The sequence below is a fragment of the Levilactobacillus fujinensis genome (assembly GCF_003946335.1).
Classification (GTDB): domain Bacteria; phylum Bacillota; class Bacilli; order Lactobacillales; family Lactobacillaceae; genus Levilactobacillus; species Levilactobacillus fujinensis.
The window spans coordinates 57,672-115,222 of the sequence record NZ_RHNX01000003.1 but is presented as its reverse complement, the minus strand read 5'-3'; the positions used below and the strand labels follow the sequence as shown (position 1 = coordinate 115,222).

Genomic DNA, 57,551 nt, shown 5'->3' with positions numbered 1-57,551 from the left:
GCGACATTGACGTTGTCTTTTTTGACCCTGATCGCCCCGCCAGCGACGATCTTGAGATTTATGCCCAGTTGACGCAACTCGCACCAGAATATCAGTGGCAGGTCAAAAATGAAGTCTACATGGCCCACTATAATTTTTCTGATACGCCGGACTTTACCTCGGTAGCCGATGCCATTGGTCACTTTGTCGAGGTTCCGACCTGCGTGGGTGCCTATCTTGATGGGGATGAGCTGAAATTAATTGCGCCCCATGGTGTGGATGATCTGGTCAATTTTCACTGTCGACCGATTCCGTTTTACCAACAAGACGAGCGCCACCGCGCCATTTATCGGCAACGGATGGCGACTAAGCAGTGGCAGAAAAAGTGGTCACAACTACAGGTAGCTGAGGTATAATCAGCCTTTGTTTAGCCTGAGTGGGTTTATCGTAAAACCCGAAAGCATACTAAAAAGACGGCCACTCCCCATCAAAAAGGGAGTGGCCGTCTTAGCGTTGGCGTGGGACCAGCGGAAAAAAAGAAAAACGTCCCCACTACTTGTTGGTAGCGGCGACGTTTAGTTGGTTAATCTTTGATTGATTCGGCTTCAACATTTTCAGCGGGAGCACTGTGCTTTTGCACCGTTCCCAGAATCTTTCTTGCGATGGGGCCGACAATCACTAATTGCAGCGGCAAGGCCATGAAGAGGTTGAAGATCCAAGTGTGTAAATAAGTCAGCAGGGCGTTACCGCCGAAGTTTTGCGTGACCACCATGCCAAATAGAGACATTAGAGTGACCATGCCGGCAACCATCATGACTGAGATGGTTAGGGCAATGCGAATCTGCTTCTTTTTCATGTAATCGTTAATAATGAAGTGGAAAAAGATGTATTTGACGCCGGGACCAATAATCCCCAGGTCGCAGATTGCGGCGACCAGCAAGGCCAGTGGGTATCCGGTCAGAACCTCACGAATGAAATGGTGACTGAATCCGTCGGCTAGAGCGATGTTGTAGCCAGCCATGACCAAGACCATGAGGCCGGCCATAACGGCAGTGAAAAGTAGTTCTTCTTTAAAATTTTTAGGCATTGTGTTGCTCCTCGTTTAAATTTCCCACGAGATGTTAGCGTACCACATATTTTTTCACGGCGTAAGGATTGTTTTGAAAGTAACCGTTTTTATTTTCAGAGTGGGCCCAAAGACGTTAAGCAGAGCCAGCTGTCTTTGGTCCACGTTTCGGTAGTCTGGCCATTACGCATAACGAATGCCCAAATCCTAGGCAGCAGAATTTTAGTCATATTGGAATAGCGTCTAGTGCCGATGACCAACTGACGGAGATATTCCTTGTCAGCCTGCCCAAATATTCCTATATTGCGCTAATATTCACAAATAATATTGCATAAGTATATAAAAGCGGCCTATAATACAGATGATTCAGAGTGAAATCGATTACATATTTTCCTCGAGGAGGAAGTACAGTGAATACACCAATGGAATCATCTAAAACAAAGAGCATCTATTTTTGGGATAAACTAAATGTCTTGCGCGCTGGGATTCTCGGCGCCAATGACGGCATTATTTCTGTTTCCGGAATCGTTTTGGGGGCAACCGGAGCCGAGCTCAGCAGTACGACCTTACTGGTTAGTGGCATCTCCGGCATGTTGGCTGGTGCCTGTTCCATGGCCGGTGGTGAGTGGATCTCCGTTAGCGCTCAACACGACGTTCAGGAGTACACCATGGCGCATGAAAATCCCCAAGTCGACGTTGACCTTTCCCAGAAGGACCTGCTGATTCCGTTTCATGCGGCTGCCATGTCCTTCACGGCCTTCATCATTGGCTCCCTGATTCCTTTGCTGGCAATCATGTTGTCCGCCCCAAGCTGGCGCTTCATCAACACGGCCATTGCTATGGTGATCGCGCTAAGTCTGAACGCCATCATCAGTACCTACGAGACGACTAACTCGACCAAACGGACCATCGTCCGCAACGTTGTCATTGGGATCCTAACCATTTTTGTCACGTATGGTATTGGGGCGTTACTGCATGTGATGCTTGGATAACATATATTTTCTAAATGGCAATGTTTCTTTTGAAGGTAGACATTAGCTGCAACAAAAAGCGTTCAGAGCGGCTAACACCCTCTCTGAACGCTTTTGCTTATAGTTTTTGGGTTTGACCCTCGACGGTAATGCGATTACGACCAGCTTCCTTGGATAAATACAGGTAGTGATCGACACGCTTGAACCAACTGTCAAAGTCGGCGTCGGACTGTTGGAGCGCTGAAATGCCAATGGAGACGGTGACCGTCATTGTGTCCCCATTTATGGTGATGGGACTCTTCTGTAGGACATTACGAATCGTTGTGACCTTATTTTGAGCGTCTACCGGGGAAATATTTTCGAAAATGATTACAAATTCTTCGCCGCCGTATCGGAACAGCTCACCATGATTGGTCTGTTTCGTTAGTTCTTGATTAAAGAGCTGAGCGACGTGTTTCAACACGGCGTCGCCTGCTAAATGACCGTAATCGTCATTGAAGTGCTTAAAATGATCGATATCAAACATCGCCATGGTAATCGGCATGGTCGGGTGCTGCCGGTAAACGCCGAACACACCAACCGTTGTCGTATCAAAGTTGGCGCGATTGCGAACACCGGTCAACTCGTCGTAATTTGCCGCTTGATCCAAGCGCGCGAAGTGGTTAATGACGTGATTCACGCGGGTAACGAAGAAGCGAATGATCCACATGTAAGCGATGAAGACGACGAGGACGTTGGTGGCATAGAATAGGTGATAGGGCCGTGCCGACCAGATAATCAGGCACCACGCGCCACCATATAAAAATTGGAGAACTAAGAAGCGCCATTCAGAGGTCAGAACCAAGTCTTGATGACGGCTAATGTAGGCAATGACGCCGAACAGGACGGCCATGGTCAGCATGAACACCCACCAATACCGTGTGTTAGCGCCCAAGCGTAGTGCCTGACCGTAGAAGACCAGCGGCATCGCCAAGTTAACCAGGGTTACTGCTAACGTTTGCATGGCGTACATGCTATACAGCAGAATCATCAGTTGGGCAATGGCGTAAGCCCAGCTCATCACGCTACCGCCGTTCAGAACTAAGAAGGTTTGTCGCAGGAGGAAGACCCCGCCGACGACAACCAGAGCTTCAATCATTTCTAGAATAAAAGTTCGCGTACGGGACAATCGTGCCGTTCGTTGCGCCACCAGATAGGTCATGACCATCATGATGGCGATTAGCCCAATAGTAATCAGAGCCATAATTACAGATTTTATATTAAAGACATCATTAAAGAAGCTTTCAAATAAGTACATTTGATCACCTACTTATCGTAAATTACAGTTCTAAGCATACCATTAAATGGGGATAACGATTTCGTTGATTAACAAATATTAGGCGCATTTGCCCCCCATTTCGGCTATATTGGGTGAATTTAGGCACAAGTGAAATGGTGAGGTAAACATCAGTTATGCCTGTTTTAGCAGCGCTATTGACCTATGCTTAAACGCTAGTAATTAACGTAAATCAATAACTTTTCTATGGACATCATCTATGTTGCCTCAGAACAACCAAGTCAGCCGAGAGGTCGGCAGATATGGGCTCAGGCGTGTTCGCACCGATCCAGCCCATATCTGCCGGTCGGTAAGGCGATGGTTGGACAACGTTGCCTAATTTTAGCCACAATATTGCCGTTACAGCAGTCATACTAGGTGGTTTAGACCCTTCAGTTATTTCCAATAAGTATAGCTACCAGAAGAGATATGGGGGATTTGCCTAATTTAAATTGGAATATTCAGTGCTTATAATGAAATTATAAACGGATAATGACGGGTATAATGGAAACTAAAAGGAATCCCGTTATTACAAGGGTGTAAGCGCTACATATGATTGGAATATTCCCGGCAATGATCAGGATCAAAAACAATCACGCGCTACTCAGGACAACCCGCAGCCGAACAGCAACATCGAACTGACATAATTCAAATCTTGGAGGATGATTTCAATGGCAACACTTGAAGTGAAAGACTTACACGTTGAGGTTAAGGACGACGAGCAAAACAAGACGCAGGAAATCCTAAAAGGGGTCAACCTGACCATGAAGACCGGCGAAATCCACGCCATCATGGGGCCTAACGGAACTGGGAAGTCGACGTTATCGCAGACCATCATGGGCCAACCCGCCTACCACGTGACGCAGGGTGACATTTTGCTGAACGGTGAAAGTATCCTCAAGATGCCAGTTGACGAACGGGCGCGCAAAGGCCTTTTCCTCGGCATGCAATACCCTGCTGAGATTCAAGGGGTCACCAATGCTGAATTTCTCCGGGCGGCCATGAATGCGCGCCGGGCCGATGACGACCAAATCTCCGTGATAGCCTTTCTAAAGGAACTCGACAAGAACCTAGCGCTCCTCGACATGAGTGAATCTATGACGGAACGTTACTTAAACGAAGGATTCTCTGGCGGGGAAAAGAAACGTAACGAAATCCTCCAACTTTTGATGATCAAACCAACCTTTGCCTTACTCGACGAAATCGATTCTGGCTTGGACATTGACGCCTTGAAGGTCGTTTCCAAAGGGGTCAACTCCATGCGTGGCGACAACTTCGGTTCCCTGATCATCACCCACTACCAACGCCTGTTGAACTACATCGTTCCCGACGTGGTGCACGTTATGATGGGCGGCCGCATCGTCAAGACTGGCAATGCCGACCTCGCCAAGACGCTTGAAAAAGAGGGTTACGCTGGTCTGCGGGATGACTTGGGACTAGATGTTGAATTAGTCGACGAGAACTAAGGAGGGTCGAACACATGGAAGCAGTTCAAGATTACGAAGCACTTAAACCAGAACTCGCGGCCGCTGCGAACGACCACGGCGAACCGCACTGGGTTGTCGATCGGCGCTTAGCCGCCATCGACGACCTGGCTACCGCAGCCTTACCCGAGGTCAACCGCTTCGACATTCACCGTTGGCCACTAACGCCGACCGATGAGCCATTGACGTTCAGCCGGTCCAGTGCTGACCTGGCCGCAAATGTACCGGTCGCAGCTGACCATATTCAAATCGTCCAGGTTGGGCAGACAACGGTGACGGTCAATTTGCCCGCTGAACTCGCTGACCAGGGTGTCATTTTGACTGACATCTTCTCGGCCTTCCGCGAGTACCCGCGTTTAACGCAAGAACACTTTATGGATAAAATCATTAAGACCAATGAAGACCGCTTAACTAGTTTCCACACGGCCTTCCTCAACGCCGGCGTCTTCCTTTATGTGCCCAAGGGTGTGGTCATTGATGATCCCATCGAGCTTCACCTGGTTCAGGACAGCACGCAGGAAAAGCACCCACTGATCTCACACGTCCTAATCGTCGCCGAAGCGGACAGCCATTTTTCCGTGATGCAACATTTGACGACCCAAGGCGACCAGGCCAACTTAGCCAGCTGTGTGGTCGAAGTTTTCGCCCGGCCAAATAGTGAGGTTCACTTCTCGTCCTTTGATGAGCTAGGACCCAACACCACGACCTACCTCAACCGGCGGGCTAATATCAGTCGCGATGCCAACGTTGATTGGGCAATTGGCCTGATGAACGATGGCGACACATTTGGTGACTTTGATTCTGAACTGATCGGCGAAAATTCCAAGTCCGACGCCAAGGTCATCACCTTGACCGGGGGTCGGCAACGCGTCGGCGTCAACACTCGCGTCACTAACCGTGGGAAGAAGTCGACCGGGAATATCCTGCAACGTGGGGTCATCATGGAAAAGTCCACGTTGATCTTTAACGGGATCGGCCACATCATTCACGGGGCTGCCGGCGCCAATGCCGAACAGGAGAATCGCGTGCTGATGATGTCCAGTAAGGCTCACGGGGATGCTAATCCAATCCTCTTGATCGATGAAAACGATGTGTTGGCCGGTCACGCCGCAAGTGTGGGCCAGGTCGACGCCAAACAGATGTATTACCTAATGAGTCGTGGTATCACCAAGGCGCAAGCCAAACGCTTAGTCATTCGGGGCTTTCTGAGTGCCGTCTTACAGGCCATTCCGGCCAAGGATGTGCGGCAGAATCTCACGGATACGATCGAAAGGAAGCTTGAAAATGGCGCAGAAATTGAGTGACTCACGCACTGATTTTCCCATTTTAGATCAAGAAGTTAACGACGAACGGTTAGTCTACTTGGACAACGCCGCGACGGCTCAAAAACCCAATCAAGTGGTTGATGCCTTAGTCCACTTTTACCAGCACGACAACGCCAACGTTCACCGGGGCGTCCACACGCTAGCGGAACGGGCGACCGAAGCCTATGAGAATGCCCGGCATAAGGTGCAACACTTTATTCACGCGCAGAAGCCAACCGAAATCGTCTTTACCAAAGGGGCGACGGACGGATTGAACCTGGTCGCCAGCACCTATGGCGAGGCCAACGTTCAGGCCGGCGATGAAATCGTCATTTCCATTATGGAACATCACAGCAACCTGATTCCTTGGCAACAATTGGCGATTAAGAAGCACGCCACACTGAAGTACATCGAACTGACTGCCGATGGTGAGCTGGACATGGTCGACGCTGTGGCTAAGATTACCGACAAGACTAAAATTGTTGCAGTCGCCCACGCTAGCAACGTGATGGGGACCGTGACGCCGGTCAAACAACTGGCGAAATTAGCGCATGAGCACGGTGCCATCTTCGTTGGTGACGGGGCACAATCCGTGCCACACATGCCAGTCGACGTGACCGATTTGGACGTCGATTTCTACGCCTTCTCCGGCCACAAGATGATGGGGCCCACGGGAATTGGCGTGTTGTACGGTAAGGAAGATCTCCTACAGGCCATGCCGCCCTATCAGTACGGTGGTGAAATGATCGGTTTCGTTCACCGCGATGACAGCACCTGGGCCGAACTTCCTTGGAAGTTTGAAGCCGGCACGCAAAATATTGCCGGGGCCATTGGTTTGGGGGCTGCGGTCGACTATCTGACCAACATCGGCATGGACCAGGTCCAAGCGCACGAACAGAAGCTGGTCGACTACCTCTTACCTAAGATGGAGAGCATGCCGGGCGTCACGGTCTATGGGCCGCAAGATCCGGCTAAGCACACGGGCGTCATCGCCTTTAACCTCGACAACCTCCACCCCCACGACGTCGCCACGGCGCTGGACATGGAGGGTGTTGCCGTACGGGCGGGCCACCACTGTGCGCAACCGCTGATGGATTACTTAGGCCTTGTCGCGACAGCGCGGGCCAGTCTGTACCTTTACAATACACAAGCAGATGCTGACAAATTACTGACGGCACTGCAGGAAACAAAGGAGTTCTTTAATCATGGGACTGTCAAAGCTGAATAGTCTTTACCGCGAAGTTATCTTGGATCATGCGGATCACCCACATCATAAGCACACCTTGGCTGAGAGTACCAATACGATTACGCTGAAGAATCCGACCTGTGGTGATGTGATCAACTTAGAAATTAAATTAACGCCGGACGATAAAATTGCCGACATCGGGTTCACCGGCGACGGTTGCACCATTAGTCAGTCGTCCGCCAGCATGATGACCGACGCCGTCATGGGTAAGTCTAAGGAAGAAGCCTTGAAGATGGCGAAGACCTTCTCCGATATGGCGATCGGTAAGGAACACGCACAGGCTGACTTGGATGAGTTACAGGACGCGGCCATTTTATCAAACATCATGCAGTTTCCGGCGCGCATCAAGTGTGCCACTCTTTCCTGGTGGGCACTGCAGCGGGCCTTACTCGAAGAAACTGATGAGACTAGCGAGGAGGAGTCGTAATGACAGAAGTACCTGATGTGGTCGCCAATGACCGCGACTATGAATTCGGATTTCACGATGATATCAAGCCCGCTTACTCAACTGGGCGTGGCCTAACGGAGGAAACCGTCCGCGAAATTTCGGCAGCGAAGAATGAGCCGCAATGGATGCTAGACTACCGGTTGAAATCTTACGCCGCCTATAAGCGCATGCCGATGCCGGACTTTGGCCCGGACCTGTCCGATTTGGACCTGAAAGACATGTTGTACTACCAGAAAATGACGGACAAGAAGTACCGCGACTGGAAAGATGTGCCCGACGATTTGAAGAAGACCTTCGATCGCTTGGGTGTGCCCGAGGCCGAACGGAAATACTTAGCGGGATCCTCCGCACAGTACGAGTCCGAAGTCGTCTATCACAATATGCGCGATGACTTTGCCAAGCTCGGGATCATCTTCACAGATACCGACACGGCACTGCGTGAATATCCCGAACTCTTCAAGAAGTGGTTTGGCAAATTGGTCAAGCCGACCGACAACAAATTCGCGGCCTTGAATGCGGCAGTCTGGTCTGGGGGGTCCTTTATCTACGTGCCGAAGGGTGTCCAAACCAAGACGCCAATTCAATCTTACTTCCGGCTGAATGCCGAAAACTCCGGGCAATTTGAACGGACCCTGATCATTGTCGATGAGGGTGCGCGGGTCGATTACGTCGAAGGCTGTACGGCGCCAAACTACTCATCGGACAGTCTGCATGCCGCTGTGGTCGAGGTCAACGTTGCCAAGGACGCCTATTGCCGCTACACTACCATTCAAAACTGGTCGAATAACGTCTACAGCCTGGAAACTAAGCGGGCTGCCGCTGAAGAAAACGCCACGATGGAATGGGTCGACGGTAACTTAGGTTCCAAGGTCACCATGAAGTACCCCAGCGTTTACTTGAATGGTGAGGGTGCACGGGGGACCATGCTGTCGATCGCCGTGGCCAGCAACGGGATTCATCAAGATTCCGGAGCCCGGATGATTCACAACGCTAAGAACACCTCAAGCTCTATTGTGTCCAAGTCCATCGCCAAGACGGGTGGTGCGACCGATTATCGTGGAACCGTGCGTTTTGGCCGCCACTCCGACGGGTCCAAGGCCCACGTGGAATGCGACACGATCATCATGGATGACCAGTCCTCATCCGACACGATTCCGTACAATGAAATCTCAAATTCCAACGTCTCCATGGAACATGAAGCGCGGGTCTCGAAGATTTCCGAAGAACAGCTCTATTACCTGATGAGCCGCGGCATCTCCGAAGCCAAAGCCACTGAAATGATCATCATGGGCTTCGTTGAACCATTCACCAAGCAATTACCGATGGAATATGCGGTTGAGTTGAACCGACTGATCAGCTTTGAAATGGAAGGGTCGATCGGGTAAGTCATAAGTGAAATAACAGCATCGTCACTGGTTGAGAACGTTCTGTTCTTGATTGGTGACGGTGTTTTTGTGTTGTCGTTTGTTTGTAAATTGGGTTAAAGAATCAAAAATGATTTTAAAACAACCGCCATTTCCAACCCTTAACTATAATGAGACGTGTTATGGGGATCCGGTTAGTTATTTTTGGCGTAAATCAAAACAAGCCATCGACAGTGAGGAGCTGATTCAAATTCCAAGAATATTTTACGTATTATTAGCAGGCGAGGCGACCTCGCGTTTAGGAAATAACTTTTTTGATATTGCCATCATGATTTACTTGTACAAGGTAACAAGCAATTCAGTCGTGATTGGGTTGGTATCGGGACTATTTAACGTGCTAGTTTTACTGAATTTGATCACCGGATTCTTAGCGGATAAGTATCTGAAGACGCGGATCATGCAGATTGTGGATGTTGCCCAGGCCGTATTGATGTTTGTTGCAGCAGTCCTCTACTTTGGCAATGACGTCACGGTCTTTACTATCGTTGGAATTTCCTTTCTGTCTAAAATTATGGGAACCTTTTTTGATCCGGCCGAAGACGCTCTGATCCCGCAGGTTATTGCTGCGGATCATTTAAGCCAGGCAAACGGGCTGAACCAGGGGCTACAGATGATCACACAAATCATCGGAATGTTGCTGGGTGGAGTTTTGGTGACACTTCTGCCGATTGCGTCGTTTGCACTGATTAACGGTGCCACCTTCTTGGTTTCACTGGTCTGTCTAACAATCGTTAATCATGTCTTACATGAACAGATTGTGGTGGAAAATGACGAAACGACTCTGGGTAATTGGTATGACGGCATTGTCTACGTTGCACATCATCAAGTGCTCCGGATTATTATTCTCCTTGCGATGATTGTGAATTTGACGTTGGGGCCCATTATGGGATTGGACGTGGCGTGGATTCGGGGGACATTGCACGCAAGCTCCTTTATGTATAGCGTCTCTCAGGTCACGTTGATGGTGGGGATCATCCTGGGGAACGTACTGGTCAACTTAGTGAAGTGGTCGTTGAAGCATAAGCTGTTGTTTTCACTGACAATGATGGCAACGGCGGTTTTGTTGATGGCGTTGATCCAGAACCTCATCGTGACGCTGCTGATGATGGCCGTAATTGGGATGGCCGGTGGCTTTCTGAATGTGTCAGTCTTTACGCTGATTCAGACGCGAACGCCGGGCCATGTGTTGGGTAGAGTAAACGGCGCCATGTTGGCTGGCTCAAATGTCTCCTTGCCACTGGGGATGATGTTGGGTGGTCTCTTGTCGGGCATCGTCAGTATCGCAGTGGTCTACATTGTCGGTGCGGCGATTACGTTGTTGGCAACGCTATTGATTGTGCGCGTGGATTTTGCGGAAGAAACGGCGAGTTAAATGGCTGCGGTAAGCGGTCACCGACGAATTTCGGAGATTGAAAAGAGGCACGCCAATGTATGGATAAAATCAAACGAGTCATCGTCAGCGATTTTCTCGGCACGCTAACAGTCAGTGCCCTCATGACTTATAGTTACTGGTATCTGTACCAGGAAACGCGTAGTCAAGCCGTTATTTCCATACTGGGAACCTTTTCGATGGTGATGTTACTATTCGCCTTTATCGGGGGTTATGTGGTCGATCAGCACAGTAAGATTCAGTTGCTACGGGTGATTGCGACGATGCGGCTGGTGATTATGGGGTGCGGTGGTCTGGTTGTCTTAATCTGGCACCAAGGAACGACCATTTTATTTATAATTGTCATGGTAAATGCCTTACTGGGCGTGGTCTACGGACCGTTAACGGAGTCTGTCGCGCCAGCGTTGATTACAGATGATTCGACGCTATTTACCGCGAATTCATGGGTTGCGGCTGCGAACCAGGTTTCCTCGATTGCTTCATCTGCATTGGCTGTCTTACTGGTGTATGTGAAGGCACCGGCGCTGGCATTAGGCGTGGCATTTCTAGCGCTGACCCTCTCTGTGATGGCACTCAGTCGGATTGCAAATGATTCCGCACCGGTGAAGCGAGAACGGTTAGCCATTCGTGAAACGCTACGAGACTTCGCTCAAGGAATCCACCTGGTCGTCCGTAATCCCGTGATTAGCTGCATGGTTCCGGTGGCCCTGCTAGCAAACTTTGGCTATTGGTCGATTTGGCTGCTGATGCCAAAATTCAGTGTTGATATCTTTGGTCGGTATCCGTTTGTGTATAACCTGATTGATATCACGCTGACCGTGGGCGGAATTGCTGGAGCGACGCTTTTTTCTAAATTTCAGCGGGCAGGATTATTTGCAAAATGGTATCCCTTTTTGTTGTTGGGACAAGCAGCCATGATGCTTTTATTGGGACTCAGTGGTCGGGGTAATCCAACACTGGGGCATGTGATATTGGTGGGTGTGGCTTGGCTGGGATATGGGTTTTTCAATAGTATTTCAGCCATTATTTACTTTTCAATCGTCCAATTGTCGGCCAAAAAGGATAAAGTCGGGTTGATTACTGGTGCGGTCTTAACGCTCTTCTCAATTGCCAATCCGATAGCGGCCGTAGTGAGTGTGCCGTTGACCCATTTAGCAACATTACCGGTACTGATTGTCGGCTTGGGTGGCGTGATGTTATTGGCGACGATTCCAGCATTTAGTCCGCGATTCTTGCGGGTACTGAAACGGTTCGATTCACAGGAACCATGAGGGCGACCGCATTCTGGTCCACGGTATCAGTGGCGGGATTGACCAGCCACTTTCTTAAATGCGAATAGCAGATGGCGTCAGTATTTACAAAAGTGAGAATACATCAAAACGGCCGCAGACATTGTACTTAGTCTACGGCCGTTTTGATATAGCGATTCAACTGCTTACTGACAAGAATCTGAGCAACTGTTCACCGCTAATCATTGTGACGGAATTTGAAGACCGGGACGATCAGCAAGGCCGCAAAGGGTAACCAACTCAGTGCGCCAAAGACATTTAGAAACGCGTGGTTTAATTGGTGCTTGAGTGTTTGTCGGATTTCGTGAATCAACTTGGTTAATTCCTGGTTGATTTGGTGAATCTTGTGGTTGATTTTTTGATTGACCGCAAGGGAGATCGTGTGGTGAACCTGTTGCTTCATGACCTGTGGGATTGCCGTGGGTGTAACTTGCTTTTGCGTTGCTAGTTGACGCAGGGCTTGCTGATAAGCTTGTTCCGTCTTTTGATGCCGAGTGGTAGCTGAAATGGTAACCGTTGTGGGAGATAGCTTAGCGTTCGTTGATGTGACGGTCGTGCTGTTAGGATTGAGCTTTCGTTGGAGCTTGTCAGATAGCCGGTGTTGTTGACTCGTGGTGACGTTAGCCAATTGACTCACACGGGTTTGGGCATTAGCCAATGTGTGCTGCTTAGCCTGAGTTACGTTGCTCGTCAGTAAGGTTGTGAATACGGTGATGGCGAGAACCATCACCACTTGCCGGAGCACGTTAGCAACACTTTGTGAACTGGTTAGGCGGGCACCGTGGAAGTCAGCTACCGCCAGAATATTTGCCGTCGCGGCGAACCTTCTATCGGGCATTCCGGGATAAGGATGACTTACTGGATTACTATGATCGTGAAGTGGGGCAACGTTATTTGACAGCGTTACAGCAGATTACGCCACAGAAGATGGTGTTTAAAGAGGTGTTGACGTATTTTTTCACGTTCTGGTGGGGGAACGCAAACAGATTCGTTTACTGATCAAGCGGGGGCTATTTAGTCGAATGTTGGCCAAGATTACCCCTATGGCTAGTGAGATTTATCGTGTATTTCCAGCACCGTGGCACATCACTGGCTCGCCGACCGAGACGGACTATATCATGAGTTTTGCGGCGGGGGGCTTTTGGAACGTTTTAAATCAATGGCTGGTGCGCAATCAGCCGGAATCACCGGCAGAAATGGCGACACTGCTGATGGCGGGATTAAAGCGCTTAGGGGAAGCGGACGATGGCGGTCACTAAGTGTTAAGCGATTCGTAAAGCCAATTACCGGGCGTTCATCATAGTTATCAGAATAGCGTAAAAACACATGACAAGCTCAGTCAGGCTAGTCATGTGTTTTTGTGAATCGTTTATTTTACAGGAACACTAGTCCTGCTAGCAGTGTGTAGCTGACGCGCCAAAAGCTAATGGGCCGCCCAAAAGAACCCGAGGACAAAAGCCACCGCCAGCGCCATTAGGACCAATCAGCCCGGTAATGCTCCCGGGTTGAAGGCTAAAGGTGGCGTCTGCCACGATTTTCTTATGGCTGATATAGGTGTTTACGTTTTGTACATCGAGCATGTAATCGTCCTCCTAGTCGTTGTTAGTTACGCACTTTAACTAACTCTACTGTCGGTCATTGGGCGGGTTGCAAACAAGCAATTCGTAACGGCCATTCCGCAAATAGAAAGGAAGATTCGCGCAACTTAGAGTTTCGCAAGTGGGCTGAGCGACTGGTACTAAAGCATTCTAATGGGTTGCATTGAAATAGGGCACGGATTAACGAAAAAGTGATTTTTACAAATGAATAAGGTTGAATAGTAATCCGAGAAGTCATTATTTGCTGTGTCAATTGATTAAATGAATAATCTTGTAAGGCAACAAAATAGGGTTCAGATGAAGTGCCCCCCAAGGTTGGAACTTCTGTCCAACCTTTGGGGGGGCACGAGGGTTAAGTTTAATTTGGATTTGAGACCCAAGATGGTCATCGCGCAGTATACCGTCACAGTTGGAAGGCCACCTCTTAATCTATTTGAGGCGGCGTAGGAGGTTACGTCGACACCAGGGGGGACTTAGTTCAGAATCTGGGTGCTAACTGAGCTGCACGTAAACTATTGTTAGACTACATGCAGTGATATACTAAAAGAAAGATAAGTACCCTCGAGAAAAGATACTGGGAGCAGCGTTCTGAGTATATAAAATGAGTCGGTCTGCACGGGCTATTTGAGTAATCACGACCGAAGAATAGGATTGATCAGCATGGACATCAAAAAGTTTGTGGCTCAGCGCAAAGCGTTGCGGCTATCACAAGTGAAATTATCTGCCGGTATCTGTACGCAGGCAACGCTGAGTAAATTTGAGCGGCAAGGGCGCGTGCCATCACTGGCCATTTTGGAACAACTCTGTGCACGCCTTGGACTGACGGTTGATGACCTCAACGAAGTGCAGGCAACTTCGGTCACGAAGATGCGGGAGCGGTTGGATAAGGTTGAGGAACAGTTGATGATGGAGGATTACCGTACGGTGTTGCAGTCCCTTGACGAAATCGACGAGACGGAGATTGATGCGATTCCGTTGAAAATGCAGTTCTACTATTTGCGCGGGATGCTGAACGCCCTGATCAATAAGAAGCCTGATGATATTCTTTTTGACTTTTCTCGTATTTTAAATGGATTCGATGAAAAGCACGAGACTATTTTTACGCAACTAGCTTACGTGGGTTCTGGCGTACTCTACGAGCGGCGTAAGCAACCAGCGAAGGCCAAATTTTACTTTACCAAGACGTATCGCTACGTGCAACGGGCGTTGGTCGATGCCCACGAAGAGGATGGCAATGACTATTTGCGCTTGCTAACACTGGTCTTTTACACGGCAGAGTTTTACGCCCTGGCCGGAGATTTTGTTACCAGTAATGACTTGATTAATGCCGGCGTCCTACTGTGTTCGGACAAGCACGTGACTTACTACTTGCCGCGGTTGAAATTCTTGGCGGCGGAAAACGCCATCAAGCAGCATCAAGATGATGATGCCATTCAGCGTTTGATGAACGAGGCGTTGGCCTTCGCTCGCATCAATCATAACGAAGTGGTCGAGATCAAGGTGGGGGCTCTGCGGAGCCGGTATGAGCAGGCGGCAAGTGAATCCGAATAGATGCGCTGAAGGGTTTGCTGATTAGATTGAAAATTAAAAAATCTGAATGTAAAAGAACCATCAGAGTGGGGGATACGCCTGCTTTGATGGTTCTTCTTAGTGGTCTAAGGCAAGTTAAAATGTTCATGTTGTTTTCAGTAGAAGTTATCACCGCTAAACGAGTTGAAACAGGCGCACGCCGGCTACCAGGAATTTCGCTGGCTGTGGGGGACGCCGCCAACCAAAGGACGGACTTCCGGCTCGCCTGAAAGCTGCCAAATTCATGCGTCTTTCAGGTCATCTCACGATGTAAGCTGAGCGGGTGTGCGCAGATACTTTCGTTTACGCTAAAACTAGCGTTGTTTTTTAAGCCGTACCTAGTTGGTAATTCCCATGGTGATACCAAGAAGGATTCCCGTTAGGACTGCGGTTTTGATGTTACGCAGTGAGGTCAATCCACCGACAAAACTGGTATTATCAAAGATTGAATTGAGAATCACTTGCATGAGGTAGAAGAAAACGAAGCCGTAGAGACTACTCCCCAAAACCCGTTTCAAAATGTTTTTCCGTGCGGCCGGTAAGTTGCGGATATCGACTTCATTATCGGTGAGGTGCGCGCGCCGGCTAGCTGTCATGAGGTAGGGACAGATGATGATGCCGACAAAGATGATATTGAAGAAAATTAAGCCTAGTAGGGCATTCTCGGGTGATTTGGTCGCCCACACCCCAGCGATGATCGACGGAATCAGCAGCGCTGGCAGACACAGTAGCATCACATTAGTCCCGATACGATTGGTTTCTTGGCGCTTGTACTCGTCAAAGTCCCCGGAAATATTGAAAAAGTGTTTCACAACGCGATCACGTAAACTTCCCCCGTTTTTCATGATATTATTCCTCCCAGAATAGACGATTTAGGTCCGTATGGAGGGTTTTAGCAAGCCGTAAGCATAAATCGAGTGACGGATTGTATTTGTCATTTTCGACCAGGTTAATGGTTTGACGGGCAACGGCCACTTGTTGGGCAAGTTGATACTGGGTCAAGCCAGCAGCTTTCCGGAATTCTTTGACACGGTTCACGCAGGTCGCCTCTTTTAAAATGTTAGATATATATGACATTTTTTAGTATAGGCCCGTAGTCACTTGGTGTCAATTATATATGACATTTTGAATTTAAAAACCGCGCCTGCTTTGTACTTGCAGAACGCGGTTAGCTTAAAGTCTGCCCCATAGACCAAAGGCAAGTGGTACGAGGAGCGTTACGGAGTGATCTAATAGTTAGCAAGACCTGATCGTCAATGGGTAAGGGCACTGTCCCTGTCAATCAGGAGTCGGATTTGTTTTTAGTATATTGTATCCTCAGCAATTGGCGTGAAGGTCGTTTTACTGCCTAATTTATACAGACTGTAGTAGGTTCCTGGTATGTCATCGTCTGAGAAACCAGCCCGGTGTTGTGGTTGATGTAAGTTTCTTACGGTCAGCCGATACTGTTTCTGGCCGTGCTGTGTCACGTGTTTCAGCGTCAATCCTTTGATCTTTTTACTGAAATAGTAGTAGCGGGTTGACCCGCTCACCTGGACGCGCTTGATTTTAGCCGATTGTGTTGGTCTAGGCGTGGTGGTTCCATTGGCGGCCACGTACTTGTGGATTTCTAGGTAGCCATCTGAGGTAAATTGAAACTCCTGGGTGGTCGTGCTTTTAGCGATTGCGGATTTACCACCAAGGTAAAAGTCCCCATAACTCCAAGTTGGCAAGGATACCGGCCGCTTAACTTTCTTGAAGGCTTGCGGACTGACTGAAAGGTTCTGCACACTAGGAACGTAACCAGGATGCTGCGTAAATGCTGTCTTCAAAACGTGGTAGCTTAACTCGTTACGCAGATTGATCCACAGCGTTTGGTCCTTACTGTTCAAGTTGATCTTTCGACCGGAAACAACTGTGTTTTTGGGAATCTTGACGGTCTTCGTCGCATAAGTGCCATCCGTGTGGTTCGCGGTGATCTTGATTGTCACGGCCTTTTTTGCACGGTAGAACGTATTCGTATGTAGGTATTCACGTGGTACCATGACCTTGCCAATCTTAACGGCAGATGACTTGGCCTGAGCCTGGGTTCCCAGACCAGCCGCACCTACTGTGAAGGCTGCGATAATTAGGCATAGTGTCGTGCTTATTTTCATTGGTGAGTCTCCCCTTTTTACGCGTAATTGCTAGTTACGACAAATTCATCCCGGAAATGAAGCGGCATTAGATATATGTTAACTATCGCGCAAATTCAGTTAAATTGCGAAAGTATATTTATCCCCGAGTGTGGATGCCAAGTTAGCCACGGAAATTGAACAGTACTTCTTGTCGCTGTCGAATCGCACGGTCTGGGTCATTTCCCATACTAATCATGCGGCGGTTGCCGGATTGTTCGATTTTCAGCCGAATCTGGCGTAAGCGGATAAGTGAAAGAGAGTGGGACATCAGGCGATTAGGTTGCGAGCATTAACGTGATAGCAGGGATTATGCCTGATTCTGGCATGATTTTGGCTAGCGGGTTAAGCGCAACAAACTGCCTTATGGCGCACGTTTCGGCACTATAGTGGCATAAACAAAAGTTGCTCCTTTTAGAATCGTTAGATTCTGAAAGGAGCAACTTTTTGAGTTATGTCCCAGACCCTTTTGCTGATTAGAGAGATTTAGTTTTCGGCAATGCCAAATACGCAATTGTCATAGAGCCACTGTTTTAAGCTAGTGTCGTGACCGGAGCGGCAGTGTTTTTGTAGTTGTGAACGATACCAATGCATTTTATTCTCTGGAATGGCTAGGAGGCCGGCACCAGCTTGGACCATTAAAGCATTGGCCGCGACGATGGCGGTGCGCTTGTTGCCATCCATGAAGAGCTGCCAACGCGAGAGATAGAGATTCAGGTTGAGCGCTCTTTCGGTCGCAGTTGCGGAACTAGTTAGAATATTGACCAGTTCTTGTTGCGTGCGCTGGGGCTCAGGGAGTGGGGGAAGCCAGATGTCATTAGTTAAAGCGACTTTTACGTCTTGACTACGAAGCATACCAGTACCTGGTTGACCACCCTTAACGATCTGATTAATTGTTAAAATGTCAGTGTAATTGAAGTTAGTTTTCAGATTTAGAACGTATTGAAATGCACGCTTTAAATGAATAATTGTTACGACATCTTCCGGTTTAGCATTTTGAAGCGACTCATTATTTAAAATACTTTCAGTATCAAGTAGAGACGTCGAGAGGTTTTCAAATTTACCGGTCGTATAAATTAGTTGTACCAAATTTTGACTCATTAAGTTTTGTTCGGATATTGATGTCAGACGATACTTATCTGAGAAAGCCAATTATATCGATCCCCTTTCCAATTGAGCGCTGACTTATACTTGATTTTAGCATTGTTACAACACAATGTGTGTGGTAATTGGGATACGCATTGTATCGTAGCTGCCAGAGCGTATATTGCTGTGAGCGCTAGTATACGGGATAGGGGCAGTGGGGAGCATGAAGAAGATTCGAGCTTTAATGGAGTTTGACTTAGATAAGTAATATATTGATGGATTCTCTGTCTTCAAATAGATGGGGTAAAATCGAACGTGCACCAAATAGATCATTGAGAATTTTGGCAACATATTTCCCTTGGTTTTGATTATGAACTAGTTTTTCCAGAATAGTAGCAATAAGCTCTGATCGATATTGAAAATCATAAGCTGACTGTACATAGTTAATTGTGAATTGTTGAGATTGATTTTAAGTGTGAAGGCTGTTAGATAAGCCGGAAGTAAATTGACCATAAAAATCGTTGGTAAATTTGAGGTATAACTGATGCAGTTGTGTAATTACTTGTTCAATCATCACAACATTATCCACGCTTCCATCTAAAAAGGATTCAGTTCTGTTAGCTCAGCATAACACGACGGGTCACAGTGCCCAAGACAAATCGGCTTGTCCCTAAAGTGAACGATTAAGTAAAGGGCAAGTAAGTCGATTTAGATGACCGGGTTCACTGGAGTATGGGTTAGCTTTGACGTTATCTTCGTCTGAAATGATATACTGAAGCCAGTCAACTATATTGGGGTGGGGATGAAAGAATGAGCTATCAGAGACAACGGGTTTATGTTGCGATTCTTGACGCGTTAAATGGTGTTGGTGGAATTGCATCACGGGATAAGATCAAGTCGATTATTGCTGAGGACGAAACCAGTGGGATTAGTTATGAAGATGTGTATGATCCGGTGACGTCACGCTCAGGAAATGAATACGTTCCTTTTAATTTTGATTTTAACTTTGGTATTCGTGAGCTGGCGATGTTGGGCTATATTGAACAGTTTAAGCGCGGTGCAGATATTGTTTTAACTGAAAAAGGGCGAACTGCAAACTATACTCACGTTCCAAGTAAAGCGGAGCAGACCCTTATTGCGCAGTACTGGCACGACCACTCCAAGGTGAATAAGGCCAAGCAAACGGCGACTGAGCAGGTAAAAACGGCTGACAAGCAGGCGCTGGTGACGGCAGAAGATGGCATCGTTGATGACGATGATAGTGAGGATGAATGGCGAACGCTGTTATTGGCACAGTTGAAGCAATTTTCTCCGAAGAAATTTGAAAGCTTTGCCCGGTTATTGATCTCTAAGATGGGAGTCAGCATTGATTCTAAGATGGGAAAAGTGATGTCCGGCGACCATGGTATCGATGGTTTTGGTTACTTTGAATCAGATGATTTCAGAACCTCACGTGTCGCAATTCAGGCTAAACGTTATACGGATAGCGCGGTATCTGAACCGGAAATCGATAAGTTCAAGGGTGCGATGGATGGTTTTAGTGCCGAGTATGGCATTTTTATCACGACGACCTATTTCACACCGAAAGCTAAGGAAAAAGCCGTCAAAGGTAATCGATCGGTGACCTTGATCGATGGTCGCCGGATTACAGATTTAGTCGAGCAGTTTCGGTTGCATATTGAGCCAGTCCAAACCTATCACTTGGATGACTATTACTACGAAGAGGATTAATAAAAAGAGAATGAACCGTAGCGCCACATAACGTGGCACGGTTCATTCTCTTTTTAATTTGTATTCATTTATTGTGAATTTTTATTCATTTTTAGCAGGCTCAGCAGTAATCTTTTCTGCTGGCTTCTTTTCTGGGAAGAAGTGGAACATGATTTGATTGAACAGATCTGATGCGTAGCCAATCACGAAAATTCCGAGCAGCATGGAGGCGTAGAGCTGAAAAACGAAGAGGGACCAGCTGTGAATGGAAATGTTGGTGATAATCAGCATGGTCGTTCCCCAGGCAATCAGCCAGGCCGGGACGATGGTGAATTTCATAATGGTCCCTTGGAGGAATAACACCACGAAGGTCAGGAAGCCAAACATAATTGAGCTGGCCCAGAGTCCACTGAGAGCAGGAATTTGCAGAAGGCGAAAGGCAATCAGTCCCCAGGCAATGCCGAGAGCAAAACTGACCAGGATGTTCCAGAGCTTATCCTTGGGGAAGCCGGCACCGAAGAAGTAGGAGACGGCTACGAAGGCAGCAGACCCCATCCAGAGGGAGAAACCACTCATAATCAAACTATAGACCAGGGTGAACAATCCCACCCCAATTGCATCGAACCAGACTTTTTTACTAATTTTCATGATACGGCCCCTTTATTAAGCGTTTACATAACTATCGTATTCCATAGTTTAAATGATTTCGGTAAACCGCGCAAGGGCTTTAGGTAAAACGTTGTAATAAAGTTTGAAATTGCGTATAAAAGAAGCGTATGCATATGCTTAGTCTTAAACGCTAAGTGTATGGATACGTTTCTTTATTAGATGCGTTATTTTTAAGGCTAGAAATCCAGATATTTGTGTTCGAGGAGTCTAAAATCCAAGCACATTTGGTTGAAGAAGGGAATCTTGGCGGATAAGCGTTTATGGTACACACTTAGAGCTTTTTGCAAGATACGCTGGTGGTTGGATCTGGCGAAGTTTTGTTCTTTAATTAGTAAATCAAATTTTTGGGGAGACGAATTTTTTAAATGGTCCATATCGATCGGAATATAATTTCTAGTTGAGATAGGAATCATATCATTAATCAATAGAAAGCTAAGAATAGGACTATTTGACAAGGGAGACTTGCGTATGGTGAATGTGAGCCGATTATTTACTTTTTTTACCAGGTTTAGCTGTTTCAAATGGGGCAAAATAAGAATGATTATTTACCGTTAAGACGGGTCCAATATACGGACGGCGATTTTTATTCTGCAAAACACGATGGTCAAATTGTTGTAAGTAAGAGATATAGTGATTATCAACGTAAACTAGTCTCATAAGACCTCCATAGGGATGAATTTTGGTAAAAAAAAGGAGCCGACAGGCAGCTCCCTCTAATTTTAAGCTCTCACTTACGGTAGAGAATCACCAATTTACCTGATACCCACACTATACAGGATACCCATGAGAAATGCTAGGAATCAGGCGGACTTTCATTTCATCGGGTAATCGGTTCTGCGAAACGACTAAACGGCGTTACGATATCCAGCGAGCCAATCGTTTTGACCATGTATTAGTACAGATCGTCATGTGTTGCTTTCCCCACGTTAACCCGGTATAGTGGCGATAACTAAGAAAGACACTAGGGGTGCCCTATGGCTGAGATGGATGCGTCCAATCCCTTGGAACCTGTGAGTTAGTACTCGCGTAGGGAAGTGGCCGTTCCGCTGAAATTGGCGACGTCTCTACTCTACGTAGAGGACGTCTTTTTTAGAAATTGAAGCGGGGAGCGAAAGTTATGTCCAAGAAGATTTATCCAATGACGTTGACGGCCATGTTGGTGGCGTTGGCAGTTATTGGGGGGAGTTTGTTTTCATTTAATATCGGGGTGGCCAAGGTGGCGCCCGTGCAACACATGATCAATCTAATTTCAGGAGCCTTAGTGGGCCCCTGGTGGGCGTTGGCCCAAGCCTTTTTGACCTCACTGATTCGAAATATCATGGGAACCGGGACGGTCTTAGCCTTTCCCGGCAGCATGATTGGCGCCTTTCTGAGTGGTTGGTTGTTCCGACTGACCGGAAAATTGTTGGCAGCGGTCTGTGGTGAACTAATCGGTTCGGGAATCATTGGCGCCTTTGTGGCGTACCCAGTGGCCGCCTGGCTGATGGGAACGACCGGCGCAGTCTGGTTATTCCTGCCAAGTTTCTTCATGAGCGCCTTAGTCGGCGTTATCATCGGCTATGTGGTACTCAAGAGCGTGTGGTCACGGTTGATTGCACCACAATTGGACAAATTACAGGGGAAATAAAGACGTTTAAATCCTAAGCAGCGGAGTAGCCGAGATGGCTAACCTGCTGCTTTTTTGACGCGTTGCGGCCGGTAAGACGACTGGACAACGTGTCTAATTTTAGCCGCAGTATTGCTGTGACAACAGTCATACTGGTGTTTTAGAACTTTCAACCTTAGTTTAAGTACGAAAAAAGGTGCCAACAGTAAGCCTGCGGCACCTAAGACCTATTCAAAGTTAGAAGCTGTCCCGCACAATCAAATCGGTCGGAATCAATTTGACCTGAGGTTCGGGTTCGTTATCATACTGGGTCTCCAGTTTTTCCTTTAAGAGATCCATGGCAGCACAGCCGATGGCAAAGGAGTCTTGCCGCACACAACTGATGCCAGGATTCATCAACTGCATCCATTCGAACTCTTCGTAGGTCGCCACGCCAAAGTCCTCAGCATAGTTGTAGTTTAGCCGTTGGGCCGACTTTAGCAGTTGCAGTAGCGTCCGGGAGTTCATGGTGAAGAAGCCGATTTTTTTGTCACCCTTGTTGGCTAGAATGTTCTCTAAGGTCTGGTCGAAGTCACTACTCTTGTTGAGCGACGTATTATAAGGCACCGTGATCAGGTGGTCGTCGTTCAAATAATTCGTGGCGAGCTTAAATCCGGCGTAGCGGTTCAGCCGGGTGCTCACGCCGTCGAGTGGCCAACTCACGAAGTAGAGGTCATCGTACCCCTTGGCGACCATCTTCTTGACCATGGTGTCGACGGAATTCATGTTGTCGGTCACGATAGTATCAACCACGTTGCGGCGTGCTTGCCGGTCAACGATGACCGTGTAAGCATTGGACAATTGGTTGTAAATACTACTGTCGGGATTGACCGGGTCAATGATCAGGCCGGCGACTTCTTCCTCGCGCAGGCGGTTGATGTTTTCAACCTCCCGGCGCTCGTCATTATTCGAGTTGGTAAAGACCATCTTGTAGCCGTACTTTTCGCAGCGTTCGGATAGTCCGGAGATAACTGGTGAGGTGAATGGGTTTGTAATGTCAGCGACCGAAATACCAATCGTTTTATTTTCATTTTTAGCCAGATTACGGGCGGTCGTACTGGGATGATAATCCGTTTTACTGATGATATTCGCCAGTCTTTCACGAGTTGTGGCGGACATCTTTGCGTAGTTGCCGTTCAAAAAGTTTGAGACAGTTGCTGTGGAGACCTCTCCAAGCTTCGCAATGTCTTTAATGGTGAATTTTTCCAAAATGAGCCTCCACTAAGTTTCGTTATTATTACATCAGGATATAAGCTAGCCTGCGTTGGTCGCCTAGTAACGATTAACCAGGACTAAGATTAGTTAACATATGATTATTTTAGCATGCTTACGTACCTGGAAACGCTGTCAGAATACGATTTTACACTATTTTTTTGAGTTCGATTATTAAGTAAGTCTACCACTATACCAACTTTAAATACCATCGCGATGCACCTCGCCAGATACTTATCTTGTGAATTTAAGTTATGTAGTGGACTGTGAATATCGTGATGTGACGGGAATAGCAATCGCTTTCGATGGTACTTATGTTGTGAAATGGTAAAAGATTCACATTCAGGTACGAGAAGTGATTGACAAAACTGCGAGATAGCTATAGAATTCACTTGTAAGGTAGTTAAGCGCTTAACCACGTCTAAGATTACCACTAATTCATCACGGTAGCCATATTTTTTTACAAAAGGTTGAAACCGCTTGCTTCCAGCAATGCTATAGTTAGTGGGCTGGCGGTAGGTCAAATTCTTTATAAAAGAGATTAAGGCATGACAATTTGTTTTGTTAACCGTATTACTAGCGTGGCCATCTTAAATGTGCGTTATCCGCATTGAATTTAAAAAAATATTTCTAAGGAGAATACACCATGAGTAAAGCAAAAGTTTTAGTTACCGGAATCATCCCCGAAGAAGGTTTGACTGATTTACGCGCAGCCTTTGACGTCACTTACGACCCCGAAAAGGAATCCCGCGAATGGATCTTAAACAACTTAGCCAACTTTGATGGCTTGCTGTTAATGGGAACGAAGGCCGACCGCGAATTGATCGATGCCGGTAAGAACCTGAAGATCATTACGACTAACGGTGTTGGGTTTGACCACGTGGACATCGCCTATGCTAAAGAAAAGGGCATCGTCGTTTCTAACTGCCCAATGGGCGTCCGTGTACCAACTGCTGAAATGACCTTTGCTTTACTCTTGGCAACGGTTCGTCGCTTATTCTTCTACGACAAGGTTGTTCGTGAAGGTAACTGGATGGACGTTTCCGAAAAGAAGTACATGGGTATGAGCCTGCAAGGAAAGACCTTAGGAATCTACGGCATGGGTCGTATCGGTTCCGAAGTTGGTCGGTTCTGCCAAGCTTTGGGCATGAACGTTATCTACAACGACGTTCGTCAACTCGATAGCGACTTGGAAAAGAAGCTGGATGTGAAGTACGTTGACTTCGACACGTTAGTTAAGACGGCCGACGTTATCACGCTACACGCCCCAGCCTTACCATCTACGGTTGGTATCTTCAACGCTGATGTCTTCGGCAAGATGAAGAACACCGCTTACTTGATCAACGCTGCTCGTGGTGTCTTGGTTAAGGAAGCTGACTTAGTTGATGCCTTAAAGAACGGCGAAATTGCCGGTGCTGGTTTAGACGTTTTCGAAAACGAACCCAACGTTTCTGCCGACCTACGGGCCTTAGACAACGTCATCATGTCCCCACATGCTGGGACTGGGACTTTAGAAGCACGGATTGCCATTGCGCAAGAAGCTTCCAAGAACTTAATTTCATTTATTAACGATGGTAAAGCACTTAACCACGTAAACGCTTAGTCTTCGTGCAAAGGGATTGGGGGAGCTAAGCTTCGCCAATCCCTTTTGTCATTTCTTCGGCGGTCAGGGATGGCACTTGGTGGGGGAGACCCGAAGCCTGAGAAGTGATCTTCAGGGCGACCCGTATTTTAGGCAAGAACAGCCGGCTTAAGAACACCGACACGGGATTCTGTCCCTGATTGCCGCCGACTCAGATTAGCGAATTAGAAAATGACAGAGTTGGCGATGCTCGGCTGCCAATCCGTTTCCGGGCGAAGCCGATTCTATGGTAGAAATGGGTTACCGGCGACGTTATTGGTATGCCACTAATTTAGTTGACCAGCCAGTCAACGCGCACCACCCGTAATTGACATTTAAAATCAGAAACCGTAAGATAATACTCGACTATTGTTAACCGGTTAACTACAAAGAGAAAACACAAAATGGAGGAACAACTGTGAAATTCGATAAGATTTTTAAAGATGACTTAGATCACTGTTATGCAATCATGCGGTTACAACACGACGATAAAGACTATATCGTTGTGGCTTCCGAAGAAAAGAAGCCTTGCTACGCCTATGATTTGAACGATAATTTTGCCCGGACGACCGTTTGGCCCGACGTTGGGGGAACTATGACCATGGTCCAAATTCCTGGTACGTTGAACTTTTTAGCCACGCAACGATTCTACCCTGGTTTTAACTCTGCTGCCTGCCGGATCGTTAAGGAAACCTTTAACGGGACCGACTGGGACCAAACCATCGTGGGCGATTTCCCTTACGTTCACCGGTTTGATATCCTCCCTAAGTATGACGGTTCTGGCTACTGGTACGTGGGTTGCTCCATTGCCAACTCCAAGAAGGACGTTGATGACTGGACTGATCCTGGTAAGATCTGGGTCGGCGACTACAACGATGCTAACGAAACGGTCGATGACTTACACGCCCTTGATTTCCGTTTGACCAAGAACCACGGCTACAAGCGCATGGACGGCTATTCATTGATCACCGGTGTGCAAGGAATCTTCGAGCTCGTGCCACCAACCGCCGAAAAAGATTGGCAGTTAACGCAATTATCCGACGTTGAAACGTCCGACATCTTCAGTGCCGACATCAACCAGGACGGCGAACAAGAATACCTGACCATCGAAGGGTTCCACGGTCCTTATCTCCGGGTTTCGGACCATAACTTCAACACGATTTCCCGTAGTGAAGCGGATACGCCATTTGGTCACGCTATCTGGGGTGGTAAGTTAGGCGATCGCGATTACTTCATCTTCGGCTGGCGTGCTGGTAAGCAAAACCTTGAATTGATCACGAGCGACAAGTTAGACGCCCAATTGATCGATGAAAAAATGGGACCAAGTAACGTCACGGTCTACAACAAGGATGGTCAAACCTACCTGTTGTCTGCTAACCGTGAAGCTAACCAGGTCGCAGTCTACGCAATTAGTTTATAAGGAGTGTGGCTGAATATGGCAAGCTACTTTTTAACGATCGATAACGGCGGCACCAATACCAAAGTGGCCATCTTTAACGACCAAGGGGACCAACTCGCGGTCTCCGCATTTCCCACGAAAAACCGTGAACGCAAGGCGGGATTCCACGAAACGAACCTCGACGAGCTGTGGACGGCACTGGGAGCGGCGGCGCACGACGCGTTGACCAAGGCCCACTTAACGGGTGACCAAATTAGCGGAATTTCGACGGTCGGCCACGGGAAGGGGCTTTACGTCCTCGACCACGACCAGCAGATCTTCATGGATGGCATCTTATCGGCCGACAGCCGTGCCGAAAAACTCGCGACGACCTTTGAAAGTAGCGTTAGCGATATTTTTGCCATCAGTCACCAACACGTGATGTCGAGCCAAGCGCCGGTTATCTTACGGTGGCTTAAGGAGCACGAACCAGAAAACTATGCCAAGATTGGCGCGGTGTTGTCCAACAAGGACTTCATCCGGTTTCTGATCACGGGCGACGTTTACCAAGAAATTGGCGACGCGTCCGGTAATAACTTTGTCAATTTAGACACCGAGACCTACGACCAACGGCTCTTCGACTTCTTTGGTATTCCAGAAATGTTTGCTAAGATGCCCCAACTCGTGCACGCCACGGATCAGTGCGGGGTCGTCTCACCGGCAGCGGAAAAGATGACTGGCATCAAGGCCGGTACCCCCGTCTTTGGCGGGATGTTCGACATTGATGCCTGTGCCATTGCGACCGGCGTGTTGGACAACGATAAATTCAGTCTGATTGCCGGAACGTGGAACATGAACATCTTCCCCAACGAGACGATGGCGCCAGAAGACAGTGGTTTGATGAACTCGATTTTCCCGACCGGTAAGAAGCTGATCGAAGCATCGAGTCCTACCTCCGCCGGCAATCTGGCCATCATTATCAAGATGTTAATGACCGCCGAGACCCGAGACGCTGAGGCTCAGGGCAAGTCGATCTATGACGACCTTGAAGTGTTTCTCCAGAACACGGACGCGAATTTTGCCAAATTGATCTACTTCCCGTTCCTTTATGGGAGTAATACCGATCCCGAAGCAACCGGGTCCTTTATCGGTCTGCGTAGTAACACCACGAAGTCCGAAATGGTCCGCGCGGTCTACGAGGGGATTGCCTTTGCCCACCGTTATCACGTGCAGTCACTGTTGAAAGTACTGGGTCATGCGCCACAAGTCGTCCGGATGTCCGGTGGGGGCACGAATTCCCCTAGCTGGGTCCAAATGTTTGCGGATATCCTGAACCTGCCGATCGAGTTGGTCGAATCCAACGAACTCGGTGGCTTGGGTGGGGCGATCACCTCGGCTGTTGGCAGTGGTCAGTATGCGAGTCTAGAAGAAGCTGCGGGGAAGATGTCCCACGTTAAGGCACGCTTCGAACCACGCACTGACCAAGTTAAAATTTATGATAAAAAGTATGCCGCTTACGTGTCCTTATTGACGGCGTTAGACGGTAGTTGGAGCAATCTCAAGGCATTTCAAGAAGGAGCAGAACAGTGACAGTTAACGCATTAGGCATTTACGAAAAAGCATTACCCCAAGATCTAACTTGGAAAGAGAAGTTTAACTTAGTTCATGAATTAGGCTTTAACTTTTTGGAATTCTCTATCGATGAAAGTGACGAACGGTTAGCCCGCTTGGACTGGACGCGTGAGCAACGTGCCGACTTCAGAAATGCTATGTGGGAAACCAAGAGTCGCATCAACACCATGATGTTGTCCGGTCATCGGCGGTTTCCCCTTGGTTCCGCTGACCCCGCAATCCGCGCCAAGTCACTGGACATCATGCAAAAGGCCATCGACCTTGCCGTTGACCTGGGCATCAAGAATATCCAGTTGGCCGGTTACGACGTTTACTACGAAAAGAAGACGGTCGAAAGCCGCGAATACTTTGTGGAAAATTTGCGTAAGTGTGTTGCCATGGCCGCCAAGAAGCTGGTGACGTTGTCCATTGAAACCATGGATGACCCATTTATCAACTCTCTGACGAAGATCGCGCACTACAAGACTATGATCAAGAGTCCCTTCTTACAGGGCTACCCTGACCTGGGAAACATCAGCGCTTGGCCAGAAAACAACGTCGCAGAAGACCTGGAGAATAACTTGGAAGACGTTGCGGCTATCCATTTGAAGGATACGTTAGCCGTGACCCCAACGTTCAAGGGTAAGTTCAAAGAAGTGCCATTTGGCGAAGGCTGCGTGGACTTCGAGGGCTGTTTGCGAATGTTGGCTCGCCTGGACTATTCTGGGAGCTACACCGTTGAAATGTGGACGGGCACGACGGCCGACCCCGTTGGTGAGATCAAGAAGGCGAAACAGTTCTTCGACGACCTCTTCGCCAAAGTCGGGATTGAACAAGAAGCCATCGCTGACTAGTTTCGCAGTAGTTTGAGTGGGTGGCAGACATGCTGTCAATCATACTCACGGAAATTTAGCCATAGTTAAAAATGATTAAATAACTTCATATCGAACCACAGTTTGATTAAAATACGATTATCGCCGCAGGTCCTAGCGACCGCCGGCAATACACAGAAAATAAGGAGCGAACAAACTATGCTTGAACAACTCAAACAAGAAGTCTATGACGCCAACATGCGTTTACCACAACTCGGTCTAGTCGCATTCACTTGGGGCAACGTCTCCGGTGTTGACCGTGAAAAAGGTCTTTACGTCATCAAACCTTCTGGTGTCGATTACAACGACTTGAAGCCAGAAGACATGGTCGTTGTGAGCCTAAAGGATGGCAAGGTCGTTGAAGGGGACATGAACCCGTCAAGCGACACGCCAACCCACACGTACCTGTACAACCATTTTCCAAACATCGGCGGTATCGTGCACACGCACTCACCTTGGGCCGTGTCATTCGCCGCAGCTAAAATGGATATTCCAGCTATGAACACTACGCACGCCGACACTTTCTATGGGGATGTGCCTGCCGCAGATGCTTTGACCAAAGAGGAAATCGAAGAAGATTACGAAGGCAACACGGGGAAGACTATCGTGAAGACGTTTAACGAACGCGGTATCGACTACGAGGCCGTTCCTGCAGCCTTGGTCAGCCAACACGGTCCCTTTGCTTGGGGCCCAACACCTGACAAGGCCGTATACAACGCCAAGGTGCTAGAAGTCGTCGCTGAAGAAGACTACCACACGGCACAATTGACCCGGGCCAACCGTGAATTACCACAGTACTTGCTGGACAAGCATTACCTCCGCAAGCATGGCGCCAACGCCTACTATGGCCAGAACAACGCGAAGTCAAAGGACCATGCGGCTCGCGAATAAGCTTTAAAATGATTTTCTAAGGGATCAACCTAGTGATGGGCTGGTCCTTTTTTGCTATCTTGTATAAGAATGGTCGCACTCGGTTGCCGAGGATTTCGCTGGCTGACTGGGCACGCCCGAGAAGCGCATAGGTTATACATGAATGCGTGTGGTATGTTCTTACTCATGCCATGACTGAACGCCGTGAGTGGCCAGTTGAGGATAGATAGGCGTTGTCTGTCACAGTTATTGAAGACGTATAGAATCAGATTAAGCGTGATGACGACCGCCAGCAAGGCCAGCTAAAAAACACAACCAGAACGGTTCTAGGGTTTAACGAACGTAACGTCTCATCAGGAGCAATAGGAGGCCAGGGATGTAACCGGCCGATTCGGAGGACCATTTCTCAGTCCGGAGCGTCCCCACAGCAGGTAGAATTCTTGGTAGCCGCAGGCGGGAATTTTACGTAAAATGGCTCTTTGACCTTTAACTCGCTGAACAAAAAAAGACATCAACGACCAAGTTCAGGTCATTGATGTCTTTTTCAAATGGTGTGCCCGATGCAAGGGGGGAGCACTAGTAAAACCTAGTTGATGGCGATCTTAACGCAAAGCTTGTGGTTGTGACCAACCTTGCCATCAACCATCCCATGAGCGGCATGTAAGTCGGATGGGTCGAAGATGGCGTAGTGACGGTCAGTCAGGAGAGCCTTGCTATGGAAAGCAGGGTGACCAAAGCGTTGGATTTCTTCCTCTGGATCGTAAGGACTAACGGCTTCGGCAGTGCCTTCGTCGGCCCAACGAACCCATTCAGCACCGGTGATCATGTAATGAATGTCGATGTGGTCGCGGTGGGTTTCGTAAGTCATTTCAGCGTAGTCGCGGGTGTCGTATTCTTGGAAACGAAGTTCAACGCCGTCAGCGATAACCTTGTTGCCAATGGGTTCTGCTAATAATTCTTCAGTTGAACGGGCGTCTAACCAGTCCAAAGCGGTCTGAATCCGTTTTTCGATCTTTTCGTTACGTTGGTGACTCTTGCTTAGTCCAAATTCCATGAGTGATTTCTCCTTTAGTATAGTTAGTTATTTTTATCTGCGTCGGACTCACGTACAAAGAGTAAGGCGACCACAGCGATAATCGGGAAGGCAGCGATAGTTAGGTATGAGGTGACATAGCTACCGGTTGAAGCTAACAACTGGCCCAGTAGGACGGGGGCCAAGAAGGACCCAACTTGGTTAAAGACGTTGATGAATCCGGAAACGGTCCCCCGTTGGTCGGCTGGTGCGACTTCAACGGACAAGTTGTTGGTGATGGTACTGAACATGAAGGCCCCAACCCCCATGGCACCTGTCCAGAAGTAAAGCATGGCGAGGTTACCTTGTGGGGTCAACGCGAATCCAACGATGGTTGGCGTGAAGATGGCCATGAAGATAGCGGCCCAGATGTGACGAGATAATTTAGAATGGTCGGAGATCCAACCCGCAACGATCATGGAGATAACGGATGTGATCCCGAAGATGGACATGGCGGTTCCGGCGGTGACCAGACTGAACTTCAAACTCTTAACGATGAAGAGGTTGGCCCAGTTGGTAACGCCCCATTTAGCACCGGTAGCGAATAAACCGGTAATGGCTAACATCCAAACGGAACGGTTGTTGATGGCTTTGCGTAAACGGGCCATAGATGATTCTTGTTCAACCTTCCCGTTAGCTTCCTTAATACCAAACTGTTGTGGAAACGGCGGATTACCCTTGAGAGCGAAGTAAGAGAAAATCAAAGCAGCCAGTGGGAAGAATGCGGTTACCCCTAAGGCAGCACGCCAGCCGTAACGAACCATGACAGTTGGGGCGTACAGGTTGATCACAGTCAACCCAAATGAGGTACACGTGTTGAAGATCCCAGTAGCAGTCGCCCGTTTCTTACCATCGAACCATTCGGTGATAATCCCTAAACAAGCAGATAAGTCAGGACCACTGACCAGCCCTAAGATGAACCGTAGGGCTAACCCATCCCAGTAACCGTGCATGAAGACCATGGCAATCATGACGATCAAGTTACCGGTAACGGCGGCAAGCAATAACTTCTTGTAACCGAACTTGTCGGCGAGCATCCCACCAGGCAGCACCGTGATGGCGTACCCAATGTAGAAGGCAGTTAAGTATGAGTTCCCTTGTTGCACGGTGAAATGTAAGGAATCGATGGCTGAAGGCATGATGGTTGCCCATGACAGCCGAGTGATGAAACTAATTAAGAACGCCAGCCAGATGCCGGCGAGGACCATAATCTGGCGACCGGTCCATTTTCCATGTGTCGCAGCATTATCCATGATGAAAGCTCCTTATTTACCTAATTTCAAAACGATTTTTCTAACGTGAGTCGGTTGGTCGATGAGACCGTTAGTCCGGTGTGGTTCGTGCATACCAATCAAAACGAAATCTCCCTTGTGCAGGTGAATCTGATTGAAAGCCGTTGGCCGCTGGACGTATTGAATGTCGCGTTCATCGTTGTAATCGCTGATGCCAACGTAGTTCGTGTCGGGGGCAACGTCGATACGTTCTTCGCCTTCCACGATGTAGTGGAGGTCCAGACGCTTGTTATGGATTTCAAACTCGAAGTCTTCGATCGGTTCAGTATCGTATTCTAACGTTTGGACGTAGAAGCGTTCACCATCTTGATGGCTCCGACCTAGGGGAGTTGCCGTTAAATCAGTGCTTTTGAGGAAGGATACGGCTTCTTGAATCCGTTCGTAGTCCTGAGCGTCAAATGAATCTAAATTTACGAATAGCAATGCGTTCACTCCTTTTCGACTGTAGTTAAGCGATTAACAAACTTTGAAAATAAAAAACGGTTTTATGATTGCTGTTGTGAAAGCATTTATGAATGATTAAGTGGTTCTTGTTAAAACGTGTTAATCGCTTAACCAACTTTACAAGGGTAATTGTAAACGATTCCAATTTCTTTTGCAACCCTTTTGCCGGAATTTCACAAGCGATGAGGCGTTAAAATGACGGTTAAATCGACCGGAATGGGCGACAAGCCTACATTCTAAAATAAATTTCGTTTATCAAATAAATTATTATTTTTGAAATTCACAAGTCCAATTATCGTTGATTTACGGGTTGGTTAGGCGGTTAACCTATTTTAACCAATTAACCCTAAAACTGCGAGCCGTCCGGTCGGAATTGCGCTTAGACGCGCAGACGGTTGCTGGACTGGGAACTTGTTATGAATGCGCTTCAAGCTCAGCTTAGAGCGTAACCGCTATCATTTTGGCGTTGGTTTTCAATTCCAGCGAAAAAGGCTACACTATTTTGAGGAGGTTATTTCAGTGAAGACACAAGCAGCATTATCACGTCGTACAATTCTTTTAATGGCCGTGGTGACCGGGGTCATCGTGGCTAACTTGAACTTTATTCAACCCATCGAGAACTTGATTGCAGCCGACTTCAACCTATCAAAGGCCGTCGTCGGGATGCTCGCCATGTTAACGCAGTTGGGATACGCGTTTGGCCTGCTCTTGATTGTGCCGCTGGGCGACATTTTTGATCGCTATCATTTGATCCAGTTCATGATGATCCTATCGATTCTTTCCATGTTACTCGCATTTTGGTCGCCCAATGCCGGTGTTTTTGCGGTCGCCACCACGCTGGTCGGCATCACGTCGGTCGCACCACAGATCATCATTCCCTACGCCGGGTACTTGGCCCCCAGTCTGCAACGGGGAAAGGTGCTGGGCATCGTGCTTAGCGGTCTGCTGACTGGAATCTTGCTGTCGCGGTCGTTCAGTGGCTTGCTGGGGAGCGTCATGCCGTGGCAGGATATCTACCTGATTGCGGCGGCCATCGACCTGGTCTTCTTGGCCATCGTCCATTTTCGTTTGCCACACGACGCACGGGGGCATCAGGATCTGAACTATTTAAAGGTGATTGGGATGTTGCCGAAATTGTTCATGACGCAACGCGAGCTTCGGGGATCGGCCATCAACGGGTTCTGTCTGTTTGGCATGTCCAACGTTCTCTGGTCCACGTTAGCATTTTACCTGGCGGCGCAATACCATTTGGGTAGTAACGTTGCTGGCCTGCTTGGTCTATTAGGCATCGCCGGCGTCTTGGCGGCGCCAATGATCGGGAACCTGGTCGACCAGCGCTCACCGCGGTTAACGGTTGGACTGGGCATGGCCTTTTCTGGGATTGCGTTTGTGATCTTCTGGCTGCTTGGCCACTGGTTATTCGGTTTAATTGTCGGCATTGTTCTGCTTGATCTGGGGACCCAGTTCAGTCAGGTTTCCAATCAGGCCATCGTCCAGTCGCTGAATCGGCGAGAAAGTAGTCGGAACAATTCTGTGTTTATGTTCAGTTACTTTCTGGGCGGGGCAATTGGGACCTTGTCCGCAACCTGGGCGTGGAGTCACGCCGGGTGGACGGGCGTCTGCGGCGTGGCCGTGGCCTTCCTGGTCATCGCCATCGCCGGTCATCTTCTGATTGGTGAACCGGAACATCTTAATGTAGAGTAACTAAAGAAGATTCTAAAACGTTTATTATGACGGGTGTAACAATGAGGCTAAAACTGGGCAACATTGTCCAGTCATCGCCTTACCGGCCAGCAGATATGGGCTGGATCGGTGCGAACACAACTTGAAGCCTCGAAAGTGCCGAGTCTCCAAGCTTGGTTTTCTACTAAGCCAGTGGGGAAAGCACCCCCTGACTAAGTAGAAGGACGCGCCTGAGCCCATATCTGCCGGCCTCTCGGCTTACTTGGTTGTTCTGAGGCAGCATGGATTATGCCAATAGAAACGTTATTGACTTACGCTAAAGGCTAGCACTCATCTGGAACGCAACGTTTGAAATGGACGAGCACAAGCGGAATCCTTGGCGGTCGGAGTGTGGCTGTTTCCACGAATTTAGCGGCGATAATCCTCACTGTCGCAAGCGTAACATGAATAGTTTGTCCTGCAACGTCTAGTAGCGTGAGGTGCAATGCAAATCGGTTAGAAATGACCGCGATTTTGCTCAAATGAATTATAGGTGTGGCATCCGTTTCGCGGAGAGTTTTTAGTTAGTCGGATGGCAATGGGCCTGCTGGCGGATTCAATCGACCAGTGAAGTCGTGTTCAGTGGCCTGGTTGCCGGCTATTCGTTCATAAGTTGTAGCAAGGAATATCGAGAACGCTATGGTGAAATTTATTCCTGATTGCGTTGAAGTAGTCATAACTATGAATAGATTCGGTCAGTATATCCAGTAAAACTTAAACAAACCAATAAATAATCGACGATGTGGTGGGTTCAAACCATATCGCCGATTTTATTTTTGACTACAGTTGACACGGTGTCACCTGCATGGTAAACTGCTTTTTGTACATAAGTGACACTGCGTCACTTTAGAGAGGATACGAATTTAAATTTAGCTTTACCGAAAGGAGACAGCTTATGCCTTCAACAACTTTTGTTCATTTAACCGCTGAAAAACAGGCGCGGGTGACGGCAGCCTTGCTGACCGAATTTTCCGCACACGGCTTGGCCGATGCTCAGGTGGCTCGCATCGTGACCGGCGCTGGCATCGCGCGCGGGGCCTTCTATAAATATTTCGATGACCTGACCGACGCCTACCAGTACCTTTATCATACGGCCATGCAGGAGATTCACCGTGACTTTGACGTGACTCCCAGTGGTCAATTTCAACCGCAACCTTACTACGATGCGGTCGAACAATTTGTCGATCACTTTACCAATAGCCAGTACGACCAGCTGATTCGGCGGCACTACAGTGAGAACGAAAGCTTGTTGCCCGAACGACCGGTGCCGGTGACCTTGCCGGCTGCGGACTGGGCGGCGATGACCTTGAGTCACGCGACGATTAAAGAAATTATGTTGCAACCGGCCGACAGAGACACAGCACTGGCCCGTTTCCAACAAACGCTGTCGCTGTTAAAGGAGGAACATTAATGTTTTTAGCCTTAAAGGAAATTCGCCACGAGAAGCTCCGGTATGGGCTGATCATCGGTATGATCGTTTTAGTCACGTACCTCGTATTCGTCTTGAGCGGACTGGCTTACGGTCTCGCCCAACAGAACACACAGGCTATCTCCTCGTGGGATGCCAGTCGGGTTGCTCTCGATAAGGACGCCAACGACAGTCTGTCACAATCGTTAATTACCAGTACAACGGCGAAGAAGGTCAACATGACCAGCCACGAAGCTTACTTGGGGCAAGCCGGGGTCGTTGCCAAGGCCAAAGGGCAAGCAAAACTATCTGCACAATTTCTGGGGATTTCTCGTGATCAATTTATTTATAAAACGATCAAGGTGACGAGTGGACACAAACCAGCTAAAGCCAATCAAATCATGGTCGACGATAGTTTTAAGGCTAACGGCTATGCGCTGGGCGACAAGGTCACGCTGAACTCGACCAGCAGCAAGTACACCATCGTTGGCTTTACCCATAATGCCAAGATGAGTGTGGCGCCAGTGGTTTACGGGTCGCTCGGGACTTGGCGGACGTTGAGTCACGTGACCAGCGATTACAAAGCCAACGGGATCGTGTCCAACGACGCCAATTTTTCGGCGAAACATGGATTGGATACGCTGAGCATGAGTCAATTTATCAACAAGCTGCCCGGTTACTCCGCACAGAACACAACGTTTACCTTCATGATCGCCTTTCTGATGATCATCGCGATGGTCGTTATTGCCGTCTTTCTGTACATCTTAACCATGCAAAAGTTACCGAATTACGCTGTTTTACGAGCGCAGGGGATCCCCGCTAAGGTGCTGGTCACGACGACCATTAGTCAAGCACTCCTGCTGGTTGTGGGTGGCCTGGCAATCGGCGCCGCACTGACACTGGCAACTGTTCTGGCACTACCCGCGGGCGTGCCGATGAGTTTTAATCTTCCCTTATTAGGGGGCGTCACGGCCGGCATTCTGTTGACCGGCGTGATTGGGGCGCTGATTCCCGTCAAGATTATTTTAAACGTTGACCCCGTCAGCGTGATTGGAGGATAAGCGATGCCAGCATTAGCATTAACAAATGTGAATAAAAAATTCGGCCACGCAACCAACGAGGTGACCGTCTTACACGATATTAGTTTCGAGGCCAACGCAGGTGAAGTGAGCCTGGTTCTGGGACCATCTGGGTCGGGGAAGAGTACCTTCTTGACGATTGCTGGGGGCATTCAGACGCCCACGTCCGGATCGGTCGTCGTCGAAGATAAGACGCTACAGGACTTATCCGGTAAGGCCCGCGATGCGTTGCGGCTCAATCAAATCGGCTTTATTTTACAGGCCTATAATCTGGTGCCATATCTCACTGTGAAGGATCAATTCAAATTGGTCGACCGGGTCAAACCACAGGGTAACCTAGATGCAGTAGCGCTGGACGAGCTGTTAGCCCAACTGGGTATTGGGGAGCTGATCGATCAATTTCCGACCGAACTTTCCGGTGGGCAAACGCAACGGGTCGCCATTGCGCGGGCACTGTATCAGAATCCAGACATCATCTTGGCCGACGAACCGACGGCAGCGCTAGACAGTGACCGGGTCAAGGTCGTTGGGCAGCTGCTACACGACTTAGCCAAACAGCATAACAAGGCCATCGTGGTGGTGACGCACGACTTGCGGCTCCAAGAGTTCGCTGATAAGACCTACATGATCATGGACGGCAAAATGACTGTGGCTTAGGATTGGCAACGTGGGGTGAGCCCAGGTAGTGTGTTCATAATTCGTTAAACTTTTTAGAGTAAAACTGGTCTGACCATGATTGTCAGGCGAAAGTTTCATGCATCCTGTACGGACCAATTCAACCTAGTCTAAATATAGGAACACTATTTCCGTTAACTAGTCTTAATGACCGGTTAACGGAATTTTTTTAACTTTTTTTCTGGTGGAAGCATGTGTAAGACCACACATAATTGGTCTAGTGAACTCACTTTTTGCCGTCATGACCGTTCCCGTTTTACATATCCTTTACAATAAATTGGTATAGACTGATTTGGGTCGATTACGTGCGGTCTGATTGAACAAAAGGCTGTTAAATCACCATCGTAAGCGTTTACACAAGTGCGTACAAGTGTTATCTTATATCTGCTGATTATTTACGAAAGGTGAGGACATTATTCATGAACCGACATTTAAGTACGTTTTTTATTTTCACATTTGGTGCGTTAGGAGGCCTCCTATTTGGATTTGATACGGGGATTATTTCTGGGGCCTCACCACTGATTGAAAATAGCTTTCAGTTGGACATCGCTCAGACCGGATTCATTACGTCTTCTGTATTGATTGGGTCTTCGGTCGGGGCATTGGGCGTCGGGCCGTTGGCTGACCGCTTTGGTCGTAAGCGACTGTTGATTTTAGCGGCGATCCTGTTTCTCTTGGGGTCTTCACTCTCCATGGTCGCCGTGGGTTTCTGGTCCATGGTCATCGCCCGGATCATCTTGGGTTTTGCCGTGGGGTCCGCTTCGGCGTTGACACCAGCGTACCTGGCCGAACTGGCGCCCGCAGAACGGCGGGGGTCGTTGGGAACGCTCTTTCAACTCATGATTACGCTGGGGATTTTACTGGCATACGTGTCTAACCTGGGTTTCCTGAATCACAACTTATTGGGCGTTCGCGACTGGCGCTGGATGCTGGGGTCCGCGTTGATTCCAGCTGCCATGTTACTGATTGGGGGCTTGATGCTACCCGAATCACCACGATTTTTGGCTGAAAAGGGCCATACTGAAGAAGCCCTGAGCGTTTTGAAAATGTTGCGTAAAAATACGGCCGATGATCCCGAAAAGGAATTGGCCGACATCGAAATGGTTGCACACCAGCCTAAGGGTGGCGTCAAGGAACTATTTACGATTGCCCGTCCGGCCGTGATTGTGGCCGTGGGTATCATGTTGCTCCAACAATTGGTCGGCATCAACTCCGTCATTTACTTCTTGCCCCAAGTCTTCATTAAAGGTTTCGGTTTCGCTGAAGGTAGCGCCATCTGGATCTCGGTTGGGATTGGGATCGTGAACTTTGTCGTTACCGTCTTGGCAACGTTTATCATGGATAAATTCAACCGCAAGACCTTCCTGATGTTTGGGTCGATCGTCATGGCCGTGTCACTGGGAATTTTAGCGGTACTGAACTTTACCGTCAACATTCACGCGGCGGCCATTCCAACCATGATCTTAATCGCCATCTACATCTTCGGGTTCGCCATTTCCTGGGGACCAATTGCCTGGGTCACCATTGGAGAGATCTTCCCATTGAGTGTCCGGGGGATTGGGTCATCGATTGGGTCCGCCGCAAACTGGATTGGTAACTTCTTAGTTTCCCAATTTTTCTTGGTCATGTTGTCTTACTTCCACAACAACGTCGGTGGCCCGTTTGCCGTCTTTGCGGTCTTCGCCGTGCTGTCAATGTTCTTCGTCCACTACTTGGTTCCCGAAACGCGGGGCAAGTCACTGGAAGAAATCGAAATGGAATTACGGCACCAAGCAAAATAGCTTCATAAGCATGAAATGAAAGCTCGGGGGAATGTCCCGAGCTTTTTTGCTGACCGGCATGGTACACTGAGGTTATTACACCCAAGGAAAGTTTCAAAACGCGTATTATGAGTGTTGTCGCAATGATACTGAGACTAGAACTAGACGACTTTGTCCAGTCAGCGCCTTACCGGCCGGCAAAGATGGGCTGGAACGGTGCGAGCGCAACTTGAAGTCTCAAAAATTCCAAGGCTCCAAGGATGGCAGGCCCCAGTTAAAGGCAGGCTATTAACGAGCTGGATTAGCAAAGGAATTGTGTTGGTGGGCAACAGGTGTTACTTTGAAACGCACGTATTGTTAAAGGAGATAAAAATAGAATGACAAAATTTGATCGTCAGAGTTTTTCACTACACGGCCAAGTGGCATTGATTACCGGTGGTGCGCACGGATTAGGTAAATACTATTCGATTGCGTTAGCTGAGTATGGCGCGGATATCATGGTCGTGAGCCAGTCACAACGCGGATGGGATGACATTCGCCAGGCCGTGGAGAGTTATGGTCAACGGATTAGTTTCTTACAACAAGACATCACCGAGTCCGGGGCCGCTGAAAAGGTGGTCGCCGCAACGGTAAAAGAATTTGGGCAGCTGGATATTCTGGTCAACAACGCCGGTATTCAGATTCGCAATGACGTGCTGGACTTCGAGGATGCGGACTGGCGGAAAGTGATCGACACCAATTTGAACGCGACCTACTACCTCTCCCACGCGGCGGCCAAGGTCATGGCCGACCAAAAGCACGGTAAAATCATTAATATTGGTTCGATGCAATCGTACCGGGCGGGCAAACGAATCTTTCCGTACGCCGCCAGCAAGCATGGGGTGGTCGGACTGACTAAGTCGTATGCCGATGCCTTGGCACCATACCACGTACAGGTCAACGGGTTAGCACCGGGCTATATCAGTACCGATATGACCAAGCCGCTACAAGAAGATGCGGTGCGTGGGCCAGAGATTGCCGGCCACATTCCCAACGGCGAGTGGGGTGTGCCAACTGACTTGATGGGGCCAATGGTCTTTCTGGCCAGCAGTGCTTCGGACTATGTGACTGGCGTCATGTTGCCGGTCGATGGTGGGTACTTGTTGCGGTAGAATATGCAAAAAAACGAGAGTGGGACAAAAGGCGATTAGCTGGCGAGCATTAAGGCGGATAGCCGAATAATCCCGGGCTTGGATTATTTGGTTATCCGTTTTAAGCGGAGTCAGCTAATCGCCTTTTGTCCCACGTTTCAGCAACGTAAATTTGGAGATAGCACAGGAGTCTGGGGTTTGTCCCAGACTCCTGTGTTTTTGTTGACTTAAAAAAAGGTTAGTCGATATAGACCCAACCGCCATGAACCAAGCGATAGTAAGCGTCGGTGTCGTCGCCATCGGCGTCCACACCGGTCTGATCCCACCAAGTAATTTTTTTCATGTTGAAGCCCTTAGGCAAGACGGCCTTTCCTGAGTATGGGGAGGCCTGAGAAATAACTGATTCGTAGTCGAGCTTTTCTGAATTGTAGGGGTAAACGCTCAGGGCGTCTTTGTTCGTGGGGGTGACTTGCGCACTTTTTCCGTTAAACAAGACATCTAGGGTAGTGCTAGACGTGGCGCTGCGCTTTACTTGTAGGGGATGTAAATTGTCAGTCAGTTTAAAGACAGCCTTGGTGTGTGGTTGACCGCTATAAAATTTCTGTGAGCCATCCATGTAAATGTCCGCATAACCTGGTCGATAGGTCGATGTCGAGAATTGACTGAACTTAGCAAATTTAAAATTGGCGGGTTTCGTGGGATGCTTACCATGGGCGTACCAGTAGTAAACGTTTTTCTTACGGTTAACGGCGTAAGTATAGGTGCCGTTAGTCGTGTATTTTCCAGAATGTAACACCCAAAGGTTCGGTCCCTTTTCGCGCCGCAGCAGATAATATTTCCCAGATTTCGCGACGGACTGGCTGACGACGTGCTGGGTCCGGTTATTAATTTTCTTGACCGTCACGTCCTCAGTAAGCGTGACCCACTGAATTTTTTTCCAGGTATCGGCCTGCGCCGTGATGGGAAGGCCGATAGCTAATAAAAAGCTGACGACCAAGGAAAGACAGAAAATTCGGGTGGTGACTGTTGATTTTTTCAATAGGGAACTCCTCCTCCAACAGGACGACACTTGATTAGTCAAATGTGTCGTTTGAATTGAGTGTAGCAGACTTGTCGGGAGGATACCATGGGGAGTACGGAGAAAAATACATGGTTGGACCAATCAGCGGCGCTCCGTTCACATAAAACATTACGGCAACTGTTCAGCAATTTCCGTGACCTCTCGCCGCAATGCAGTCACCAGTTCAGTTGGGGCCGCCGTCAACCGCGCGGCGCTCCCCAAATAAAGCAGCCAATGACTAAAATCGGTGAGCTGTTGTGGCCGGTGAACGTCGAGATAGCAGTCGAACTTGGCTGTCTGCTGGAAGGGATCTAGAAATTGGAGTGGTATGGTCGGGTGTGGATGTTGGCGAAACTGCTGGATAGCCACAGCGGTCAATCGCACGCTGACGTTCGGTGCTGGGCGGGCCGCTTTGATGGCGGCGTTAATTGTCGCGGGGGCCAACGTTTTCTCCCGCTCGACCGGGGAGATTTGCTGAATGTCAGCGACTTTGATTTCGCAAAATTGCTGGTTGCTGAGGTCCCAGGCATCGATGCACCAGTTATCCTGGCGGTTGAAGACGTGGCGAACCCAGACCGTCTGGGTGCAAGTGGCAAGGGTAAGCTGCAGTTGGCGACTGGTCAGGCAGGTGTTCAGCAGCGTTTTAAGCATCGGCGGCGCGAAATCTGTAAGCTCGGTCAGTCGCGTGTTGGCGGGGTTGGTGTGGCTAAATACCAGCAACTCCTGCAGCGTCAACAGGTCGTCTTGCTGGGTCTGTGAGGCAATCGCCACCAGCTTTTCCGTGAGCGTATTTCGGTTCTGAAGGTAGGGGAGTTGGGTGTTGCGGGTTGCCAGAAAACTCACGAACAGGGCCTTCAGTTCTTCGCTGTTGAACTGAACGGCTGGCAGCAGCTGATTCTGAAGTACCGCGTAGCCACCGTCTCGGCCCACACTGGCGGTCAGTGGCATGCCTAACTCCTGAATGTTATTGAGGTCGCGGATGACCGTGCTCCGGGAGACCTGAAAGTGGGTCATGAGTTCGCGAATAGTAAAGTATTGACGATTATTGATATAGCGCATCATTGTGTTGATCCGAGCCGTTTTTGTCATCAATTTCCCCTCCAAACAGTGTCAGTTTTTGGAACTATTCATCTGTATACTGAGTCTATCATCTTAAGGAGGCCACAACAACATGGCAAATTACACGATTGAAACGAAACCAGCATTTACGGTATTGGGTTTGGGCACGGTGCTCACGGGAGATTTTCCTTCTATGGGACAGCAGAAGACGGCATTCTGGCAAAAAATCAACGCGGACCACGCACTAGACCAATTGACCGGAATCAACGACTATCCTTTCGCCGTCAATGAAGCCATCAATGGCGAATTTCACTACTATGCTGGACGGCAGGTCAGTGCTGATACGGCCGCGGCTGCTGATCAACGATTGATTGAATTTCCAGCCGGCAAGTACCTGGTCATCACGGGCGAGGCTGCCGACCAAATGGGCCTGTACAATGCCCTCGAAGGACCAGCGTTCGGTGAAATTTTACCGCAACTGACGGATTATGCGTACGTCGGTGGACCCAACACGTCATACATGACGGCACAAGACGAAAACGGCGTGCATGGTGAGATGCTCGTGCCGTTAGTTGAAAAGTAAATCACTAAGGGATGGACCATCGTTGCGCTTGAAGTGGCGGTGCTAGCTGAAGTTGACGTCTGAAGGTTGAGGACCAAAACGTTTACCTTATTCTTGTGACCGTAGGAATTGTTATTGCTAAAATTAGGTATACTAGCCGCACGCCGACTGCTAGGGAATCCGCTGGCTGTGGCCACCTTTCGGCATGTAGATTCGGAGATTAAAGCGGGGTTTCCTAGTAGGGTTTGGTATACTAACACGTAAATAGCGTTTCTAGGAGGTATTTCCATGAAACATGAATGGCGGAAAGCGGAAAAGAACTGGTACTTGCCGAAAGAACCGACGTTGCTGACTTTGCCAGCGTTGAATTTTATCACGTTAACTGGCGCGGGTGATCCCAATCAGCCGGACTTTGCGGAACATATTGGCGCGTTGTATCCAGTGGCCTACGACCTGCGAATGGCGTTGAAACGTGGCGAACTCGGCGATCCGTACGAATACACGGTTTATCCGTTGGAAGGTGTCTGGACGACTAGCGATGGGTCACGTGGCGCGCAATTAAATAAGGCGGCGCTGCGTTATAAAATCATGCTACGCCAACCGGACCGTTTAACGGAACAGGACTTTCAGGCCGCTGTGGCGCGAGTCATGGGCAAGAAGACCAATCCGTATTTTAACGATTTAAAATGGGAAAATTATGCTGAGGGCCAAGTCCTGCAGACCATTCATCACGGCCCCTTTGATGAGGAACCGGCCACGTTTACCCAGCTCCAGACGGTCCTAGAGGCGCAAAAGCTCAAGGTGATATCGACCATGGGCGACTATTGGCACCGCGAAATTTATCTGACCGACACGCGGCGAACGGCACCAGAAAAGGCTAAGACCGTGCTGCGGTACCGGGTCGCGCCAATTTAATCGGGAGCTAAGGGATTAAAGCTGGAGCGGTGCGGATATAACTTGAAGCCTCGAAAATGTCGAGTCTCCAAGCCTGGTTTTCTACTAAGCTAGCGGAAATAATCCGCGTCGTCACAGCGTCACGTGAACATCTTAACTTTATTTAGTTGGTTAACTAAAAAATTCTGGATAGAGATCTCCAGAATTTTTTTGTGCAATTTACTTTGCCTTAGCCGGTTGCCGAATCGTGAAGGTCACTATGAATACAACAATCATGACGGCAAGCGTTAGGCTGAGAGCTAGAACGGTCCCAAAGCGGGTCTGATTAATGGCATTAGCTGCCGGCTGGAACTTGGCGCCCAGGGCGAGGGAGGCTGCCATGATGGCCGTTCCCAAGGAGCCCGAGTACTGTTGAAGGGTGTTGAAGGCCGCATTTCCGTCCCCAATCTGTGGCCGGGGGAGTTGTTGTAGCCCAAAGGTCAAGAGATTGTTAAACATGAAGCTGAAGCCGAACTGAAATAAGACGAACAGGCCAATAATCAGGGGAACCGATAACCGGTTGGCGACGAGCATAAACAAAATGGCGGTTAACAGAAGACAACTGGCCCCAAGACGTAAGGGTAAGGTGACGCCCCGATGGTCCATCAGGCGTCCGGCGACTGGCGACAAGATGGCCGATGTTAGACTCCCAGCAAGCAACATTAACCCTGATACCATGGCGTTTTTGCCCAAGACGAGTTGTGTGAAGTTTGGTAGGAGAAAGGTCAGACCAATTTGTGTAAATTGAATTAAGAAGTAAAGGAAGAGGACCTTGCTAAAGGTGGTGTGGCGGAAAATCTTGAGTTGTAAGAGGGGCTGTTCACCTCGGTTGGCAAGCCAGATGAACCCAGCCAATGCCACACAGGCCAAAAGGAAGAGCCCGTAGAATCCGGGTGCCCCAAAGCCATCGTTTCCGGCGTTATTAAAGGCTAAGGTGGTCAGACCAAGGGCCGCTACGATTAGGATGAACTGCCCCCAAGGAAATGACCGGTGTTCGGTATCCCAGGTCTGCTGCAGGTGAGTCACGGCGACCAGCCAAGAAATAAGACCAATTGGCAGGGTGAGCCAGAAAATGAGGCGCCAGCTAAGGAGTTGCGTCATTAAGCCACCATAGGTTGGACCGAGGGAAGGTGCCAAGGCAATTAGCATGCCGGCAGTCCCGGTATAGCGACCTTGTTGGGCAAAGGGCACTTGATGCATGATCAGCGCAAAAACGAGTGGCATGGCGAACCCCGTCCCCACAGCTTGAATTACCCGGCCAAGTAGTAGAATCGGGAGCGAAGGGGCGAGTGCACAGAGCATACCGCCCACAACAAAGGCCGTTCCACCAACGCTAATAATGGCTTTGAGGCGAAAGCGACTTTGAATAAATGCCGTAATGACCATGGTCGCGGCGACCGCTAGTAAATAGGCCGTAGTGACCCACTGGACGGCGTTGAGCGACGTGTGAAACTGCGTCATTAGGGTGGGAAAAGTGACATTCATTGAGGTTTCAACCAGTACGCCACAAAAAGCGAGACCGGCGGAACCAAAAACTGAAAAACGAGTTGCTGAAGCATTTGGTGTTTCTGTCATGAAATAAAAAACCTCCGTTCGCGGGTCAAGTACGATTAACATCATACTTTTCCCGTTAGCGAAGGTGTCGTTAAGAGATATACAAGTATTATTAATTTAATGGTTGGTCGCTTTGCCCGCGTTCAATTGCATCTAGTATACCCCACAATCGAAGCGTTTTTCAAAGCTAAATTTAAAGACTGAAAGATCCAAAATAATTATTGTGACTGTTGGCGCGGCAGTCTTTAGGTAAAAGTTATAGCCATGCTAAAATTTTATCCAGCGTAGCCGCGGCATAGGTGGGAACTGCCGCCGTGGTTGGTGCCGCATTGTCGCGATTGATCCAGATGGATTTCCAGCCAAGTTGGTCAGCGGGGACGATGTCACTGGCGTAGCCTTGGGCAATGTGCCAGTGATTGTCGGTCGTGAAACCGTAGTGGTCGGCGACCGTGTTGAAGAAGTGCAGGTCGGGTTTGTAAGCGTGAACGTCTTCGGCTGTCCAGATATCAAAGGGAACTTGGAGAGCCGCAGCGTTGGCCGGAATGATGTCCCATGAAGAGTTGGACATCATGATCAAGTGATAGTCTCGCTGTTGTAAGGCCTGTAATGTCCGAATGACTTCTGGGAAGGGTTTGAGATTTCGATGGGCGGTTAACACATCCACGTAATAGCTTTCAAATTGGTGCTTGAGACCAAACTGATAGTCTAAGTGAATGAGGTTGTTACGGGTCAGTAAGTCGTAGTCAATGTAGGGATGCATATTATTGCGGTCGTCTTGATACGTCACGAAGCGGTCGCGTGCCAGCTGCGGATCAACACCGATTTTTCGGGCTAATTGAGCGATGGTATCATAGGTGCCGGCCTCTTGTAAGAGGGTGCCGTAGCAGTCAAAGGTTAAGTATTTTTGCATAAGTAAGGGCCTTTCTTTATTCGTTGTGGGTGATTTCTACGGAAAAATTGTGATATATACTGAAGGTTGAAAGCCAAAATGTTTGCGTTACGCTTGCAGCAGTAGGAATTATCACGGCTAAATTAGTGAAAACAACTGCACTCCGGCCGCCAGGGATTCCGCTTGCTGTGGGGGGAACGCTTCCAGCCAAAGGACGGGCTTCCAGCTCGCCTGAGAGCCGCCAAGATCAGGCATCTCCCAGGTCGTCCCACGATGTAAGTCGGAAAAGACGCCGACTAATATCGTCGACACGGCTAGCTACATCCCTGGCCGCCTCCGGCTTTGATTGTGCTCGTCAATTCTAATCACTGAATCCCAAGTGGTCGCTAAAGTTTAAGCATAATTCAATAGCGCTTCAAACGGCATGAGCCATGTTGCCTCAGACCAACTACGTCAGCCGAGAGGTCGGCAGATATGGGCTCAGGCGCGTGTTCGCACCGTTCCAGCCCATATCTGCCGGCCGGTAAGGCGATGGTTGGACAACGTTGCCTAATTTTAGACCCAGTATCGTTGTGACAACGGTCATAATGTGTGTTTCGGGACTTTCAACCTTCGATATATACATATACAAAGAGACCAGCTCCACAGATTAGTAGAGCCGGTCCCTTCTTTTAAACACGACCAATCGGGTAGCTGTGCAGTCAACTGCGATTGCTCGTGTTCATAGTTTAATTTAGCTAACGGCCAAGAGGGGGTAACCGGATGACCGTAGCGTTCGCATGAGGTTAGTCATGACCAGTCGAATCGATGAGGGTCGATTCGACTGGTGAAACGTGCTTTGCAAGGGGAGGGCCTGGGTGTAAATGTGCGACAAAGGTAGCACATGAATGCTCAGGCCCTAAGCGCCTTGCTACGCACTCTACTTTGCGTCGTAGGCTGCTTGGAAGATCTTAACGATATCTTCTTTAGTCCCCTTACGAGGGTTAGAGAAGGCGTTCCCATCCTTCAAAGCATTTTCAGCCATCAATTCAAAGTCTTCTGGCTTAGCGCCGATTTCCTTGATTGACTTCGGAATACCAACGTCTTCGGACATCTGCTTCATGGCCTTAATGGACAATTCGGCAGCGTCACGCGTGGATAAGCCATCGGTATTTTCGCCCATGATTTCTGCTAATTCAGCAAAGCGTTCCGGGCAAGCGATGATGTTGTATTCTTCAACGTAAGGCAAGAGCAAAGCACAGCAAACACCATGTGGGGCGTCGTATTGACCACCTAATTGGTGAGCCATGGCGTGAACGTAACCTAAGTTGGCGTTGTTGAAGGCCATCCCAGCTAACATTTCGGCTTCGACCATCTTGGTCCGAGCGTCAAGGTTGTGGCCGTTAGCAACGGCTTCACGTAAGGAAGTTTCAATCAACTTGATGGCTTCGATACATTGTGAGTCGGTGATTGGGTTATGGTCAACGGAAACGTAAGGCTCGATGGATTGGACGAAGGCATCCATCCCAGTAGCGGCAGTTAAGCCCTTAGGAACGTCCAACATCAAAGTAGGATCGTTGTAAGAAACCAACGGAATGTTCCGCCATGAAACAACGACGAACTTCAAGTGGGTTTCTTCGTTCGTAATAACGGCGTGACGAGTCAATTCTGACCCCGTCCCAGCAGTCGTGTTAACGGCAATCAGTGGTGGCAAAGCCTTGTCGAGTGTTTCAATCCCAGCTAACTTGGTGATATCGTCACCGTTCGTCAAGATAATGCCGGCACCTTTACCGGTATCATGAGCAGAGCCCCCACCAACAGTAATGATGGAGTCCGCGCCGGATTCTTCATAAAGTTTTTTAACTTCTTTAATATTGCGAATCTTAGGGTTAGGTTCAACGTTGTTGTAAACAACGTAATCGACACCGGAAGCGTCTAAAGATTTCAGAGTTTGTTCAACGGCACCGTCCTTGAGTCCTTCAAGGAACTTATCGGTGACAATGACGGGCTTTTTCATCCCTAACATCTTTGCACGTTCACCAATTTTGCTAATTACACCAGGGCCAAAAAAGTTGACACTGGGCATCAGAAAGTCATAACTACGTTCAGCCATTATACAAATGCCTTCTTTCAGAAGTTTTGAAAATCATTGGTATCAATTTCACAAAGCAATTATAACCGAAAGATTTACAGTTTGCAACCGGTTTCGATTAATTGTTTGTTAGTTGGGTGAGAAAACTAGGCAATAGTACCGACTTGACGGCATTTCAAGGGTGACAAAGAAAATTTCATTGCCGTTTTCAAAGGGTGAATTGGATTAATGAAAGTTAACACAAATTCTTCCGAGTGATGGGAGACTTAGTGATGAAATGGCCGAATTTGGTCGAGAAAATTTCTTGGGAGTGGGTATAATGAAGGGAGTAGAAAATATAGACGTTAGAGGGAAGCTAGATGAAAGAATTGAAAGAACATCGGCGAGAAGAACAGGCTGAGTGGCAGGCGACCCAGCAGCGAGAATTAGCTAAGTTGCAGGGAGCACAACGACACCTATACTTAAATGTCGGGGCCTACTTGGTAATTTCCATCATCGAATTTTATCTCGCTATTATTGGACATTCACAAACCTTACGTGCCGACGCCTTTAATAATTTATCAGGAATTATTTCGTCGGTGCTCCTATTGATCGGCATTTACATTGCCAGAGATATTCATGACGATGATCTCATGGGTCAACCGCTGCCAGAGGATTCGACGGAAAATGGTCAGCGACTGCAATTGACCCGCTTTCACTACGAGACAGTCTTCACCATGATTACGGGAATCGTAATGATTGCCATTGCCGCTAGCGTTATCTATAGTGGCATTCGTAGCCTGATGAATCCGGCTGATCAAGAAGTCCCACAGCCGATAACGTTGCTGGGAGCGGCAATCGCAACGGTTATTATGCTGGGGGTTTGGTGGCTGAACAAGCGCGGTGGCCGGCGATTACAAAATGCGGCGTTAACGGCGGCGGCTCAGGACAGTTTAAGTGATGCGGTGACAAGTTTGGGAACCATGATTGCCATTGGTGGTGCACTTGCCTTTCAAGTGACCTGGTTAGATGGTGTGGCCAGTATGTTGGTGGGGATCTTCATTCTGACATCTGGCATTCGTATTTTCCGAGAGAGCAGTTTGAACCTGGCCGATTATTTTGATCCCACAGTGGAAAAGCAGTTTGGTGCGGCCATTGCTGAGTTCCCAGCAGTCGAACAGGTCTTGGAACTCAAGGCCCATTACAACGGAAACGTGGTCACGTTGGATGTGATCATTGCGGTCGACCCCCACATGGAGGTGCAGGACAGTTACCGGTTAGGTGAAGAGATCGAAGCTGCTATGCGGCGGCAATTTGGGATCGTCGATACGGACGTGATGGCGGTGCCTGCGGGATAAGCTGTCAGCTGACGTTGAAAGTGGGTCAAGCGGTAGCTACCCGTTGACGTATACTTCAGCAACAGAGGTTTGTCCCACGTTTCAGCAACGTAAATTCGGAGATATCAAAAGAGTCTGGGGTGTTATCCCAGACTCCTTTGTGTTTATTAATAATTGTTGGTTATTATTCAAGAAGTTAAAATGTTCAAGATATTCTTGCAACAGTAGGAATTGTCACCGCAGTCCGGCTGCCAGGGATTCGGCTTGCTGTGGGGGAATGCCTCCAGCTCGCCTGGAAGCCGCCAAGATCATGCATCTCCCATATCTGCCGGCCGGTAAGGCGATAACTGCCAATGCTGCTTAATACGCGACAGCTTAGAACTTTCATCCCTTAGTTATTACTAATTAGCAGTTCAGTGATTCGGTTTCGCAACGCACCGTCTCGCTCGGCATCATAGCTATACTGATCGTCGAACCAGTGATCTGGCGAGTATAGCCAGACGGGCTTGACACGACGTTCCGTGGGCTCGGTGGCGTAACGGGGAAAGACGTGGGCGTGGAGAAACTGATCGGTATTACCTAAAATATCATAGTTGATACGTTCACAACCAGTTGCTTGTAGGACGGCATCGCCCAATACACGCATGCTTTGAAGAAAGGCAGTACTTTCGCCTACCGTTAAGTTGTTCAATGCGGCCACGTTTCGCTTGGGGAGTAGCACTGAGTAGCCAGGGAGAAACTGGGTGTCACCATAGACTGCGAAACCACCGGGTAAGGTTGCCATGATCATGGGGTTTGTGCCATCGATTGCCGCTTGAATGCGGTCATCTCGCCAAGAACTCATCGCGTGACCTCCCCAGCAAAGAAGGGTTCTGTGACCGTCAACGTTTTAGCGTCGCAGTCGAGTTTGGCACTTAAGCCATAGGGGAGTGCGGTCCGCGGGTAGGCGTGGCCAAAGTTAAAATTGGTCATGAGGGGTACGTCGAGGTCTCGCGTCACGTCCAGCAGGGCCTGGCAGTAGTCGTCATAGTAGACTTCGTTTTGGGGCTTCCCAGTGATGATGGCCTTGACGTTGCCTAGAATGCCAGCCTGCTTCAGGTTTTGGAGCATGGTCCGGTAGGCTGCTGGTGTTGGCTTTTCCTCGCTAGTTTCAAGGAAAAGGATCTTCCCACGCCACTCTGCGGGACTGGGAATGAGGCTGTATTTTCGGGCGATGAGGGGCTCGTTGGGATAGCGTGTGTCGGTCAACAGACTATTTAAACTGTCAATACAACCGCCAAGCAGTCGACCAGTCACTTGGCCGTGACCGCGTAGGACCTGATAGCCGTGGGTTTCGGGATGACTGATTCGCGGGGTGTCGAGGGCGGCTTTTGAGAAGTCCTCCCGTTCCTCGTACCAGATGGAGCTGCTGTTAATTGGCGTGGTTTCGGTATTTTCCAGATAATGTTCCAGGGTACGTTTGGTATAGGGCAGTAAGTCTGTGTCCAACTCAGCAAGATCGTTGATGACATTGGGGCCATAGTAGGTGGTGAGACCCAACCGGTAGAGCATCAGGTGGTCAACAGTCGTGTCGGAAAATCCGGTAAACAGCTTGGGATGGGCTTTAACGGCAGTCACAAACTCCGGGTCGTTAAAGAGGTAGGGCGCCAGACGATAGGTGTCGATGCCGCCAATGGCACAGAAAATGCCGGCAATATTGGTATCGATAAAGGCGGTCTTGAGGTCAGCTGCGCGGGCTTCAGGATGGGCGTCGAGGTAAGCTAAACCCTTCAAGGCATTTGGCATTGCGACCGGAATTAACCCCAATTCGCGAAGTCGTTGTTGGCCGCGATGATACTCATGTGCAGCGAATTCTTCGCCCATGACCCCACTAGATAGACTCACGAGGGCGACGTGATCGCCGTGATGCAATTGATTTGGTTTTGCCATAAAAATCCCTCCCAGCAGATAAATTATTTTTATTCTACGCCTTTTTAGTCAAAGCGGAGGGTTCAAAACAGGAAAGTGCTAGACTTTTTGGCGGACTATCAGTTGATGATGGCTAAGGTTGGCCAATTCAGGATGGTCTTACCTGGTGCCATTCGTTTTGACAAGCAAAAGGGCCGCGACAAATGTCACGACCCTTTGTCATTCGGCGAATATAGGCCGAAATGAGGCGGATGCAGCTGGCTAACAAAACGGCCCACTTGACTAAGTTCATGTTTACGGTCTACTTACTTTGATTAAATAACCAGTCTCGAACGGCTGGAACCGTGTAGCCGTGGTCAAAGGAGGCCATATGTTCCATCGTTTGACTGGAACCAGTCAGAACAGACCCCTTTGTCCAGGTCACAAAGTTGCGGTCCTTATTTTGTGAAATGGATTTGTTTGCTGCTGTATTGAGCTTCTTGGTACTCCAGGTGGCATTCCAAGTGGCGTTGGTGTAGCTAATACTGTTCTTCTTGAAACTAGTGATTAGGCTCGTTTGACCGGAAGTCGCTTGGGAATCACCACCCGCGACGATATAGAAGAATTTTTGTTTACGCAGGGCCTTTAATTGACTCACATCCCATTGGCCGGATACATAGAGACTGGCCGCAAATAGATTGGGGTGCGTGGCATTCAAGTAGAGCATGGTCATACACCCCATGGATTGACCAGTGGCGTAGAGTCGTTTGTTATCAATGCTGTATTTCTTCTGCAACGATGCCAAGAGATCGAGATACGTGTTGACTTGGGATTTGACTACGCTGGAGCCGGATTGGCCCATCCCACCAGCAACGGTGGATTTTTTGAAGGCGGGGACTAAAACAAAGCTGGCGTGTTTTTTCTGTTCGGCCTTAGTTGCCCAGATCACGCCACCATATCCCTGCGTGAGGGCCGACTTGGTGCTCTTACCCACGATGCTATCGTCGTGAATGAAGGTGATCAGGGGATAGGACTTATTTTTATTGTAATTGTCGGGAACGTAGAGGTTGTAGGCTAGCTTGACGCCAGTTTTGGGATCCGTGTAGGTCAGTTGAATATATTTAGATTCGACCTGTTTTAAGACGGACTTGAGCGACGGGGTGGTTGCGGCATCATTGGTGTCAGACTTGGTGCTAGTACTGGATGCTGAACTACTGGTGGCCGACGAGCTTGTCGCGTTCTTCGTGCTACTTTTTCCGCAAGCCACTAGCGTTCCAGTTAGAACAATGGCCGCCAATAAGAGCCCGAATCTTCTGAAATGGTGCATGATCATAGCCTCCTAAAATAGGGTAAATGATTTATAAGTAATTAAAGTCAATGTAGCACACTTTTCTTAAAGAAAAAAGAAAGCACCCTCAAGGATACCTTCTCTTAGGAAAACTACGCAGCATGACGGGTCTCTTTCGTCTGTGTCGTGAGGCGCTGTTCGTGTTGATGCTGGCGGACGATAACGGTGAGAACACCGGCAAAGGCGACTAACCAGATCAAAGACATGCCCAAATTACCTAAAACACCACCGGCAAAATCGTAACCAAAGTAGTCGGCGAAGCTAGCACCGATGGGTCGGGTTAAAATGTAGGCGAGCCAGAAAGATATAATCTCCATAAAGCCGTTCATTTCAGGCTTACCCCAGTGACGATAGGCTAACAGTCCGAGGAAGACGGCACCGAGAATCAGACCGGTATTCAAGAATCCCCAACCCATCCCGGTGGGGTCAACGTTGTAACCGCCCGTACGCGCGGTTGCCAGCCAATCCCCAGCGGCGGTCCCGAGCATAAACGAGAAAGCGACGGTCAACCAGTAGAAGCTTTCGTTGGTCGACGTGGTAATATGATGAATTGATAAATCATGATTTTTCAGGTACCAGGCACCGAAGCTGATTAGGAGAAGACCGGCAAATATCAAAGTCGTTTCTAAGTAGTGCAGACCAGTGATCGATTTCAGTGTATCCGCTGAGAAGGTTCCAAAAACGGCTAACAGGGCAATCGATAGCCAATAGTAAACGGGACGATAACGATCAGAGCGTAGTTGGCAGGTGAGAAAAACGGCAAATAGTCCGAGGGACCAGGCAACTGTGAAGGCTTCACCTAATCCGGAATTTTGTTGACCGAAGAGTTGACTGGAGTAATCTGATAGGGATTCACCTAGGCCGGTAGAAATCATTTTGGCTAACCAGAATAGGCCGGTGATGAGGGGAACTTTACTGAGGGAAAATTGTTTTGGCATGGAACAGGGCCTCCTTAATTGAATAGCGCTAGTTTACGCGGTCATCAAGGGAGAAAACAGTGCGTTTTGTTAAGGGTTTTCTGTCAATTTATTAGAATTAAAATTTGATAGGCACCAAAAAGTACCTACTCCCCAAAACGGCTACTAAGCGTTACAATGGTAAAAAAGTTTGGGAGGTCATCACGTGAAACAGTCTTACAACAATGGGGTCGAGGCAACGTTAGGGGTCATTAGTGGCAAATGGAAGCCGCAACTTTTGTGCCATCTAGGAAATCGGCCACAACGCACGTGTGACCTGCGGCAAAAATTACCGACCATCTCACAGAAAGTCCTGACGCAACAGCTTCGTGAGCTAGAGCGGGATGGCATCATTAATCGGCGGATTTCTGGGGAGCGAGCGCCCTTTAAAGTGACCTATGAATTGACCGAACTGGGTCGTTCACTGGGGAGAATCTTAGTCCAGATGTCCATCTGGGGGGAGCAGCGAGCAAGTCAGGTGCCAGACATGGAGATTACCCATGACCATGGCGGCTTCAGTCATATTTTAACGACCAATTAGAGGGGCACCTTTAAGTGCCTTCTTTTTTTTGTTGTCGTTTGCAGTTATGCTAGGTCTCGTTAAGGAGGTGGCTGATGACATCCACAATCCGTGGCTTGGCCACGACACAGGCACTGGTGACGCACCCGGTGCAATGGCAACTCTTACTCTTACTGGCAAATGGACCGCGGACCGGCGCCGGCTTGTGGCGAGAGTTATCTTGGCATCAACGTTGCCGCTGTGGTGACGGCTTGTGGCGGTTATGCCACCACCAGCTGATTATGTTTCACGTGAAACACGGGACATGGCAACTTTCACCCCTCGGTGAGACACTCCGGCCCGTGTTGACGGCAATTCAAACCTGTACACAACAGAAAGGTGACCAATAAAATGACCTATAAATTTCTAGATTCCTTTAAATTCGACAACGGCGTGACCCTGAAGAACCGGATGGTAATGTCGCCAACGACGACCATGTCAAGCTTCTACAATGGCCGTGTGACCAATGACGAAATCGACTTCTACGGCGCCCGTGCCGGTGGCGTGGGGATGATCATTGGCGAAGTTGCTAACGTTATCGACAGTGGTAAGGGGTTCGAGGGTGAACTGTCTATCGCTGACGACGGCGACATTCCTGGACTAGCACGGTTGGCGAACACCATGAAACAAAATGGGACCAAGGCCGTGCTCCAGATTTTCCATGCCGGTCGGAAGTCTAACGATAGTATCCTTCGGGGTCAGCAACCCGTTAGTGCAAGCGCAGTTAAGGCCGCTTTCCCCGCCGATTCACAAGAACCACGCGCACTAACGGCAGACGAGATCGATGAGATCATTGTGGCGTTTGGCGACGCAACCCGCCGGGCCATCGCGGCCGGATTCGATGGGGTCGAACTCCACGGGGCCAACACATACTTGCTGCAACAGTTCTTCTCCCCCAACTCTAATCAGCGGACCGATAAGTGGGGCGGCGACCGCGAGGCACGGATGGGTTTTGCTAAGGCCGTCATCGCGAGCGTCCACAAGGCCATTGTGGCGAACGCGGACCGACCATTCTTACTGGGTTACCGCGTTTCACCAGAAGAGATTGAAACACCCGGGATTCGTTTAGCTGATACGTTAGCCTTCGTTGACATGTTGGCCGATTCTGACGTGGATTACGTCCATACATCGATGGGGTCCGCACACCGGACGTCGTTGAACGACAAGACCGATCACGAACCAATCATGGCGAAATTGGTTAAGCAATTAGCCGGTCGTAAGCCGTTGATCGGTGTCGGTTCCGTTGAGAAGCCGGCCGATGCCGAAGCCGTCTTGGCCTTGGGTGCCGATTTGGTTGCGATGGGCCGCGAAATGATTCGGGAACCCCAATGGGTCGAAAAGGTCGTTGATGGGGATGAAGCCAGCATTCGCTACCGACTCTCCCCATCCGAAATGGACGAGTTGAAGATTCCCCGGGCCATGCAGGATTACTTGAAGGGTGCATTCTACTCTGTTATGCACTTTACGACGGACCCCAATGTAGCCGTGGATTACCAGAATGAGGCTGCACCGATGGAGGGCTTTGAGAAGAAAATGTAGTTTTTAGCCAGCTGAAAGCTGAAACTGGCGGGCACAATCAGAGTCGAAGGAGATCAGAGATTCCGCTGGTTGTGAGAAACACTTCCGACTGGTGCAATCTTTAGATCTATCAAAAAATGCTAGTACATCTGAATTTCAGACTGTACTAGCATTTTTAGGTATGTTGACGCGGTTGAAAGCCAAAATCAGGCGTCTCCCAGTCCCAACCTGGTGAGGTTATTCTGCATTTTCAACGTCTGGTGTTTCATCCAGCAACCGTGCTTGCAGCTGCTGGTCGTACTCGCGGGCACTCGGCATCAGCCACATGGCAAGCCCACATAGGAGTGAGCCAACACCGCCAATGATGAATAATTTTTCCACGCCGATGGCATCTGCGAGGGGCCCGGCGAAAATCAAACCGACGGGTCCCGCTACACTGGTCAATGAATTTAGGACGCCCAGGACGCGGCCCAGTTGGTCGGGCGGGAAACTCTGCTGGATCATCGCCATCAAGAGGGTGCTATAGAAGGGAGTCACGGCGCCAGCCAGCACGTTGAGAATGATAAACCAGATAAATCCGGTCTGATTTCCCGGGAGAAAGCCGCTGCCGCCAAAGGTCACCCCCATCGCCAGTGTTGCCCAGAAGATGGGTTTCATCCGGTCACGCCATTTACCAAAGAGGCCGATAATGGCGCCACCCCCGAGCATGCCGACAGAGTAGATGACCTCGATCAGACCGGCTTGGCCCACGGTACCGTGGAAGTAACCCATGGTCATCAAGGGGTAGAGGCTGGCGGCCGGCATGAACATCAGCGTGAAGGTTGCGCCAATCATGGTAATGGCCCAGAGACCACGTGTATTACGGAGCTTATTTAGCCCAAATTTGGCATCGGCTAGCACGTGGACCTTTTCGTCAATCACCGGATGTTCTGGAATCGTCACGAACGTCAATAGGCTAATGCCAATAATGGCGCCCAGGACGTCAACTAAAATCAGGTAGTTCATGGGGACGATGGCAAAGAGAAAAGCGCCCAGTGCCGGCGAAATGATCATGTTGGCAGACTGAACCATGCCCAGCTGGCCGTTGATCTGCGTCAACTGATCGGTCGGTACCATGGTCGGTAAAATCGACTGAATCGTTGGCATTTGGAAGGTCTGCGCGATGGAGCGTACAAGGAGCGAGATGAAAATCAGCCAGAGCGGGAAGGTTGCTTGCAGTGTACCGACGACGGAAAGAATAATGGCAAAGATGGCGGCAATCACGTCGGGAACAATCAGGAGGCCCTTCTTGTTCCAACGGTCGACGAAGGGGCCGACAAAGGGACTCAGTAGCACCATTGGCAGCAT

Annotated in this window: 57 protein-coding genes and 1 riboswitch (2 of these 58 cut by a window edge); of the genes, 31 read left to right on the top strand and 26 right to left on the bottom strand. The window is 49.0% G+C overall.

Annotation, left to right across the window (positions count from 1 at the left end):
• A protein-coding gene (locus EKM89_RS02030; protein WP_125685493.1) for a nucleotidyltransferase family protein crosses the window boundary here: on the top strand, positions 1–395 show its 3' portion. 166 nt of this gene lie to the left of the window's left edge; 395 of the gene's 561 nt are visible here — the last part of the coding sequence; its start codon lies off the left edge, out of view; it ends in the stop codon at positions 393–395.
• 167 nt (positions 396–562) lie between these two features.
• Here EKM89_RS02030 and EKM89_RS02025 read toward each other — a convergent pair whose 3' ends face one another.
• Positions 563–1,066 (bottom strand): DUF2798 domain-containing protein, encoded by a 504-nt coding sequence (locus EKM89_RS02025; RefSeq protein WP_125685492.1) that lies wholly within the window; start codon positions 1,064–1,066, stop codon positions 563–565.
• 389 nt (positions 1,067–1,455) lie between these two features.
• On the opposite strand from EKM89_RS02025, the gene EKM89_RS02020 reads away from it, so the two are divergent.
• A complete protein-coding gene (locus EKM89_RS02020) occupies positions 1,456–2,037 on the top strand; it encodes a VIT1/CCC1 transporter family protein (RefSeq protein WP_225421794.1) in 582 nt (193 codons plus the stop codon).
• 97 nt (positions 2,038–2,134) lie between these two features.
• Here EKM89_RS02020 and EKM89_RS02015 read toward each other — a convergent pair whose 3' ends face one another.
• The gene (locus EKM89_RS02015; RefSeq protein ID WP_125685491.1) at positions 2,135–3,313 is read right to left on the bottom strand and encodes a GGDEF domain-containing protein; all 1,179 of its coding nucleotides are present in this window, start codon (positions 3,311–3,313) and stop codon (positions 2,135–2,137) included.
• A gap of 689 nt (positions 3,314–4,002) precedes the next feature.
• Between EKM89_RS02015 and sufC the strand changes: the two genes are divergently transcribed.
• The 7 genes from sufC (at position 4,003) to EKM89_RS01980 (ending at position 11,898) form a co-directional block, all read left to right on the top strand.
• Complete coding sequence (gene sufC, locus EKM89_RS02010) at positions 4,003–4,797, top strand: Fe-S cluster assembly ATPase SufC (RefSeq protein ID WP_125685490.1); 795 nt, start codon at positions 4,003–4,005, stop codon at positions 4,795–4,797.
• A gap of 14 nt (positions 4,798–4,811) precedes the next feature.
• Positions 4,812–6,119 (top strand): Fe-S cluster assembly protein SufD, encoded by a 1,308-nt coding sequence (gene sufD, locus EKM89_RS02005; protein WP_125685489.1) that lies wholly within the window; start codon positions 4,812–4,814, stop codon positions 6,117–6,119.
• A complete protein-coding gene (locus tag EKM89_RS02000; protein ID WP_125685488.1) occupies positions 6,100–7,347 on the top strand; it encodes a cysteine desulfurase in 1,248 nt (415 codons plus the stop codon). The genes sufD and EKM89_RS02000 overlap by 20 nt, the downstream gene beginning before the upstream one ends.
• Positions 7,325–7,792: a Fe-S cluster assembly sulfur transfer protein SufU gene (gene sufU / locus EKM89_RS01995; RefSeq protein WP_125685487.1), complete on the top strand. Its 468-nt coding sequence runs from the start codon at positions 7,325–7,327 to the stop codon at positions 7,790–7,792. The genes EKM89_RS02000 and sufU overlap by 23 nt, the downstream gene beginning before the upstream one ends.
• Positions 7,792–9,198 carry a Fe-S cluster assembly protein SufB gene (gene sufB, locus EKM89_RS01990; protein ID WP_125685486.1) on the top strand — a complete coding sequence of 469 codons (1,407 nt, stop codon included), beginning with the start codon at positions 7,792–7,794 and terminating at the stop codon, positions 9,196–9,198. Before sufU ends, sufB begins: the two co-directional genes overlap by 1 nt.
• A 109-nt stretch (positions 9,199–9,307) precedes the next feature.
• Complete coding sequence (locus EKM89_RS01985; RefSeq protein ID WP_125685485.1) at positions 9,308–10,609, top strand: MFS transporter; 1,302 nt, start codon at positions 9,308–9,310, stop codon at positions 10,607–10,609.
• Positions 10,610–10,668: 59 nt separating this feature from the next.
• A complete protein-coding gene (locus EKM89_RS01980; RefSeq protein WP_125685484.1) occupies positions 10,669–11,898 on the top strand; it encodes an MFS transporter in 1,230 nt (409 codons plus the stop codon).
• A 196-nt stretch (positions 11,899–12,094) separates the two neighbouring features.
• Here the strand turns inward: EKM89_RS01980 and EKM89_RS01975 are convergent, their stop codons facing one another.
• Positions 12,095–12,661 carry a hypothetical protein gene (locus tag EKM89_RS01975; RefSeq protein WP_164510482.1) on the bottom strand — a complete coding sequence of 189 codons (567 nt, stop codon included), beginning with the start codon at positions 12,659–12,661 and terminating at the stop codon, positions 12,095–12,097.
• A gap of 14 nt (positions 12,662–12,675) precedes the next feature.
• Here EKM89_RS01975 and EKM89_RS13990 point away from each other — a divergent pair, with 14 nt between their 5' ends.
• Together EKM89_RS13990 and EKM89_RS01970 are read left to right on the top strand one after the other, a co-directional pair.
• The gene (locus EKM89_RS13990) at positions 12,676–12,915 is read left to right on the top strand and encodes a hypothetical protein (RefSeq protein WP_164510481.1); all 240 of its coding nucleotides are present in this window, start codon (positions 12,676–12,678) and stop codon (positions 12,913–12,915) included.
• 23 nt (positions 12,916–12,938) lie between these two features.
• Complete coding sequence (locus EKM89_RS01970) at positions 12,939–13,175, top strand: TetR-like C-terminal domain-containing protein (protein WP_164510480.1); 237 nt, start codon at positions 12,939–12,941, stop codon at positions 13,173–13,175.
• A 135-nt stretch (positions 13,176–13,310) separates the two neighbouring features.
• On the opposite strand, the gene EKM89_RS01965 is transcribed toward EKM89_RS01970, so the two are convergent.
• Positions 13,311–13,496: a hypothetical protein gene (locus EKM89_RS01965; protein ID WP_125685481.1), complete on the bottom strand. Its 186-nt coding sequence runs from the start codon at positions 13,494–13,496 to the stop codon at positions 13,311–13,313.
• 678 nt (positions 13,497–14,174) lie between these two features.
• Here EKM89_RS01965 and EKM89_RS01960 point away from each other — a divergent pair.
• Complete coding sequence (locus tag EKM89_RS01960; protein ID WP_125685480.1) at positions 14,175–15,065, top strand: helix-turn-helix domain-containing protein; 891 nt, start codon at positions 14,175–14,177, stop codon at positions 15,063–15,065.
• A 356-nt stretch (positions 15,066–15,421) separates the two neighbouring features.
• Here the strand turns inward: EKM89_RS01960 and EKM89_RS01955 are convergent, their stop codons facing one another.
• From EKM89_RS01955 to EKM89_RS01940, 4 genes are all read right to left on the bottom strand, one after another.
• Entirely contained in the window at positions 15,422–15,928 is a 507-nt protein-coding gene (locus EKM89_RS01955; protein WP_125685479.1) for a DUF3278 domain-containing protein, read from the bottom strand.
• Between the two features lie 4 nt (positions 15,929–15,932).
• On the bottom strand, positions 15,933–16,121 hold the full coding sequence (locus EKM89_RS01950) for a helix-turn-helix transcriptional regulator (protein ID WP_125685478.1): 189 nt from the start codon (positions 16,119–16,121) through the stop codon (positions 15,933–15,935).
• Between the two features lie 263 nt (positions 16,122–16,384).
• Entirely contained in the window at positions 16,385–17,218 is an 834-nt protein-coding gene (locus EKM89_RS01945) for a hypothetical protein (RefSeq protein ID WP_125685477.1), read from the bottom strand.
• Positions 17,219–17,722: 504 nt separating this feature from the next.
• On the bottom strand, positions 17,723–18,388 hold the full coding sequence (locus tag EKM89_RS01940) for a Fic family protein (RefSeq protein ID WP_225421793.1): 666 nt from the start codon (positions 18,386–18,388) through the stop codon (positions 17,723–17,725).
• A 744-nt stretch (positions 18,389–19,132) separates the two neighbouring features.
• Here EKM89_RS01940 and EKM89_RS01935 point away from each other — a divergent pair.
• Complete coding sequence (locus EKM89_RS01935) at positions 19,133–20,053, top strand: restriction endonuclease (RefSeq protein WP_125685476.1); 921 nt, start codon at positions 19,133–19,135, stop codon at positions 20,051–20,053.
• Positions 20,054–20,134: 81 nt separating this feature from the next.
• Here EKM89_RS01935 and EKM89_RS01930 read toward each other — a convergent pair whose 3' ends face one another.
• The 3 genes from EKM89_RS01930 to EKM89_RS14395 all read right to left on the bottom strand — a co-directional run bounded on the left by EKM89_RS01930 (position 20,135) and on the right by EKM89_RS14395 (position 21,358).
• A complete protein-coding gene (locus EKM89_RS01930) occupies positions 20,135–20,680 on the bottom strand; it encodes a DUF1097 domain-containing protein (RefSeq protein WP_125685475.1) in 546 nt (181 codons plus the stop codon).
• 197 nt (positions 20,681–20,877) lie between these two features.
• Positions 20,878–21,222, bottom strand: a complete 345-nt coding sequence (locus tag EKM89_RS14400) for a type III toxin-antitoxin system ToxN/AbiQ family toxin (protein ID WP_404819950.1) — start codon at positions 21,220–21,222, stop codon at positions 20,878–20,880.
• Positions 21,188–21,358 carry a type III toxin-antitoxin system ToxN/AbiQ family toxin gene (locus EKM89_RS14395; RefSeq protein ID WP_125685474.1) on the bottom strand — a complete coding sequence of 57 codons (171 nt, stop codon included), beginning with the start codon at positions 21,356–21,358 and terminating at the stop codon, positions 21,188–21,190. The genes EKM89_RS14400 and EKM89_RS14395 overlap by 35 nt, the downstream gene beginning before the upstream one ends.
• 296 nt (positions 21,359–21,654) lie before the next feature.
• Positions 21,655–21,751, top strand: a riboswitch (TPP riboswitch).
• Between the two features lie 67 nt (positions 21,752–21,818).
• Here EKM89_RS14395 and thiW point away from each other — a divergent pair.
• Complete coding sequence (thiW, locus tag EKM89_RS01915; RefSeq protein WP_125685473.1) at positions 21,819–22,328, top strand: energy coupling factor transporter S component ThiW; 510 nt, start codon at positions 21,819–21,821, stop codon at positions 22,326–22,328.
• A gap of 216 nt (positions 22,329–22,544) precedes the next feature.
• Here thiW and EKM89_RS01910 read toward each other — a convergent pair whose 3' ends face one another.
• The gene (locus EKM89_RS01910) at positions 22,545–23,555 is read right to left on the bottom strand and encodes a LacI family DNA-binding transcriptional regulator (RefSeq protein WP_125685472.1); all 1,011 of its coding nucleotides are present in this window, start codon (positions 23,553–23,555) and stop codon (positions 22,545–22,547) included.
• A 649-nt stretch (positions 23,556–24,204) separates the two neighbouring features.
• Here EKM89_RS01910 and EKM89_RS01905 point away from each other — a divergent pair.
• The 5 genes from EKM89_RS01905 (at position 24,205) to EKM89_RS01885 (ending at position 29,931) form a co-directional block, all read left to right on the top strand.
• Positions 24,205–25,161, top strand: coding sequence for an NAD(P)-dependent oxidoreductase (locus tag EKM89_RS01905; RefSeq protein WP_125685471.1), 957 nt, complete (start codon positions 24,205–24,207; stop codon positions 25,159–25,161).
• A 436-nt stretch (positions 25,162–25,597) separates the two neighbouring features.
• On the top strand, positions 25,598–26,599 hold the full coding sequence (locus tag EKM89_RS01900) for a hypothetical protein (RefSeq protein ID WP_125685470.1): 1,002 nt from the start codon (positions 25,598–25,600) through the stop codon (positions 26,597–26,599).
• A 15-nt stretch (positions 26,600–26,614) separates the two neighbouring features.
• Positions 26,615–28,147 (top strand): FGGY-family carbohydrate kinase, encoded by a 1,533-nt coding sequence (locus EKM89_RS01895; protein ID WP_125685469.1) that lies wholly within the window; start codon positions 26,615–26,617, stop codon positions 28,145–28,147.
• The gene (locus tag EKM89_RS01890) at positions 28,144–29,022 is read left to right on the top strand and encodes an L-ribulose-5-phosphate 3-epimerase (RefSeq protein WP_125685468.1); all 879 of its coding nucleotides are present in this window, start codon (positions 28,144–28,146) and stop codon (positions 29,020–29,022) included. The genes EKM89_RS01895 and EKM89_RS01890 overlap by 4 nt, the downstream gene beginning before the upstream one ends.
• A gap of 177 nt (positions 29,023–29,199) precedes the next feature.
• Positions 29,200–29,931, top strand: coding sequence for an L-ribulose-5-phosphate 4-epimerase (locus EKM89_RS01885; RefSeq protein WP_125685467.1), 732 nt, complete (start codon positions 29,200–29,202; stop codon positions 29,929–29,931).
• 565 nt (positions 29,932–30,496) lie between these two features.
• Here the strand turns inward: EKM89_RS01885 and EKM89_RS01880 are convergent.
• From EKM89_RS01880 to EKM89_RS01870, 3 genes are read right to left on the bottom strand one after another with little or no spacing between them, the layout of a single operon-like run.
• On the bottom strand, positions 30,497–30,964 hold the full coding sequence (locus EKM89_RS01880) for a YhcH/YjgK/YiaL family protein (protein ID WP_125685466.1): 468 nt from the start codon (positions 30,962–30,964) through the stop codon (positions 30,497–30,499).
• A 23-nt stretch (positions 30,965–30,987) separates the two neighbouring features.
• The gene (locus EKM89_RS01875; protein ID WP_125685465.1) at positions 30,988–32,235 is read right to left on the bottom strand and encodes an MFS transporter; all 1,248 of its coding nucleotides are present in this window, start codon (positions 32,233–32,235) and stop codon (positions 30,988–30,990) included.
• Between the two features lie 12 nt (positions 32,236–32,247).
• Complete coding sequence (locus EKM89_RS01870) at positions 32,248–32,706, bottom strand: YhcH/YjgK/YiaL family protein (protein WP_225421792.1); 459 nt, start codon at positions 32,704–32,706, stop codon at positions 32,248–32,250.
• 531 nt (positions 32,707–33,237) lie between these two features.
• Between EKM89_RS01870 and EKM89_RS01865 the strand changes: the two genes are divergently transcribed.
• The 6 genes from EKM89_RS01865 (at position 33,238) to EKM89_RS01840 (ending at position 40,513) form a co-directional block, all read left to right on the top strand.
• On the top strand, positions 33,238–34,422 hold the full coding sequence (locus EKM89_RS01865) for an MFS transporter (RefSeq protein ID WP_164510478.1): 1,185 nt from the start codon (positions 33,238–33,240) through the stop codon (positions 34,420–34,422).
• A gap of 913 nt (positions 34,423–35,335) precedes the next feature.
• Positions 35,336–35,851 (top strand): TetR/AcrR family transcriptional regulator, encoded by a 516-nt coding sequence (locus EKM89_RS01860; RefSeq protein WP_125685463.1) that lies wholly within the window; start codon positions 35,336–35,338, stop codon positions 35,849–35,851.
• On the top strand, positions 35,851–36,909 hold the full coding sequence (locus EKM89_RS01855; protein WP_125685462.1) for an ABC transporter permease: 1,059 nt from the start codon (positions 35,851–35,853) through the stop codon (positions 36,907–36,909). The genes EKM89_RS01860 and EKM89_RS01855 overlap by 1 nt, the downstream gene beginning before the upstream one ends.
• A gap of 3 nt (positions 36,910–36,912) precedes the next feature.
• Positions 36,913–37,584: an ABC transporter ATP-binding protein gene (locus EKM89_RS01850; protein WP_125685461.1), complete on the top strand. Its 672-nt coding sequence runs from the start codon at positions 36,913–36,915 to the stop codon at positions 37,582–37,584.
• A gap of 437 nt (positions 37,585–38,021) precedes the next feature.
• Entirely contained in the window at positions 38,022–39,383 is a 1,362-nt protein-coding gene (locus EKM89_RS01845) for a sugar porter family MFS transporter (protein WP_125685460.1), read from the top strand.
• 356 nt (positions 39,384–39,739) lie between these two features.
• Complete coding sequence (locus EKM89_RS01840; protein WP_125685459.1) at positions 39,740–40,513, top strand: SDR family NAD(P)-dependent oxidoreductase; 774 nt, start codon at positions 39,740–39,742, stop codon at positions 40,511–40,513.
• A gap of 217 nt (positions 40,514–40,730) precedes the next feature.
• Here EKM89_RS01840 and EKM89_RS01835 read toward each other — a convergent pair whose 3' ends face one another.
• The gene (locus tag EKM89_RS01835) at positions 40,731–41,531 is read right to left on the bottom strand and encodes a hypothetical protein (protein ID WP_125685458.1); all 801 of its coding nucleotides are present in this window, start codon (positions 41,529–41,531) and stop codon (positions 40,731–40,733) included.
• Between the two features lie 150 nt (positions 41,532–41,681).
• Positions 41,682–42,641: a helix-turn-helix transcriptional regulator gene (locus EKM89_RS01830; protein WP_125685457.1), complete on the bottom strand. Its 960-nt coding sequence runs from the start codon at positions 42,639–42,641 to the stop codon at positions 41,682–41,684.
• Positions 42,642–42,723: 82 nt separating this feature from the next.
• On the opposite strand from EKM89_RS01830, the gene EKM89_RS01825 reads away from it, so the two are divergent.
• A complete protein-coding gene (locus EKM89_RS01825) occupies positions 42,724–43,194 on the top strand; it encodes a GyrI-like domain-containing protein (RefSeq protein WP_125685456.1) in 471 nt (156 codons plus the stop codon).
• Between the two features lie 267 nt (positions 43,195–43,461).
• Complete coding sequence (locus EKM89_RS01820) at positions 43,462–44,088, top strand: GyrI-like domain-containing protein (protein ID WP_125685455.1); 627 nt, start codon at positions 43,462–43,464, stop codon at positions 44,086–44,088.
• Positions 44,089–44,286: 198 nt separating this feature from the next.
• Here the strand turns inward: EKM89_RS01820 and EKM89_RS01815 are convergent, their stop codons facing one another.
• The 4 genes from EKM89_RS01815 to EKM89_RS01805 form a co-directional block, all read right to left on the bottom strand.
• Positions 44,287–45,681 carry a DHA2 family efflux MFS transporter permease subunit gene (locus EKM89_RS01815; protein ID WP_125685454.1) on the bottom strand — a complete coding sequence of 465 codons (1,395 nt, stop codon included), beginning with the start codon at positions 45,679–45,681 and terminating at the stop codon, positions 44,287–44,289.
• Positions 45,682–45,916: 235 nt separating this feature from the next.
• A complete protein-coding gene (locus tag EKM89_RS01810) occupies positions 45,917–46,570 on the bottom strand; it encodes an HAD family hydrolase (RefSeq protein WP_125685453.1) in 654 nt (217 codons plus the stop codon).
• Between the two features lie 427 nt (positions 46,571–46,997).
• Positions 46,998–47,180 (bottom strand): hypothetical protein, encoded by a 183-nt coding sequence (locus EKM89_RS13985; protein WP_164510477.1) that lies wholly within the window; start codon positions 47,178–47,180, stop codon positions 46,998–47,000.
• A 288-nt stretch (positions 47,181–47,468) separates the two neighbouring features.
• Entirely contained in the window at positions 47,469–48,641 is a 1,173-nt protein-coding gene (locus tag EKM89_RS01805; protein WP_125685452.1) for an iron-containing alcohol dehydrogenase, read from the bottom strand.
• A gap of 338 nt (positions 48,642–48,979) precedes the next feature.
• Between EKM89_RS01805 and EKM89_RS01800 the strand changes: the two genes are divergently transcribed.
• The gene (locus EKM89_RS01800) at positions 48,980–49,957 is read left to right on the top strand and encodes a cation diffusion facilitator family transporter (protein ID WP_125685451.1); all 978 of its coding nucleotides are present in this window, start codon (positions 48,980–48,982) and stop codon (positions 49,955–49,957) included.
• A gap of 370 nt (positions 49,958–50,327) precedes the next feature.
• Here EKM89_RS01800 and EKM89_RS01795 read toward each other — a convergent pair whose 3' ends face one another.
• The 4 genes from EKM89_RS01795 to EKM89_RS01780 form a co-directional block, all read right to left on the bottom strand.
• Entirely contained in the window at positions 50,328–50,780 is a 453-nt protein-coding gene (locus EKM89_RS01795; RefSeq protein ID WP_125685450.1) for an HIT family protein, read from the bottom strand.
• Entirely contained in the window at positions 50,777–51,865 is a 1,089-nt protein-coding gene (locus tag EKM89_RS01790; RefSeq protein ID WP_125685449.1) for a S66 family peptidase, read from the bottom strand. The genes EKM89_RS01795 and EKM89_RS01790 overlap by 4 nt, the downstream gene beginning before the upstream one ends.
• A gap of 280 nt (positions 51,866–52,145) precedes the next feature.
• On the bottom strand, positions 52,146–53,150 hold the full coding sequence (locus EKM89_RS01785) for a carboxylesterase family protein (protein ID WP_164510476.1): 1,005 nt from the start codon (positions 53,148–53,150) through the stop codon (positions 52,146–52,148).
• A 113-nt stretch (positions 53,151–53,263) separates the two neighbouring features.
• Positions 53,264–54,109 carry a COG4705 family protein gene (locus EKM89_RS01780; RefSeq protein WP_125685447.1) on the bottom strand — a complete coding sequence of 282 codons (846 nt, stop codon included), beginning with the start codon at positions 54,107–54,109 and terminating at the stop codon, positions 53,264–53,266.
• Positions 54,110–54,293: 184 nt separating this feature from the next.
• Here EKM89_RS01780 and EKM89_RS01775 point away from each other — a divergent pair, with 184 nt between their 5' ends.
• From EKM89_RS01775 to EKM89_RS01765, 3 genes are all read left to right on the top strand, one after another.
• Positions 54,294–54,668 carry a winged helix-turn-helix transcriptional regulator gene (locus tag EKM89_RS01775; RefSeq protein ID WP_125685446.1) on the top strand — a complete coding sequence of 125 codons (375 nt, stop codon included), beginning with the start codon at positions 54,294–54,296 and terminating at the stop codon, positions 54,666–54,668.
• A gap of 74 nt (positions 54,669–54,742) precedes the next feature.
• Positions 54,743–55,036 carry a hypothetical protein gene (locus tag EKM89_RS01770; RefSeq protein WP_125685445.1) on the top strand — a complete coding sequence of 98 codons (294 nt, stop codon included), beginning with the start codon at positions 54,743–54,745 and terminating at the stop codon, positions 55,034–55,036.
• A gap of 1 nt (position 55,037) precedes the next feature.
• Positions 55,038–56,225 (top strand): NADH-dependent flavin oxidoreductase, encoded by a 1,188-nt coding sequence (locus tag EKM89_RS01765; RefSeq protein ID WP_125685444.1) that lies wholly within the window; start codon positions 55,038–55,040, stop codon positions 56,223–56,225.
• Positions 56,226–56,441: 216 nt separating this feature from the next.
• Here EKM89_RS01765 and EKM89_RS01760 read toward each other — a convergent pair whose 3' ends face one another.
• Positions 56,442–57,551: the 3' portion of an MFS transporter gene (locus tag EKM89_RS01760; protein ID WP_125685443.1), read on the bottom strand. The gene runs 165 nt beyond the window's last position; the window shows 1,110 of its 1,275 coding nt (coding positions 166–1,275); its start codon lies off the right edge, out of view; the stop codon is at positions 56,442–56,444.

What these genes read in the sequence shown, in the direction of transcription:
- EKM89_RS01935 (WP_125685476.1), top strand. Translation starts at nt 19,133, where the DNA reads ATGAGCTATCAGAGACAACGGGTTTATGTTGCGATTCTTGACGCGTTA.
- EKM89_RS02015 (WP_125685491.1), bottom strand. Translation starts at nt 3,313, where the DNA reads ATGTACTTATTTGAAAGCTTCTTTAATGATGTCTTTAATATAAAATCT.
- EKM89_RS01965 (WP_125685481.1), bottom strand. Translation starts at nt 13,496, where the DNA reads ATGCTCGATGTACAAAACGTAAACACCTATATCAGCCATAAGAAAATC.
- EKM89_RS01860 (WP_125685463.1), top strand. Translation starts at nt 35,336, where the DNA reads ATGCCTTCAACAACTTTTGTTCATTTAACCGCTGAAAAACAGGCGCGG.
- EKM89_RS01795 (WP_125685450.1), bottom strand. Translation starts at nt 50,780, where the DNA reads ATGAGTTCTTGGCGAGATGACCGCATTCAAGCGGCAATCGATGGCACA.
- EKM89_RS01895 (WP_125685469.1), top strand. Translation starts at nt 26,615, where the DNA reads ATGGCAAGCTACTTTTTAACGATCGATAACGGCGGCACCAATACCAAA.
- EKM89_RS01790 (WP_125685449.1), bottom strand. Translation starts at nt 51,865, where the DNA reads ATGGCAAAACCAAATCAATTGCATCACGGCGATCACGTCGCCCTCGTG.
- EKM89_RS01785 (WP_164510476.1), bottom strand. Translation starts at nt 53,150, where the DNA reads ATGCACCATTTCAGAAGATTCGGGCTCTTATTGGCGGCCATTGTTCTA.
- EKM89_RS01770 (WP_125685445.1), top strand. Translation starts at nt 54,743, where the DNA reads ATGACATCCACAATCCGTGGCTTGGCCACGACACAGGCACTGGTGACG.
- EKM89_RS01945 (WP_125685477.1), bottom strand. Translation starts at nt 17,218, where the DNA reads ATGAAAATAAGCACGACACTATGCCTAATTATCGCAGCCTTCACAGTA.
- EKM89_RS01955 (WP_125685479.1), bottom strand. Translation starts at nt 15,928, where the DNA reads ATGAAAAACGGGGGAAGTTTACGTGATCGCGTTGTGAAACACTTTTTC.
- thiW (WP_125685473.1), top strand. Translation starts at nt 21,819, where the DNA reads ATGTCCAAGAAGATTTATCCAATGACGTTGACGGCCATGTTGGTGGCG.
- EKM89_RS01840 (WP_125685459.1), top strand. Translation starts at nt 39,740, where the DNA reads ATGACAAAATTTGATCGTCAGAGTTTTTCACTACACGGCCAAGTGGCA.
- EKM89_RS01970 (WP_164510480.1), top strand. Translation starts at nt 12,939, where the DNA reads ATGTTGGCCAAGATTACCCCTATGGCTAGTGAGATTTATCGTGTATTT.
- sufD (WP_125685489.1), top strand. Translation starts at nt 4,812, where the DNA reads ATGGAAGCAGTTCAAGATTACGAAGCACTTAAACCAGAACTCGCGGCC.
- EKM89_RS01930 (WP_125685475.1), bottom strand. Translation starts at nt 20,680, where the DNA reads ATGAAAATTAGTAAAAAAGTCTGGTTCGATGCAATTGGGGTGGGATTG.
- EKM89_RS01820 (WP_125685455.1), top strand. Translation starts at nt 43,462, where the DNA reads ATGAAACATGAATGGCGGAAAGCGGAAAAGAACTGGTACTTGCCGAAA.
- EKM89_RS01980 (WP_125685484.1), top strand. Translation starts at nt 10,669, where the DNA reads ATGGATAAAATCAAACGAGTCATCGTCAGCGATTTTCTCGGCACGCTA.
- EKM89_RS01800 (WP_125685451.1), top strand. Translation starts at nt 48,980, where the DNA reads ATGAAAGAATTGAAAGAACATCGGCGAGAAGAACAGGCTGAGTGGCAG.
- EKM89_RS01810 (WP_125685453.1), bottom strand. Translation starts at nt 46,570, where the DNA reads ATGCAAAAATACTTAACCTTTGACTGCTACGGCACCCTCTTACAAGAG.
- EKM89_RS01805 (WP_125685452.1), bottom strand. Translation starts at nt 48,641, where the DNA reads ATGGCTGAACGTAGTTATGACTTTCTGATGCCCAGTGTCAACTTTTTT.
- sufC (WP_125685490.1), top strand. Translation starts at nt 4,003, where the DNA reads ATGGCAACACTTGAAGTGAAAGACTTACACGTTGAGGTTAAGGACGAC.
- EKM89_RS01880 (WP_125685466.1), bottom strand. Translation starts at nt 30,964, where the DNA reads ATGGAATTTGGACTAAGCAAGAGTCACCAACGTAACGAAAAGATCGAA.
- EKM89_RS01845 (WP_125685460.1), top strand. Translation starts at nt 38,022, where the DNA reads ATGAACCGACATTTAAGTACGTTTTTTATTTTCACATTTGGTGCGTTA.
- EKM89_RS02025 (WP_125685492.1), bottom strand. Translation starts at nt 1,066, where the DNA reads ATGCCTAAAAATTTTAAAGAAGAACTACTTTTCACTGCCGTTATGGCC.
- EKM89_RS01875 (WP_125685465.1), bottom strand. Translation starts at nt 32,235, where the DNA reads ATGGATAATGCTGCGACACATGGAAAATGGACCGGTCGCCAGATTATG.
- EKM89_RS01885 (WP_125685467.1), top strand. Translation starts at nt 29,200, where the DNA reads ATGCTTGAACAACTCAAACAAGAAGTCTATGACGCCAACATGCGTTTA.
- EKM89_RS01905 (WP_125685471.1), top strand. Translation starts at nt 24,205, where the DNA reads ATGAGTAAAGCAAAAGTTTTAGTTACCGGAATCATCCCCGAAGAAGGT.
- EKM89_RS14395 (WP_125685474.1), bottom strand. Translation starts at nt 21,358, where the DNA reads ATGAGACTAGTTTACGTTGATAATCACTATATCTCTTACTTACAACAA.
- EKM89_RS01780 (WP_125685447.1), bottom strand. Translation starts at nt 54,109, where the DNA reads ATGCCAAAACAATTTTCCCTCAGTAAAGTTCCCCTCATCACCGGCCTA.
- EKM89_RS01815 (WP_125685454.1), bottom strand. Translation starts at nt 45,681, where the DNA reads ATGACAGAAACACCAAATGCTTCAGCAACTCGTTTTTCAGTTTTTGGT.
- EKM89_RS02000 (WP_125685488.1), top strand. Translation starts at nt 6,100, where the DNA reads ATGGCGCAGAAATTGAGTGACTCACGCACTGATTTTCCCATTTTAGAT.
- EKM89_RS01830 (WP_125685457.1), bottom strand. Translation starts at nt 42,641, where the DNA reads ATGACAAAAACGGCTCGGATCAACACAATGATGCGCTATATCAATAAT.
- EKM89_RS01960 (WP_125685480.1), top strand. Translation starts at nt 14,175, where the DNA reads ATGGACATCAAAAAGTTTGTGGCTCAGCGCAAAGCGTTGCGGCTATCA.
- EKM89_RS01825 (WP_125685456.1), top strand. Translation starts at nt 42,724, where the DNA reads ATGGCAAATTACACGATTGAAACGAAACCAGCATTTACGGTATTGGGT.
- EKM89_RS01855 (WP_125685462.1), top strand. Translation starts at nt 35,851, where the DNA reads ATGTTTTTAGCCTTAAAGGAAATTCGCCACGAGAAGCTCCGGTATGGG.
- EKM89_RS01765 (WP_125685444.1), top strand. Translation starts at nt 55,038, where the DNA reads ATGACCTATAAATTTCTAGATTCCTTTAAATTCGACAACGGCGTGACC.
- sufB (WP_125685486.1), top strand. Translation starts at nt 7,792, where the DNA reads ATGACAGAAGTACCTGATGTGGTCGCCAATGACCGCGACTATGAATTC.
- sufU (WP_125685487.1), top strand. Translation starts at nt 7,325, where the DNA reads ATGGGACTGTCAAAGCTGAATAGTCTTTACCGCGAAGTTATCTTGGAT.
- EKM89_RS01850 (WP_125685461.1), top strand. Translation starts at nt 36,913, where the DNA reads ATGCCAGCATTAGCATTAACAAATGTGAATAAAAAATTCGGCCACGCA.
- EKM89_RS01985 (WP_125685485.1), top strand. Translation starts at nt 9,308, where the DNA reads ATGATTTTAAAACAACCGCCATTTCCAACCCTTAACTATAATGAGACG.